Here is a 57069-nt window from a genome sequence, read left to right as displayed (position 1 = left end):
TGACGATCTGGTCGTACGCGGGGAAGACGAAGCCGTCGAACTGGATCTCCACCACCGGGCGGTAGCCCCGCAGGGCCAAGCCGATGGCCGTGCCGACGATGCCGGACTCGGCCAGCGGGGTGTCGATGACACGGTCCTCGCCGAAGTCCTTCTGCAGCCCGTCCGTCACCCGGAAGACGCCGCCGAGCTTGCCGACGTCCTCGCCCATGATGAGGACCTTGGGGTCGGTGTCGAGCGCCTTGCGCAGCGATTCGTTGATTGCTTTGGCAAGGGGAAGTTTCTGAACGCCCATGGTCACTTACCGCCTTCTTCAGCGAAGGACGCCTGGTACGCCTCGAACTGCGCGCGCTCCTCGTCGACCAGCGCATGCCCGTCCGCATACGCGTTCTCGAAGATCGCCATCAGATCCGGATCCGGCATCGCCCGCACCACCTCTCGCACTCGCTTTCCCAACGCTTCGCTCTCCGCGTCGAGTTCCGCGAAAAATCCCTCATCCGCGTGACCTTCGGACTCGAGATAGGTCCGCAGGCGCAGGATCGGGTCCTTGGCCTCCCAGGCCTCGCGCTCGTCGTCGTTGCGGTACTTGGTCGGGTCGTCGGACGTGGTGTGCGCGCCCATGCGGTAGGTGAACGCCTCGATGAGCGCCGGGCCCTCGCCCGTACGCGCCCGCTCCAGGGCCCACTTGGTGACGGCGAGCACGGCGAGCACGTCGTTGCCGTCGACCCGCACACCGGGGAAGCCGTATCCCTGCGCGCGCTGGTAGAGCGGCACGCGGGTCTGCTTCTCGGTGGGCTCGGAGATCGCCCACTGGTTGTTCTGGCAGAAGAACACGACGGGAGCGTTGTAGACCGCGGAGAAGGTGAAGGCCTCGGCGACGTCGCCCTGGCTTGAGGCACCGTCACCGAAGTACGCGATCACGGCCGAGTCCGCGCCGTCCTTGGCCACGCCCATCGCGTAGCCGGTGGCGTGCAGGGTCTGCGAGCCGATGACGATCGTGTACAGGTGGAAGTTGTTGGTGTTCGGGTCCCAGCCACCGTGGTTCACACCGCGGAACATGCCGAGCAGATTGGTCGGGTCGACCCCGCGGCACCAGGCGACGCCGTGCTCGCGGTAGGTCGGGAAGACGTAGTCGTCCTCGCGCGTGGCACGGCCCGAGCCGATCTGGGCGGCCTCCTGGCCGAGCAGCGAGGCCCACAGGCCCAGCTCGCCCTGGCGCTGCAGGGAGGTGGCCTCGGCGTCGAAGCGGCGGGTGAGGACCATGTCGCGGTACAGGGCGCGCAGGTCGTCGGCGGTGATGTCCGCGACGTACGAGTCGTACACGGCGTTCTCTGCGTGCTTGACCCGCTTGCCCTCGGGGGTCAGCAGCTGGACAAGCTGGGGTTCCGTGCTTTTCTTCGGCGCGGCCTTCTTGGCGCTTGCGCGCTTCCCGCCGCTGGTACTGCTGCGGCGCGGTGTGCGCGCGGCGGTGCTCTCCACGGTCACGTGTGCTCCTCCGTCGGTCCGGCCCCCGGGATTACCGGGTAAGCCAGTGCGGCTCGCCTGATCCGTGCCCGCGCACGGGGTGGGTGCGACTCGGCCGGGAACAGGCGTGACAGGTGCCCCGGCGAGCGCCCTGCACAATGCACGTTACCCAGTGCTTCCCAATTCTGTGAAACCCCATCTGACCTGCGAATTTGCTTGGATTTCCAAGTATCTGACTGCTTGGATTTCCGAGTAAATCCAGAAAGTCGGGAACAGTTCCTGGTCACAGCACTGATCACAGCCTGGCAGGGGGCCGGAACACCGGCACGTTATCCCGGCCACCCCGCGCACGGGAAGGGTTCAGCTCAGGCACTGCGAGAGATCGTGTGTGAGACTGACTCCGTGCGCGAAGACGGAAAAATTACGGTATTTCTCCTCGACGACCATGAAGTGGTGCGGCGAGGAGTCCATGAGCTGCTCTCCGTGGAGTCCGACATCGAGGTCGTCGGAGAGGCCGGAACAGCGGCGGACGCCCTGGTCAGGATCCCGGCGACACGGCCTGACGTGGCCGTTCTCGACGTGCGTCTTCCGGACGGCAGCGGCGTGGAGGTCTGCCGCGAGATCCGTTCGCAGAACGAGGACATCAAATGCCTGATGCTCACCTCGTTCGCGGACGACGAGGCGCTCTTCGACGCGATCATGGCGGGCGCTTCCGGCTATGTCCTGAAGGCCATTCGCGGCAATGAACTGCTCTCCGCCGTACGTGATGTGGCAGCGGGAAAATCCCTGCTCGACCCGGTCGCCACGGCCCGCGTCCTTGAGCGTCTGCGCGACGGGAACACCCCCAAGGGCGACGACCGTCTGTCGAACCTCACGGACCAGGAGCGGAAGATCCTCGACCTGATCGGCGAGGGCCTGACCAACCGGGTGATCGGCGAACGGCTGCACCTCGCCGAGAAGACGATCAAGAATTACGTGTCCAGCCTGCTCTCCAAGCTCGGCATGGAACGCCGCTCCCAGGCGGCCGCGTACGTGGCCCGCATGCAGGCGGAACAGCAGCACTGAGCAGCACTGACACGTCCGGTCACGATGTGTGGTCGTTCGGGACGGGAAACGGGACTTACGTCCCCATCCCGTAGGGGCGGGATCCCCTTCCCCGGCCCCCGCTGGTGCCAGAGGGTGGACGCATGCCCTCCGGAGATCAGCTACAGGACGAACGGCTCGCCTTCGAACTGCTCGGCCGCACCGACTACGGCCGGGTCGCGACCAGCATGCGCGCGCTGCCCTTCCTCGCCGCGGCCCGCCACGTCGTAGTGGACGGGAGGATCCTGCTGCGGATGCACAAGGGATACGGCTACCACGAGGCCTGCATCGGCAGTGTCGTCGCCTACGGGGCGGACAACCTCAGCGCCGAGACCGCGCGCACGGGCCAGTGGACCGTGCAGTTCGTCGGCCTGTGCGAGGCCATCGAGCCGACCACCGCCGAACTGGAACTCTTCGGCCCGGGCCCGCACTACGTGGACGGCGAGCTCTACGACCCGGTCTACATGCGCATAGAGCCGCAGCTGGCCACGGTGCACACCCTCTACGGCGGCCGGCAGCGACAGCTTCAGCGCACCTTCTAGAGCACGTACACCGCATACACATACGCACGCGCGCGTGGCGCCCTTTCGGGACTCCACGCGCGCGTGCGTTTCGTTCAAGGGCCCGTACCCACGGGCCTGTACGCCTCGGCTCAGCCTTCGGCGCCGCCGTTGGCCTCGCCCTCCGTGCCGCCGGTAACCGGCGATTCGTCACCACCATCGGTGGGGGTGGGGTCGTCGGTCGGCGTAGTCGGGTCGTCCGTCGGCTCGGTGGGCTCGCCCGTCGGCTCCGTCGGGTCGTCCGTCGGCTCGCTCGGGGTCGGCGTCGTGGGCGCGGTCGGGCCGGTCGTGTTCGGCTGCTCCGGCGAGTAGCTGCCCTGACCGCCCGAGCCGTCGCCGGGCAGCGTCTCGTCCTCGGAGGTGTCCTCCTCGGGACTCTTGCTCGGCTTCTTCGTCTCCGACTGCTTCGTCGGCGCCTTCGTCGGGCTTTCCTTTTCCTTCTGCTTGCCGTCGCCCGCCGTCAGCGCGTACGCGACACCCACGGCGATCGCGATGACCGCGAGCACGGCGAAGATCCACATCTTGCCCCGGCCGCCCCGGCCGTTCCCGTCGCGGTGACCGCCCTCGAAGCCACCGTCGTCGCCGCCCGGAGGACGCAGCATGGCGCCGGGGATCTGCGCGGTGCCGGAGTCGCCCGGGTGCTGCATCGCGGTGGTGCCCGCGACGCCCATCGCCGGGGTGTTGCCGCCCTCGTGCATGCCCGCGATGTCGACGGGCCCGGTGTTCCAGGTCCCGGTGTGGCTGCCCTGCTCGTGCAGCATCTGCAGCCCGTACTGGACGAGACCGCGCATCTCCTCGGCGGTCTGGAACCGGTCGTCCGGGTCCTTGGCGAGCGAGCGCATCACCAGGCCGTCCAGCTCCGGCGGCGCCACGTCCGAGGTCTCGGACGGCGGGACCGGGATGTCCTGGACGTGCTGGTAGACGACGGAGAGCGGCGTCTCACCGGTGAACGGGGGCCGTAGGGCGAGGAGTTCGTAGAGCAGACAACCGGTCGCGTACAGGTCGGAACGGTGGTCGACGGCCTTGCCGAGCGCCTGCTCGGGGGAGAGGTACTGGGGCGTGCCCATGACCATGCCGGTCTGGGTCATCGTCGACTGGGCGCCGTGCAGCGCACGGGCGATGCCGAAGTCCATCACCTTGACCGCGCCGGTGTTGGTGATGATCACGTTCGCGGGCTTGATGTCGCGGTGCACGATGCCGTGCTGGTGCGAGTACGCGAGCGCCTCGAGCACTCCGGAGACGATGATCAGGGCCTGCTCGGGGCCCGGCGCCTCCGCGTTCAGGAGCAGCTCACGGATCGTCCGGCCCTCGACGATCTCCATGACGATGTAGGGGACGACGCTCGGCCCTACGACGTCCTCGCCGGAGTCGTAGACCGCCACCACCGCGTGGTGGTTGAGCCCCGCCACCGACTGGGCCTCGCGTGTGAAGCGGGCCTTGGACACCGGGTCCTCAGCGAGGTCGGAGCGGAGCAGTTTGACGGCGACCGTACGACCGAGACGTACGTCCTCGGCCGCGAACACCTCCGCCATGCCGCCTCGGCCGAGTCTGCGGGTGAGCCGATACCGGCCATCCCCTACAAGACCGCCGTTACCCCACAACTCCGGCGCGTCTGACATACCGCCGCCACTCGCCTCGGGGTCGGACGGGCCCTGAGCGCGCTGCGTCTGTGCCATCAGTCCTCGCCGTCGTTTCTGGTCGTGGTGCTCGGTGGTACCGGGGGAACCCCGCCGGGCCACGCTACAGCCTTCGCGCGGCGCGGCGGTTCGAGGTGGACCGGACATCAAACCCGCCGGGTGCCCTCACACGCAAACTTGTAACGCTTCCGAGACGCTTCTTGCGCGTACGGTCACGGAACGGGCATCGAGCTTGACGTGTCGGTGCCCTCGGGCAGACTTGGCCAGGAATAGCGGGAATCGATCACCGATCGCGGAGCCGTCCGGCACACCGCGCCGATGGGGGACGCACGACATGAGCAGCCAGGACGGCGCACAGGGACGGTACGCGGGGCGCTCGCTGGCCGGTGGCCGGTACCAGCTGCGCGATCTTCTCGGTGAGGGCGGCATGGCCTCCGTTCACCTGGCGTACGACTCCGTACTCGACCGTCAAGTCGCTATCAAGACGCTTCACAGCGAGCTCGGCCGCGAGCAGTCCTTCCGCGAGCGCTTCCGCCGCGAGGCCCAGTCGGTGGCCAAGCTCACGCACACGAACATCGTCTCGGTCTTCGACACGGGCGAGGACGAACTCGACGGCGCGACGATGCCGTACATCGTCATGGAGTACGTCGAGGGCAAGCCGCTCGGCTCCGTGCTCGACGCGTCCGTCACCCAGTTCGGCGCGATGCCGACCGACCAGGCGCTGAAGATCACCGCCGATGTGCTCGCCGCTCTCGAGATCAGCCACGAGATGGGCCTGGTCCACCGCGACATCAAGCCCGGCAACGTGATGATGACGAAGCGCAACGTCGTCAAGGTCATGGACTTCGGCATCGCCCGCGCCATGCAGTCCGGCGTCACCTCCATGACGCAGACCGGCATGGTCGTCGGCACCCCCCAGTACCTCTCCCCGGAGCAGGCGCTCGGCCGCGGCGTGGACGCCCGGTCCGACCTCTACTCCGTCGGCATCATGCTGTTCCAGCTGACCACCGGCCGACTGCCCTTCGAGGCGGACTCGCCGCTGGCCATCGCGTACGCGCACGTCCAGGAGGAGCCGGTCGCTCCGTCCTCGATCAACCGCTCGCTGCCGCCCGCCGTCGACGCGATCGTCGCCCGCGCGCTGAAGAAGAACCCGAACGAGCGCTTCCCGACCGCCGAGGCGATGCGCGACGAGTGCCTGCGCGTCGCCCAGTCCTTCCAGGCGTCCGCGCCGAGCATCGTGCCGGGCGCTCAGACCGCGAGCGGCGCGGGCGTCGGCGCCGCTGTCTTCCCGCCGGTCGACTCCTCCATGCCGCAGAGCGGCAACGTCCAGACGCCGTACCAGCCGGGTCCTTACGGTCCGCCCACGCCGGCCCCCGGCCCCGTGACCCCGGGCTACGGCTACCCGCAGCAGAGCGGCTACCAGACCCCCGCGCCCACGAACGCGTACGCCCCCCAGGCCTCGCAGACCCCGCCCCCTTACACGCTCTCGCCGCAGCCCTCGCAGACGTCTGTGCAGAGCGGCGGATCGGGCTCGGGCGGCGGCGGCAAGCGGAACATGCCGGTGGTCGTCGGCTCGATCGTCGTCGCGCTGCTCGCCATCGGCGGTGTGATCGCGGCGGTGTCGCTGAGCGGCGGGGACGACGACAAGGGCGGCAAGGAAGAGAAGGAGTCGAACGCGCCCGTGGCGGGGCACCGGGGCCCGGACCGGTCGAAGACGATCGAGACCGAAGAGTGCACCGAGCCCGACACGGCGTACAACGACGAGGACAAGATCAAGGTCCCTGACTTCACGTTCAGGGACTGGCGCTCCGTGCAGAAGTGCCTGCAGGCGGCGGGCTGGCAGTTCGACAAGCGCACGGTGGACGAGAACACCTACGGGGAGGACACCGTCATGATGCAGTCCCCCAAGGAAGGCTCCGACGTCGACCCGGACGACGTGGACATCGAGTTCACCATCTCCACGGGCAACCCGGCCTGACCGGCTGCGGCCGCAGCCGTAGCCGTAGCCGTAGCCGCGGTAAGCGTTTTGAAGGGCCCGGTCACCTCGTGACCGGGCCCTTCGCGTCGTCCTGACCGGCTACCGCCTAGAGGTAAGGCCCTCCGGTCCGTCCCGCGATGCCGCCGTCCCCTTCCTCCTCGCCGCCGCCCACACCGGGCGGCAACGCGCGCCGCATCGATTCGAGCTGCGCCCGCGCCGCCATCTGCTGCGCGAAGAGGGCCGTCTGGATCCCGTGGAAGAGCCCTTCGAGCCAGCCCACCAGCTGGGCCTGCGCGATGCGCAGTTCGGCGTCGCTGGGTACTCCGTCGTCGGTGAAGGGGAGGGAGAGGCGCTCCAGTTCCTCTACGAGCTCGGGGGCGAGACCGTCCTCGAGCTCCTTGACCGAACTGGCGTGGATCTCCTTGAGCCGCACCCGGCTCGCCTCGTCGAGAGGTGCCGCCCGCACCTCCTCGAGCAACTGCTTGATCATGCTGCCGATGCGCATGACCTTCGCCGGCTGCTCGACCATGTCCGTCACCGGGACCTCGCGGGATTCGTCGTCTCCGCCGCCGCCGAGTGCCATTCCGTCCTGGCCCACGACCAGGACCTGGGGGCTCTCGGGCGACCTTTCGTTCCTCGGCATCTCCATGCCGCCATTCTCTCGCACCCGTACATCACACATCGGTGGTGCCCCCATTTGCCGCTGATCCACCGTGTACGAAGGGGCCGGACGTGTCTGCCGTCCGTCTGTGTATGCCATCCGTCCGTGTCAGCCGCCCGTCCGTGTCAGCCGCGGCGCAGCCGCACGGCGAAGAACCCGAGACCGAGGCCGATGAGGACCAGGCCGCTGCCGAGCGGCAGGACGCGAAGGCCGGGCAGGACGGGTTCGGCGGCCGTCCGCCGGGTGGTGTCGGACGCGGTGGTGGCCTGGCCGAGGGGCTGCACGGCGGGGGCCGGGGTGGAGACGGGTGGGGGGACCTGCCGCGGTGGCCTGCGGGGCGGCGTGGACGTCGCGTCCGGCGGCGCGGGCTCGTCCCGGCCGGGCCTGGCACGGCCTTCGCCGGGGGCGCTCCCGGCGCGGGTCTCACCGGGAGTGGGGTCGGCCGCGTACGAGAGGGAGACAGCCGCGTACGAGAGGGAGACAGGGGAGACGGCGATCAGCACCGTCAGAATCAACAAGGGGCGTAGCCATGGAGTCACCGCGCCGGCTCCCTCCCGCTACCGGGTCGGAGAGATCACTGATGCCGGACAAGCTTCACATGGTGCCGCTTGTCCGGCATCTTGAGCCCCGCGGCGCGATCATCCGGCATCGTGAGCCCCGCGGCGCGATCAGCGGACGAGCAGCACCTTCCCGATGTGATTGCTCTCCTCCAGGACGCGATGGGCGGCCGCCGCGTCACTCATCGGCACCGTCTGGTCGACGATCGGCCGTACGTGGCCGGTGGCGATCAGCGGCCACACGTGCTCGCGCACCGCCGCGACAATCGACGCCTTCTCCTCGGCGGGGCGGCCCCGCAGGGAGGTCGCGGTGACAGCGGCGCGCTTGCCGAGGAGCGTGGCGATGTTCAGCTCGCCCTTGACGCCGCCCTGCATACCGATGATCGCGAGACGGCCATTGGCCGCGAGGGACTGCACGTTGCGGTCCAGGTACTTGGCGCCCATGTTGTCGAGGATGACGTCCGCGCCCGCGCCGTCCGTGGCCTTCTTGATCTCCTCGACGAAGTCCTGCTCGCGGTAGTTGATGAGGATGTCCGCGCCGAGCTCCCCGCAGAAGTCGAGCTTCTCCTTGGTGCCCGCCGTGACCGCCACCCTGGCGCCGACGGCCTTCGCCAGCTGGATCGCCATGGTCCCGATACCGCTGGAGCCGCCGTGCACGAGGAACGTCTCGCCGGGCCTGAGGTGGGAAATCATGAAGACGTTGGACCAGACCGTCGACGTCACCTCGGGCAGCGCGGCCGCGGTGACGAGGTCGACGCCGTCGGGCACGGGCAGCAACTGGCCGGCGGGGACGACGACCTGCTCGGCGTAGCCGCCGCCGGCGAGCAGCGCGCACACCTCGTCGCCGATCTTCCAGCCGGAGACGCCGGGGCCGATGTCGGTGACGCGGCCCGCGCATTCGAGCCCCGGATAGGGCGACGATCCGGGTGGCGGGTTGTAGAAGCCCTGGCGCTGGAGCAGGTCGGCGCGGTTCACGGCACTGGCCACGACGTCGACCAGCACCTCACCCTCGCCGGGTACGGGATCGGGGACCTCGGCCCATACGAGCGCTTCGGGTCCACCGGCTTCGGGGATCGTGATCGCATGCATGCGGGCGAGGCTACTCTCTGCCCATTCCAGTCGTCCGACTATGTGCGCAGACCTCCGCGCGGCGGATTCGACTTGGCGTCCGGCGCCATCGGTGAGGTCGTCGTCGCCCGCACGATGGTGATCAGACGGTCCATCAACTGCAGCTTCCCGACGGCAGGATCGTCGTACCCGAGCACCCGATGTCCTCGTACGACACTGACGACCAGGTCGTCCGTCTCGCGAACCCCGAGACCCACCTCGGCCTTTATCACCGGCCGCTCGACGAGATCGAGCCCGCTGCCCTGCTGGATCAGGTCCTCCATGACCATGCCCGCGCTGGGGCTGAGCACGGAGAGGCCGAGCAGCCGTCCCGCCGCGCTGGCGCTGGTGATCACCGCGTCCGCCCCGGACTGGCGCAGCAGCGGCGCGTTCTCCTCCTCGCGCACCGCGGCCACGATCTTCGCCCCGCGGTTCATCTGCCGGGCGGTCAGCGTGACCAGGACGGCGGTGTCGTCGCGCTGGGTCGCGATGATGATCTGCCGGGCGCGCTGAACCTCGGCACGGAGGAGCACATCGCTGCGCGTCGCGTCACCGATGACGCCCGCGTACCCCTCCGCGGTGGCAGCCTCGACGACCTTCGCGCTCGGGTCGACCACCACGATCTGCTCGGGCTTCAGACCGGTGGCGCAGACGGTCTGGATCGCCGAGCGACCCTTGGTGCCGAAGCCGACGACGACGGTGTGTTCACGCAAGTTGGACCTCCAGCGGTTCAGACGCCATTCCTCGCGCGTACGTTCCGTGAGCACTTCGAGAGTGGTGCCGACCAGGATGATCAGGAAGAGCACGCGCAGCGGCGTGATCAGGAGAATGTTGCAGAGCCGCGCACTGTCGCTGTACGGGACGATGTCGCCGTAACCGGTGGTCGAGAGCGTGACGGTGGAGTAGTAGGCGGCGTCGAGGAAGTCGAGCGCCTCGTCCGAGTTGTCGTGATAGCCGTCGCGGTCGATCCAGACGATGAAGGTCGTCAGGGCGAGCACCGCGAGCGCCATGAGGAGTCGCTTGGCGACCTGCCGCAGGGGCCGCTCGACGATTTGGCGCGGCAGTTTGATCCGGTGGGTGACGAGGTGTTCGTCGGGGTTGCGGGCGATGGCGTCGTGGCCGGGAAGTTTCACGTGAAACACTCCCCGGCCGTGCCCGCCGCCATTCCGGCTCCCGCGCCGGCTCCCGTGCCGGTTTCCGTGCCGGTTTCCGACAAGGCCCAGGGGAGGTCGAGGACCTCCAGCTCCTGGCCCCGTCGCCCGCCGCCCGGCGGGACGACCGCGAGCCCGTCGGCCACGGCGATCCCGCGCAGCATCGCCGGACCGTTGTAGCGCAGGGGCACGGCGTGGTCGTCGCGAAGAGTCACGGGGACGAGACGGGTGTCGTGCGGGTGCCCGTGCACGTCCTCGCGCAGAACAGCGGTGTACGCCGACGGGGCGGGGCGCCCCGAGAGCGTACGCAGCAGGGGTTCGGCCAGGGTCAGCAGGCCGGAGACCGCGGCCAGCGGATTGCCGGGCAGGCCGACGAGGTGCTGGTCGGGGCGGATGCGGGCGAGCAGCATGGGGTGCCCGGGGCGCACCGCGACGCCGTCCACGAGGAGCTCGGCGCCGATGCGGCGCAGGATGGGGTGGACGTGGTCGACCGGTCCTGACGCGGTGCCGCCGGTGGTGACGATGAGGTCTGCGGCGGAGGTGGTGAGGGCCTGGTGGAGCGCCTCGGCATCGTCACCGAGCCTGCGTACGGCGATGACGTCCGCGCCGAGCGACCGCAGCCAGGGCGGCAGCATGGGCCCGAGCGCGTCACGGATGAGGCCCTCGTGGGGGAGCCCCTCGGTCAGCAACTCATCGCCCAGGATCAGCACTTCGGCACTGGGCCGGGGGACCACGGACAGTTCGTCGTACCCGGCGGCTGCCGCGAGACCCAGCACCGCCGGGGTCACCAGGGAGCCGGGCGGCAGGAGTTGGTCACCGGAGCGGCACTCCTGGCCGCGCGGCCGGATGTCCTGCCCGTGTGTGACGTCTCGACGGGGGTGCAGCCGCCCCTTGTCGTCGGTGAGGCCGTGCTCGCTGCGGATGACGGCGGTGGCCTCCTGGGGGACCCGCGCCCCAGTCGCGATGCGCACGGCTTCCCCGTCGGAGAGCGGCTCCGGCCGCCCGTGCCCGGCGAGGATCCCGTCGGCCTGAACTTCCCAGGGGCCGGGGCCTGCGACGACCCAGCCGTCCATCGCCGAGGTGTCGAAGGAGGGCAGGTCGGTGAGTGCGACGAGGGGCGCGGCGAGCACGAGACCGAGCGCTTGCCCCAGAGGGACGGCGGCGGGCACGGAGGTGGAAGGCGCGGGCCGCGGGGCACTGCGGGCGGTGGTGCGGGCGGCGGGCCAGGGGGTGATGTCGCGGCGCTCGGGCCGGCTGCCGGGGGCTTGGTTCTCGGGGCCACCGGAGTCGCCGCCGTTCTGCGGTGTCGCCCCTTGCTTGCCGGGGGTCGCGGCGGATGCGGTGGGCGTGGGGACGGGCGCGCGCGAGGGCCGGGGGGCGGTGCCGTGCCCCGCGTCGCCCGCGTCGCCTGAGGCGTCCGAGGCGTCCGGCGCGCTCCGAAGGTCGCCGCCGACGGGCTCGGCGTCGGGGCGCCTGCCGGTCCTGCGGCCATGATCGTCGTTCACCAGGGCGAGAGCCTCGTCGAGCTCGGCGTCCGGCGCGGGCTGCCCACTCATCCGGCATCCGGCCGCATGTCGTCCCTGGCGTCCTGCCCCGGGCCGGGGCGGGCTTGCGGTGGTTTCGGGGCGGGCGCGGCGCCGGGCTTCCCGCTGGGCGCGGCGGTCGGCTTCTCGCTGGAGGGGGCGGATGGCTTCCCGCTGGAGGTGGCGGTCGGCGTCCCGCTGGAGGGGGCGGATGGCTTCCCGCTGGGGGTGGCGGCTGGCTTCCCGCTGGAGGTGGCGCCCGGATTCCCGCTGGCGGTCGACGTCCCGTCAGGGGCGGTGCCCGGGGCCGCGCCTGGCCCCGCGTCGGCTTGGCTCTCCTCCGCCCACCGCGTGGCCAGCGCCGCTGCCTTGCGGGCGGCGTCGGCCACCGCTTCGGGGCCGCCGCCCTGCGCGGCCCGCGCCGCCGCGTACCCCACCAGGAAGGTGGTCAGCGGAGCCGCAGGCCTTGCCACGCCGTGTGCGGCGTCGCGGGCGAGGTCGAGCAGCAAGCCGGTGTCGACGTCGAGCTCGATGCCCAGTTCGTCCTTGACTGCGGAAATCCATTCATCCAACACGTGCCCATGCTCCCTGATCCGCGCCCTGGCGGCCGCGATGTCGTCCCAGGTGTCGCAGTCGAAGGACGCTACGGCGTCGGTGACCCGGGTGAGTTCGAGCCGCGCCGTGAGCGATCGCAGCGGAAGCCCCGTCAGACCATCGTGCTCGGCGGCGAGCTCCGCGATCTCACGCTTCAGCGAGGCACTGCGATAGGCCGCGACCAGCGGCTGGTCCCGGCCGTCGGCATCTCGCAGCAGCGCACCGTCCGCGCCGCTCTCCCGCAGCGCGGTGAGGAGGCCGCCCACGGTTCGCTCCTCCAGGAACGGCAGATCGGCGGAGAGCACCATCACCTGCTCCGCTCCGGTACGCCGCAGCCCCGCGTCGAGCGCGGCGAGCGGCCCCGCCCCCGCGGGTTCCTCGCGCGCCCACACCACGGGGCGTGCGGTCGGGCGGGGGGCGGCCACGACCACGGTCGTGCCCGCGCCGGAACACGCGCCGAGCACCCGGTCCAGCAGCGCACGGCCGCCCACCCGCAGGCCCGGCTTGTCCGCACCGCCGAGCCGCCTGGCACCGCCGCCCGCGAGCACTACGGCGTCGTACGGGGAGAGGTGCGGGGAGAGGTACGGGGAAGCGTGCGGGACGTCGGTCGGGGCGGCTTCCGAGGCGGCGGATTCGGCGTCGCCCGGAGCCCTCTGCGCGGTCATCCCCCGAGTATGGGCGTACGAAGGATCAATGCCACCCCTCTGTACGGGGACTCACATCACCGCATCAGGACTCACTCCGCTGCCCCGGGCCTCCTCACACCGCCCGCAGCAGCACCGCCGGCTGCTCCACGCAGTCCGCCACGAACCGCAGGAACCCGCCCGCCGTGCCTCCGTCGCACACCCGGTGGTCGAAGGTGAGCGAGAGCTGCACGACGTGCCGCACCGCCAACTCCCCTTGGTGCACCCATGGCTTGGGCACGATCCGGCCCACGCCGAGCATGGCCGCCTCGGGGTGGTTGATGATCGGCGTGGAGCCGTCGACCCCGAACACCCCGTAGTTGTTCAACGTGAACGTGCCGCCCGTGAGTTCCCCCGGGGTCAGCTTCCCGTCCCGCGCCGACTCCGTGAGCCGGATCAGCTCGGTGCTGATCGATTCGGTGGTGCGCGTGTTCGCGTTCCGGACCACGGGGACGACCAGACCTCGGTCCGTCTGCGCGGCGAAGCCGAGGTGGACGTCGGCGAGCCGGACCACCTCGCGTGCCTCCATGTCCACGGTGGAGTTGAGCATCGGGTAGCGGGCCAGCGCGGCCACACTGATGCGGGCGAACAGCGCGAGCAGCGAGACCTTCTTCTGCCCGCCGCCCTCCTTCACGGCGGCATTCATCGCGGCGCGGGCTGCGAGCAGTTCGGTCGCGTCTGCGTCGACCCAGCAAGTGGCTTCCGGTATCTCCCGCCTGCTGCGGGACATCTTGTCCGCGACGAGGCCCCGGATGCCGGTCAGCGGATAGCGGGTCTCCGCACCCGCCGGCGCGACGCGGGTCTCCTCGTCCGCCGCTGCCACCGGCGTGGGCGTGCCCGAGGCCGTCTGCGCGGCGGTCCGCTCCGCCGCTATGGCGGTCTCGACATCGGCCCGCATGATCAGCCCGTCCGGGCCGGTGCCCGTCAACTCCCGCAGCTCCACGCCGTTCTCACGGGCCAGCTTGCGTACGAGAGGTGAGATCACCGGTATCGGACCGTCCGGGCGCGGAAGGGTGCCCGGCGGAAGAGTGCCCGGCGGAAGGCTGTCCGGCCCCGCGGCCACGGACGGCGCGGCAGGCTTCGGCGCGGTCGTCGTGACGGAACGCGGGGCGGCCTTCGTGACGGAATTCGTGGTGACCCCCGATCGCACCCTCCTGCGCCGCGCGGGAGCCGCGGCCGTGCCGTACCCGACCAGGACGTTGCCGGAGGAATCCTCGGCGGCAGCCGCCTGCAGGGCTCGCTCCGCGGGCTCTTCCGGCGCCTGGGCAGGAGCGGCAGCCGGAGCCGCGCCCGCGTCCCCGGCCGGGGCGCCGACGGCGACCGTCAACAGCGGCGCGCCCACCGGCAGTTCCGCCCCCTCCTCACCGAAGCGGGCCGTCACCACGCCTCCGTACGGGCAGGGCACCTCCACCATCGCCTTGGCCGTCTCCACCTCGACGACGGGCTGGTCGACTGCGACGACATCGCCGACCTGCACGAGCCAGCGGGTGATCTCCGCCTCCGTGAGCCCCTCACCGAGATCGGGCAGCTTGAACTCAAGGCTGTTCACATTCAGACCGGGCGCCATCAGCTGTCCGCCTCCCATTGCAACCGCGCGACCGCGTCCAGGATCCGGTCCACGCCCGGCAGATGATGCCGCTCGAGCATCGGCGGCGGATAGGGAATGTCGAACCCGGCGACGCGCAGGACGGGCGCCTCCAGGTGGTGGAAACACCGCTCGGTGACGCGAGCGGCGATCTCCCCGCCGGGTCCGCCGAACCCGCCCGACTCGTGCACGACGACCGCGCGCCCGGTCCGCCGCACGGAGGCGGCCACCGTCTCGTCGTCGAAGGGCACGAGGGAGCGCAGGTCGACCACTTCGAGGTCCCACCCCTCGGCGACCGCGGCCTCGGCCGCCTCCAGGCAGACGGGCACGGACGGCCCGTACGTGAGGAGCGTGGCGCTGCGGCCGGTGCGCCGCACCACTGCTTTGCCTATGGGTTCAACGGTCTGCGGCGCTTCCGGGTTCCAGTCGGCCTTGGACCAGTAGAGGCGCTTGGGCTCGAGGAAGACGACCGGGTCGTCGGAGGCGATGGAGGCCCGCAGCAGGCCATAGGCGTCGGCGACCGTGGCGGGCGTGACGACATGAAGCCCCGGAGTCGCCATGTAGTACGCCTCGGAGGAGTCGCTGTGGTGCTCGACACCGCCGATGCCGCCGCCGTAGGGCACGCGCACCGTGATGGGCAGCGGCCTCGCGCCCCGCGTGCGGTTCCGCATCCGCGCCACGTGGGAGATGAGCTGCTCGAAGGCGGGGTAGGCGAACGCGTCGAACTGCATCTCGACGACGGGCCGAAGTCCGTACATCGCCATGCCGACGGCCGTGCCCAGGATGCCCGCCTCGGCGAGCGGTGTGTCCGTACAGCGGTCCTCGCCGAACTCCTTGGTGAGCCCGTCGGTGACACGGAAGACCCCGCCGAGCGCTCCGACGTCCTCTCCGAGGACGTGCACGGACGGGTCCTCGGCCAGGGAGTCACGCAGCGCGCGCCCGAGCGCCTGCGCCATGGTGGCCGGTTTGGCTGCCTTCTTGGTGGCCCGTTCGGCCGCGATCGTACTCATCGCGCGTTCTCCTCGCCGTGCGCGCTCTCGGCGCCGTCCGCGCCGTCTTCGTCCGATGCCTCCAGCTCGGCCCGCAACTGGGCCGCCTGCTCGCGCAGTTGGGTGGTCTGCTCGGCGTACACATGGCTGAAGAGGTCCATGGGGTCGAGCTCGGGGTCTTGATTCATGCGTTCGCGCAGGTCGGCCGCCATGGCCTCGGCGTCGTCCCGGGCCGCCCGCATCCGGTCCTCGTCGAGCAGGCCGCGCTCGGTCAACTCCCGCTCCAGGAGCAGGATCGGGTCGTGCGCGCGCCAGGCCTCGACCTCGGCGTCCCCGCGGTAGCGCGTGGCGTCATCCGCGTTCGTGTGGGCGTCCATGCGATAGGTCACCGCTTCGACGAGCGTGGGGCCGCCGCCCGAGCGGGCGCGGGAGACCGCTTCGCTCAGCACCTCGTGCACCGCCGCCGCGTCGTTGCCGTCCACCAGACGGCCCGGCATTCCGTACCCGACGGCCTTGTGGGCCAGGGAGGGGGCGGCCGTCTGCTTGTCGAGCGGCACGGAGATCGCGAAGCCGTTGTTCTGCACCAGGAAGACGACGGGCGCCTGCCAGACGGCCGCGAAGTTCAGCGCCTCGTGGAAGTCGCCCTCGCTGGTGCCGCCGTCGCCGACCATGGCGAGCGCGACCACGTCGTCGCCCTTCAGGCGTGCGGCGTGCGCGAGCCCCACGGCGTGCGGGAGCTGGGTCGCGAGAGGGGTGCACAGGGGCGCTATGCGGTGCTCGCGCGGGTCGTACCCGGTGTGCCAGTCGCCGCGCAGCAGGGTCAGCGCGTGGACGGGGTCGAGGCCGCGGACGACCGCGGCGAGCGTGTCGCGATAGCTGGGGAAGAGCCAGTCCCGCTCCTCCAGGACGAGCGCGGCAGCCACCTCGCAGGCCTCCTGGCCTGTGCTTGAGGGGTAGACGGCGAGCCTGCCCTGCTTCGTCAGGGCCGTCGCCTGCGTGTTGTACCGCCGTCCTCGCACCAGCTGGGCGTACAGACGGCCCAGGAGCTCCTCGTCGGCCTTCCCGGCGGCCTCGGTGCCCAGGACGCGGTAGGGCTCCGCATCGGGCAGCAGCGGCGCGGGGTCGGTCCTGAGCTGCCATGCGGGTGGCGGGGTGGACCGGTAGACGCCCCGCTGCTCCATGACCGTCATGTCGGCACCTCCATGTGGAAGCGGTCTCCTCGTGGGAGCGGCAAAGGAGGCGCGGCAATGTGAGGCGCCTCACCTACCGATTGTTCGGTCGTCGGCACATTTTGGCTACAGGCACCTCCAGGCTGTGGACAAACGGTTCTCCACAGCCTGGGATGGATGCAGTACGTCCATGGTAGGGAGGCGGGGGGACATGGCATCTGAACGAATGGCCGACGGGCGCGACGGTGATCGTCTCGAAAGCCGGTCCGGCGACCGCCAGGAGGGCCTGCCCCGTCCGCTGGACCCGATCGACCGCGACATCCTGCACATACTGCACACGGACGGTCGCGCGTCGATACGGTCCGTGGCCGAGCGCGTCCATGTGTCACGGGCCAACGCGTACGCGCGCATCAACCGGCTCATCGACGACGGCGTGATCCGCGGATTCGGAGCCCGGATCAACCACGAGCGGGCGGGCCAGGGCGCGTCGGCATACATCACGCTCAAGATCGTCCAGAACACCTGGCGCACGGTCCGCGAGCATCTGCGCACGCTGCCTGGCGCCTCTCACATCGCGCTGGTCAGCGGCGACTTCGACGTACTGCTCCTGGTGCACACGCCGGACAACCGCGCGCTGCGCGAGCTGGTCCTCACCCGGCTGCAGTCCATCCCCGAAGTGCTCAGCACGCGTACGTTGCTGGTCTTCGAGGAGGACGACCTGGACCCGGAGAGCTGATCCGGAGCCGGAGAGCTGATCCGTCAGCTGCCGCTGCGCAGTCCCGCGAAGGCCAACTGCACGACGGCGTCGGCGACCTGCTCCCCCGACGAGGCACCTCGGGCGTCCGGGCGGTACCACTCCACGATGGAGTTGATCATCCCGAAGAGCAGGCGGGTGGCGAGGCGCAGCTCGACGTCCGAGCGCAGATCGCCGTCGGCGACGGCCTCCTTGAGCAGATCGGCGACCTGCTGGTCGAACTCCCTGCGCCGCTCCATGGCCCACCGCTCGGTGTCCGTGTTGCCGCGCACGCGCAGCAGCAGCGTCACATAGGGCAGTTCCGCGACGAGCACCTCGACGGTGCGGCGCGTGACGTGCTCCAGGCGCTGCACGGCGGTGCCCACGCGCGCGTGCTCCTCGGCAAGGATCCCGAAGAGCCCGTCGAGCGCGCGGCTCACCGCGCGGCGCAGCAACTCCTCCTTGCCGGAGACGTGGTGGTAGATCGAGGACTTGGAGATACCGGCCGCCTTGGAGAGGTGCTCCATGGACGTGCCGTCGTAACCGCGCTCGTTGAAGATCCGGACCGCCACCGTCAGGAGGGTCTCGGGGGTGTACGTGTCGCGCCTGGTGGTGGTCATGAGCGGTCCTCTCGCGCTGCCGCGCGGCGCAGTGCCTGGGACGGCGCGTAGCGGCCTGTGGGGTACTCCAGGTGCAGGCGCTCCAGGGTTTCGAGGACCCATCCCGCGCCGATCTCCTCGCCCCACGCGAGGGGGCCGCGCGGGTAGTTGACGCCGAGGCGCATGGCCGTGTCGACGTCCTCCTTGTCGGCGACACCGCGCGCGACGGCGTCCTGCGCGAAGTCGACGAGCATGGCGACGGTACGGGCCACGATCATCCCCGGTACATCGGCGACGACGCTGACCTGCTTGCCCAGCGCCTGGAAGAGGCCCACGGCCTCGCGGACCTGCGCCTCGCCCACGGTCGCTGCGGGCGCCAGGGCGATCCTGGTCGCGGACTTGTAGTCCAGCGCGAGGTCGAAGTGGATCACCGGCGCCTCGGCGTCGTCCGCGGCGGACCCGTCGGCAAGGAAGAGCCTTACTCCGCTGGGCAGTTCGATCCAGCCGGGGAAGTCGGGGTCGAGAGGCTCCTTGTACGCGACGTCGATCCCGGCCCCGCTGATCAGCCCGGCAAGGGACCGCGCCTGGAACAGCTCTCCGTGCACCGCGACGGACGCCGGGGCCGGTGCGGGCTGCGCCGTGTGCGGCTCCGCGCGCGGGGCGTCGTCCCCGTACGCGTACCAGCCCTGCCCGGCCTTGCGGCCGAGGCGGCGTGATTCGACGAGGCGGCGCTGGGCGAGTGACGGGGTGAACTTGGGGTCCTGGAAGAAGGACTCCCACACGGAGCGGGTGACGGCCTCGTTCACGTCCTGGCCGATGAGATCGGTGAGCTCGAAGGGCCCCATCTTGAAGCCGCCGGACTCGCGCAGGACGGCGTCGATGGTGGCCGGGTCGGCGGCCCGCTCCTCGTGGACGCGCAGCGCCTCGGCGTAGAAGGGGCGGGCGATCCGGTTGACGATGAAGCCGGGGGTGTCCGCGCTGCGCACGGGCGTCTTGCCCCAGGTCCGCGCCGTCTCGTACGCGCGCGTGGCGGCCGTTTCGTCGGTCGCGAAGCCGCTGACGACCTCGACGAGGGGGAGGAGCGGCGCGGGATTGAAGAAGTGCAGGCCGACGAAGCGGCCGGGCTTCTTGAGCGTGCCTGCGATGGCGGTGACGGAGAGGGACGACGTGTTCGTGGCGAGGAGGCAGTCTTCGCCGACCACCTCTTCCAGCTCTTCGAAGAGGCGCTGCTTCACGGAGAGCTTCTCCAGGATCGCCTCGATGACGAGTCCGCACCCGGCAAGATCGGCGAGGCCGGCGACCGGTGTGAGCCGGTCCCCCGCGGCGGTCCGGTCGGCGGCCGCGAGCCTGCCCTTCTCGACGAGCCGGTCAAGGCGTGCGGCGATCGCGGCGGCCGCGGTCTTCGCCTGCCCCTCCACGGCGTCATACAGCCGCACGGGGTGGCCCGCCAGCAGGGCGACCTGGGCGATGCCCTGCCCCATGGTGCCGGTGCCGACCACGGCAACGGGGCTGCTGAGCTCGAGTGCTGTCATGCTCGCGATCCTCCCGCACGAGGTGTCCGCCGGAGGGTGCGGGGGTGCCTGGCGAGAAGTTGTCCACAGGTTCGGCGGACCCCCTTGTCCCGACCGATCGTTCGGTTACTCTAGCTCTGTCCGTCCGTTCCTGCCCACTGCCCTGCCCAGCTCGCCGGCTCGACGAAGAGCCGGCTTGACGAGGAGTTGGTCCGATATGGCCGCCGAACTCACCGCGCACCAGCTGATCGCCACGCACCGGCCCACACTCGACCAGGCGCTGGAGACGATCCGCACGCGCGCGTACTGGTCGCCGCACCCCGAGCACCCCAAGGCCTATGGAGAGAACGGCAGCCTGAGCCTGTCCGACGGCAAAGCCGCCTTCGACGCCCTCCTGGGCAGTCGCTTCGCCCTCGACCAGCCGGGCACGGACGACTGGACAGGCGCGGAAGTCTCTCCGTACGGGCCTGAGTTGGGCATCACGTACCCCCACCCGGACATCGACACGCTGCTGCCGGCGATGCGCGCCGGGATGCGCGCCTGGCGCGACGCGGGCGCGGAAGTGCGCGCGATGGTCTGTCTGGAGATCCTGTCGCGCATCAGCGCGCGCACGCACGAGATGGCGCACGCCGTCATGCACACCAGCGGCCAGGCCTTCATGATGGCCTTCCAGGCGGGCGGACCGCACGCCCAGGACCGCGGCCTCGAAGCGGTGGCGTATGCGTACGTCGAGCAGGCCCGCACCCCTGACAACGCGGAGTGGTCCAAGCCCCAGGGCAAGCGCGACCCGATCGGCCTGAACAAGCGTTTCACGCCTGTGGCGCGCGGCATCTCGCTCCTGATCGGCTGCAACACCTTCCCGACGTGGAACGGCTACCCGGGACTGTTCGCCTCCCTGGCCACCGGCAACCCCGTCCTGGTCAAGCCCCACCCGCGCGCGGTGCTCCCGCTCGCGCTGACCGTGCGCATCGCGCGCGAGGCCCTCACCGACGCGGGCTTCGACCCGAACCTGGTGTGCCTGGCCGCCGAGCGACCGGACGAAGGCATCGCCAAGACTCTCGCCGTCCGCCCCGAGATCAAGATCATCGACTACACCGGATCGACCGCCTTCGGCGACTGGCTGGAGGCCAACGCCCGCCAGGCGCAGGTCTACACGGAGAAGGCCGGCGTGAACACGGTCGTCGTCGACTCGACGGACAACTACAAGGGGATGCTGGCCAACCTGGCCTTCTCCCTGTCGCTCTACAGCGGCCAGATGTGCACGACCCCGCAGAACCTCCTGATCCCCCGTGACGGCATCGCGACGGACGCCGGAGCGAAGTCGTACGACGACGTGGTGTCCGACCTCGCCGCGTCGGTGAACGGCCTGCTCGGCGACGACGCCCGCGCGAACGGCATCCTCGGCGCCCTGGTCAACCCTGGCGTGAAGGCCCGCCTGGAGGCGGCGGCCGGACTCGGCGAAGTGGCACTCCCCTCACGGGAGATCAGTAACCCGGAGTTCCCGGACGCCGTGGTCCGCACCCCGGTCATCGTCAAGCTGGACGGCGCGAAGCCGGACGCCGAGGCGGTCTATCTGGACGAGTGTTTCGGCCCCGTCTCCTTCGCCGTCGCGGTCGACTCGGCGTCGGACGCCGTGGAGTTGCTGCGCCGCACGGTGCGCGACAAGGGCGCGATGACGGTCGGCGCGTACACGACGTCGGACGAGGTGTCCGGCGCCGTGGAGGAGACCTGCCTGGAGGAGTGCGCCCAGCTCTCCTTGAACCTCACGGGCGGCGTCTATGTGAACCAGACGGCGGCTTTCTCGGACTTCCACGGCTCGGGCGGCAACCCTGCCGCGAACGCCGCCCTGTGCGACGGCGCCTTCGTGGCCAACCGCTTCCGTGTGGTGGAGGTGCGCAGGGACGCCTGACGTCCGGCGGCGGGTTCAGGCCTCCGCGCCCGGAGGCCTGCCCGCCGACCAGTGGAAGAGCGTCATACCGACGCTGGTGGCCAGGTTGTAGCTGGAGACCTGGGGCCGCATCGGCAGGGACACCAAGTGATCGGCGCGCTCCCGCAGTTGCGTGGACAGGCCACTGCGCTCGGACCCGAAGGCCAGCACGGCGTCGTCCGGCAGCTTGAGGGCGCGGATGTCCTCGCCCTCCGCGTCGAGCGCGAACACCGGCCCCGGCGGCAGTTCGCGGACGTCCATCCGCTCGACGGCCGTGGCGAAATGCAGGCCGGCGCCACCTCGTACGACCGTGGGATGCCAAGGATCGAGCGTGCCGGTCGTGACGACTCCCGTCGCCCCGAACCCCGCGGCCAGCCGGATCACGGCCCCGGCGTTGCCCAGATTGCGGGGATCGTCGAGGACGACGACGGGTGCGGTCCTCGGCATGCGGCCCAGCGCGTCGAGGTTGGCCGTGCGGGAAGGGCGTACCGCGAGAGCGGCCACCCCCGTGGGATGCAGACGCGGCACAAGGGCACGCAGGGCGCTGTCCGGGACCTGCACGACGAGCGCGTCGAGGGCATCCTTCACGTCCGGCGCGAGCTCGTCGGCGAGGGCGAGCACAGCGGCCCTGTCGCTGGTCAGCGCCGAGGGGATCAGTGCCCCGAAGCGCAGCGCGTGCTTGATGGCGTGGAAGCCGTCGAGCAGCACGGAGGTGTCGGCGACCTCTCGCCAGTCACGCACGGCACCGTCCGGATCACGCTGGTGCTTCCCGTTCATCCGGCGTACGTCCCGCTCATCCCTTGTACGTCCCGTTCATGAAGGGAAGCCTACGCGCGCGTGCTCGGTGGATTCCCTGGCCGGTTCCTCGTCCGCCCCACGCTGTCCCGGCACCGTATCGCCGCGTGAGAACCGCGAGAACAGCGCTCCACGCGCGCGTGCCACCCATCCGCCGACGCGGCGCAGGAACGACGTCGGCAGGAACACCGCGTCGGCCGCGATCATCGCGAGCGAGAAGAACGGCAGTCCGAGGACGACCGCGATGACCGCGTGCTCGAAGATCATGGCGGCCAGGAGGACGTTCTTGACCCGCCTGTTGAAGAGGGTGAAGGGGAAGGCGACCTGCACGGCGACCGTCCCGTACGTCACCAGCATGACCATGAGGCCGTGCGAGGCGAGCAGGTCGGAGAGCGCGGGCCAGGGGGAGAAGTAGTCGAGACGCAGCGGGAAGTAGATGGCCGTGCCGTCCTGCCAGCGGCTGCCCTGGATCTTGTACCAGCCGGCCGTCGCGTAGATCAGACACGCCTCGACCATGATCACCAGCAGTGCGGCGTTGTGCGCGATCTTGACGATGACGTCGAGCAGCTTGCGCGCCTCACCGTCGGGCGCGCGCCGCCCGACGGCCCACCACAGGCCGTGCGCGAGCCACAGCCCCCAGAAGACCAGCAGCCAGCCCCCGCTGAGCTCCCCCATGAACGTCACCACGCAGAGACCGAGCCCAAGGACCCACCACAGCACGGGCCCGGCCTTGTCGACGGGCTGTGCCGTCTTGGCCGGGCCGACCGGCGTCTTCCCCTGCTCGACGGACGCGGCACGCGCGCGTGCCGCTCGGCGGGCGTCGAGCGACCAGACCTGGCCGCAGCGCGTGAACACCAGGTAGGTGGCCATGAGGTGGATGACGTTGTCGCCGCCGTCGCCCATGAAGATGGAGCGGTTCTGCAGCGAGAGCACGCCGATCATGAAGAGCACGGACATCGTGCGCGTACGCCAGCCGAGCATCAGCAGGGCGCTGCTCAGGACGGCGAGCGCGTAGACGACCTCGAACCAGATGCGTCCGTCGGACCACATCAGGGCCGTGAAGGCGTCGTTCTCCGCGATGAGCTGCTGGGCCATGTCCCAGCTCCACGGGCTGTCGGGGCCGTACAGCTCAAGGCGGTGGGGGAGTTCGCGCAGCAGGAAGAGCAGCCAGGTGGCGGCGAATCCGATGCGGATCACGGCGGTCTGATAGGGACCGAGAGCGGATGCGGTGACCCGTTCGATGCCGCGCCCGAGGAGGGAGCCGAAGCGGTTCATCGGGTGTCCCCCTCAGATCCCTGAGCCTTGTGCGAGGAACCCTGAGCCTTGTCGGAAGACCCCTGAGCCTTACCCAGAGGCATGTCGTCGGGCTCCACGGACCACCACGGCAGCTGGCGCAGCGCCGGTTTCGTCGTGACCTTCTCATCGCTCCACTCGGGGGCCGGCACGTTCGTGGTCCGGGAGCGGACCTGGACGCGCTCGATCGTGGCGCCCTTACCGAGGGGCTCCTCGCGCTCGACGCGCATCATCACGATGCGGCGGATGTAGCGCTCCGAGAGCTCCCCGCGCAGGCCGCGGGGACGATTCTGCGCGTCGTGCGCGCCGACGTAGAAGTCCCAGGCCCTGCGCAGTTCGTTCTGCTGCGTGTGGCTGGGCAGCAGATTTCCGTCGATCGCGGCGCCGTCGCGCGCGGAGAGGTCGTACCAGCCGGTGGTCCGGGTCGTTCCGCTGTCCGTGCGCATCTGGGCGCGGGCCTGCACGGCGATGTTCTGCTGCATCGGGTTGGGCGCGAAGAGCTTCCAGTTCTGCTCGAACTCGGGGTAGATCCAGTCGTCGACTGCCTGCCCGTGCTGCTTGGTCATGGTGTTCGCGGGGGCGACGTGGAGGAAGAGCATCCCTACGTGGACGCAGGCCGTGACGGCGATGAGCGCGAGCGCGAGCGCGGCCGCCACCTGGTAGCGCGGGGAGAGTGCGGCGATGCCCGTGCGGGGCGGGGATGCGGCCGTCAAGGGCTCAGCGGATGGGGACGGCGGCTCGTTCGCGTTGTTGTCGTTCGCGTCCATTCCGCCCCGATTCCCGATCCCGCACGGTGGTGCGCCCGTCGGCCCGCCCGTCACACGGCTCTCTACCGCCCGTCGCAGCGGAACGGTACTCATGCCTGCGCGCCAGGCACAGCGTCCGTGAAGTTATCCACAGGGTTGACACCTTATGGCGCTGAGCCGCACCATTGAATTCCACGAACCGAACGATCGGTCGGTAGCTAGCTAAAGGTCGAGGGGGACCGCGATGGCAACAGCAGCCGAGCATCAGACGGCCCGGTCCGAGCCGGACCAGGCGGCGGCCGACGCCGCACGCACGGCGGCGCACGAAGCGGCTTTCGACGCCGCCGTCGCGGCCGACGAGCGCATCGAGCCGCGGGACTGGATGCCCGACGGCTATCGCGCCTCGCTGGTCAGGCAGATCGCGCAGCACGCCCACTCCGAGATCATCGGCATGCAGCCGGAGGCCAACTGGATCACGCGCGCCCCTTCCCTGCGGCGCAAGGCGATCCTGATGGCCAAGGTGCAGGACGAGGCCGGTCACGGCCTGTATCTCTACAGCGCCGCCGAGACCCTGGGAACCAGCCGGGACGAGCTGCTCGACAAGCTGCACTCGGGCCGCCAGAAGTACTCCTCGATCTTCAACTACCCGACGCTGACCTGGGCCGACGTCGGCGCGATCGGCTGGCTGGTGGACGGCGCCGCGATCACGAACCAGGTCCCGCTCTGCCGCTGTTCGTACGGCCCCTATGCCCGCGCGATGGTCCGCGTCTGCAAGGAGGAGTCGTTCCACCAGCGCCAGGGGTATGAATCCCTGCTCGCCCTCAGCCGGGGCACCGAGGCCCAGCACGCCATGGCACAGGACGCGGTGGACCGCTGGTGGTGGCCGTCCCTGATGATGTTCGGCCCGCCCGACGACGAGTCGTCGCACTCGGAGCAGTCGATGACCTGGAAGATCAAGCGCCACTCGAACGACGAGCTGCGCCAGCGCTTCGTGGACATCTGCGTCCCCCAGGCAGAGTCCCTCGGCCTCACGCTCCCCGACCCGGACCTCGTGTGGAACGAGGAGCGGGGGCATCACGACTTCGGCCCGATCGACTGGACGGAGTTCTGGGCGGTCCTAAAGGGCAACGGCCCTTGCAACGAACAGCGGATCACTCAGCGCAGGACCGCGCATGAAGAAGGCGCCTGGGTGCGCGAGGCAGCAGCGGCGTTCGCCGCCAAGCACGGGGAGGCGAAGGCATGAGCAGCTCGACCGACTGGCCGCTGTGGGAGGTGTTCGTGCGCTCCCGCCGCGGGCTCTCCCACACCCACGCGGGCAGCCTGCACGCACCGGACGCGGAAATGGCCCTGCGCAACGCCCGCGATCTCTACACCCGCAGAAGCGAAGGCGTCTCGATCTGGGTCGTGCCGTCCACACAGATCACCGCCTCCTCGCCGGACGAGAAGGACTCCTTCTTCGAGCCGGCGGGCGACAAGCCCTACCGCCACCCGACCTTCTACGACATCCCGGACGGAGTGAAGCACCTGTGACCGCGCCACTGGCCCCGACGGCCACCGCCGCCGCCCTCGCCCTGGGCGATGACGCGCTGGTGCTCTCCCACCGGCTGGGGGAGTGGGCGGGCCACGCACCCGTCCTCGAGGAAGAGGTCGCCCTGGCGAACATCGCCCTTGACCTGCTCGGCCAGGCACGCGTCCTGCTCTCCCTGGCCGGGGACGAGGACGAACTGGCCTACCTGCGCGAGGAGCGAGCCTTCCGCAACCTCCAACTGGTCGAGCAGCCGAACGGCGACTTCGCCCACACCATCGCCCGCCAGCTCTACTTCTCCACGTACCAAACGCTGTTGTACGGCCAGCTGGCGAGCGGAGACAGCACATTCGCCCCGCTCGCGGCGAAGGCGGTCAAGGAAGTCGCCTACCACCAGGACCACGCGGAGCAGTGGACGCTGCGGCTCGGCGACGGAACGGCGGAGAGCCATGAGCGGATGCGGCGCGGGCTCGACACGCTCTGGCGATTCACCGGCGAGATGTTCCAGCCGGTGGAAGGCCTCGACGGCGCGGACGGCTCCGCAGGCGTCGACTGGCCGGCGTTGCAAGCGAGTTGGACGGCCTCGGTGACCGCCATCATCGAGAAGGCCACCCTGACCGTGCCCACCGGCCCACAGGAAGGGGCCTGGGCAGCAGGTGCGGGCCGCCAGGGTCTGCACACCGAACCCTTCGGGCGGATGCTCGCCGAGATGCAGCACCTGCACCGCAGCCACCCGGGGGCGTCATGGTGACCACCGCCCTCGAGGAAGAGCTCCTGGCCCTCGCGGGCTCCGTGCCCGACCCGGAGCTGCCGGTCATCACGCTGGCCGAGCTCGGCGTCCTGCGCGGCGTGCACGTCCGCGGCATCGGCAAGGTCGACGTCGAGCTGACCCCCACGTACACCGGCTGTCCGGCCATAGAGACCATGGTCGCCGACATCGAGCAGGTCCTGCGTGAACGCGGCATGGCGGAGATCTCCGTGCGCACCGTGCTCTCCCCCGCCTGGTCGACCGACGACATCAGCGCCGAGGGCCGCCGCAAACTGGCGGAGTTCGGCATCGCGCCCCCGCGCCCGCACAGCACCGGCGGGCCGATACCGCTCACCCTCTCGGTCCGCTGCCCGCACTGCGGCTCGACCGACACCGAACTGCTCAGCCGTTTCTCGTCGACGGCCTGCAAGGCCCTGCGCCGGTGCGTCGCCTGCCGTGAACCGTTCGACCACTTCAAGGAGTTGTGATGGCACGCTTTCACCAGCTCCGGGTAGCGGCGGTCGAGCAGCTCACCGACGACTCCGTGACGCTGACCTTCGAAGTGCCCCCCGCCCTGCGCGAGGAGTACCGCTTCGCCCCCGGCCAGCATCTCGCCGTCCGCCGCTTCGTCGACGGCACGGAGATCCGGCGTACGTACTCGATCTGCGCACCCGCGCCCCGCCCCGAAAGCCCCTCCGAGCCGCGGACCCTGCAGGTCGGGGTGCGCTTCGTCGAAGGCGGCGCCTTCTCGACGTACGCCCTGAAGGAAGTCGCCGTCGGCGACGATCTCGACGTGATGACCCCGGCCGGACGCTTCACGCTGGAACCGGCACCCGGACGCTATGCGGCAGTGGTCGGCGGCAGCGGGATCACGCCGGTGCTCTCCATCGTCACGACGCTCCTCGATCGCGAACCGCGGGCCACGTTCTGTCTCATCCGGAGCGACCGCACCGCCGCGTCGACGATGTTCCTGGAGGAGGTCGCCGACCTCAAGGATCGCTGGCCGGACCGGTTCCAGCTGGTCACAGTGCTCTCCCGGGAGGAGCAGCAGTCGGGGCTCGACTCCGGACGGCTCGACGAGGAGCGGCTGGGCAGACTGCTTCCGGCGCTGTTGCCCGTCGAAGAGGTCGCGGGCTGGTTCCTGTGCGGTCCGTTCGGTCTGGTGCAGGGCGCGGAGAAGACACTGCGCGGCCTGGGCGTGACGCGTCAGCGCATCCACGAGGAGATATTCCACGTGGACGACGGCCTCGCCTCCCCGGCGCCCGCCGCCGCGACGGCCGCCCCCGCGCACAGCACCGTGACGGTGACCCTCGACGGGCGCTCCGGCACATGGCCGGTCCAGGACGGGGAATCCCTCCTCGACACCGTGCTGCGCAACCGCGCGGACGCGCCGTACGCCTGCAAGGGCGGGGTGTGCGGGACCTGCCGGGCCTTCCGGGTCTCGGGCGAGGTGCGGATGGACCGCAACTTCGCGCTGGAGCCGGAGGAGACCGAGGCGGGGTACGTGCTCGCGTGCCAGTCCCATCCGGCGACGGACACGGTGGAGTTGGACTTCGACCGCTGAGGGCTCCCAAGTGGCCGAAGGGCCCCCGCTGTTCCCTTCCCGTAGAACCTGTTCTATCTTGACGACCCGTCAGAAACAGTGGGTGTAGCAGAGACAGAATCATCGGGCCGGTGCGCGGGAGGACAAGCAGTGGACTTCACCTTCACCGAGGAACAGCAGGCGGCCGTCGAGGCGGCGAAGGCACTCTTCGCCTCCGTCGCGCCCGACGGCGTACCGAGCCCCGCCCTCGTACCGGGCGCCGTCGCCGAGGACTTCGACCGCGCCCTGTGGGCCAAACTCGCCGGAGCCGATCTGCTGAGCCTGCTCCTCGACCCCGAGCACGGCGGCGCGGGCCTGGACGCCATCGCCCTCTGCCTGGTCCTGCGCGAGTCGGCGAAGAAACTCGCCCGGGTACCGCTCCTGGAGAGCAGCGCCGCCGCGTATGCCGTACAGACCTACGGCAGCGGGGAGTTGAAGCGGCGAATCCTGCCGCGGGCCGGCCGCGGTGAGCTCGTCCTGACCGTCGCGGCGAACGGCCGCAGCGGACACGACCCCGCCGAACTCGCCGTCACCGCACGGCAGGACGGCGACGACTGGCTGCTCGACGGCACACAGACAGCAGTGCCCTGGGCACAGAACGCCGACCTCATCGTGGTGCCCGCCCACACATCGGCCGGCCGGGCCGTCCTCGCCCTGATACCCCGCGCGCACGAGGGCCTCACCCTCGCCGAGCAGGTGTCCACGAGCGGCGAACGCCTCGGCGAGCTCGGCCTGGAATCCGTACGGATCAGCGGCACCGACGTCATCGAGGCCGACGGGGCCTGGGACTGGCTGCGCGATCTGCTCGCCACCGGGACCTGCGCCCTCGCGCTCGGCCTCGGCGAGGGCGTACTGAGCATGACCAGCGAATACACCAGCAAGCGCGAACAATTCGGCTTCCCCGTCGCCACCTTCCAGGCCGTGGCGGTGCAGGCGGCCGACCGTTACATCGACCTGCGCGCGATGGAGGTCACCCTCTGGCAGGCCGCCTGGCGCATCAGCACCGGCGCGAGCGGCGCCCTGCCCGCCACCGGAGACGTGGCCGTCGCCAAGATCTGGGCGTCGGACGGCGTACGCAGGGTCGTGCAGACGGCCCAGCATCTGCACGGCGGCTTCGGATCCGACACCGACTACCCCCTGCACCGCTACCACGCGTGGGCCAAGCAGCTGGAGCTGTCCCTCGGCCCCGCAGCAGCACACGAGGAAGCACTGGGCGACCTGCTGGCCGCGCACCCACTCGGCTGAAAACGACGAATTCAACCCCAGAAGCCACGGCCGCAGCCGCAGCCGACGACCTAGATCACGACGCCCGGCTGGCCCTTGGCGTCGACGACGGGCCGGCCCGCGGCCTCCCAGCTCTGCATGCCTCCGTCGACGTTCACCGCGTCGATGCCCTGCTGGACGAGATACATGGCGACCTGCGCCGAACGTCCGCCGACCCGGCAGATGACATTGACCTTGCCGTCCTGCGGCGCGGCCTCGGTCAACTCGCCGTAGCGGGAGACGAACTCGCTCATCGGGATGTGCAGCGCACCCGCGGCGTGACCCGCCTGCCATTCCTCGTCCTCACGGACATCAAGGAGAAAGTCGCCGCTTGCGAGGTCGTCGACACCGACCGTGGGCACGTGAGATCCGAAAGCCATGCCTCCGACGCTACCCGACGGGCTAGGCGGTCAGCCGCGCAAGCTCCGCCTCGCGCTCGGTGACCTGCGCGAGCAACTGCTCGGCGATCTCGTCGAGGAGCTGGTCCGGATCGTCCGGCGCCATCCGCAGCATCGCGCCGATCGCACCCTCCTCCAGCTCCCGGGCGACCACGGCGAGCAGCTCCTTGCGCTGGGAGAGCCACTCAAGGCGGGCGTACAGCTCCTCGCTCTTGCTCGGCCACCGCTGCTCGGCCACTGGACCGGCGGCCCACTCCTCGGACAGCTCCCGCAGCAGGGGCTCGTCGCCACGCGCGTACGCGGCGTTCACCCGCGTGATGAACTCCTCGCGGCGGCCACGCTCCTGGTCGTCCTGGGCCAGGTCGGGGTGGGACTTGCGGACGAGCTCGCGGTAGAGCTTGCGGGCCTCGTCGCTCGGCCGCACCCGCTGCGGCGGCCGCACCGACTGATCGGTCAGCATCGCGGCTGCCTCCGGATAGAGGCCGTCGCCGTCCATCCAGCCGTGGAACAGCTCCTCGACCCCCGGCATCGGCATGACCCGCGCCCTCGCCTCGTCCGCCTTGCGCCGGTCCTCGGGGTCACCACTGCGGGCGGCCCGGGCCTCGGCGATCTCGGCGTCCAGCTCGTCCAGGCGCGCATACATCGGGCCGAGCTTCTGGTGGTGGAGCCGGGAGAAGTTCTCCACCTCGACCCGGAAGGTCTCGACGGCGATCTCGTACTCGATCAGCGCCTGCTCCGCCGCCCGGACCGCCTTCTCAAGCCGGTCCTCCGGCCGCGCGGCGCCGCCCTGCCCCGCCGCCCCGTCAGGAGCCTCGCGGCCCGCGGTCGCGGGCCCAGGGTCGGGCGTCTGGGGCTGCGTGGGCTCGGCTTCCGGGGTCGTCACCCGTCCAGCCTAGGCCACCGCGACACCGCCCCGCCCGAGCGGCAGCCCGCCCCGCCCAAGCCCCCGGCGGCCCCTCGCCCACACACCCTGGGTGGGGGCCCCTCCCTCCCTCCCTCCCCCAGCCCCTCCCCCCTCACACCCCCGCCTCCGCCACCACCCGCCCCTCCTTGACCGCGCGCACCAGCTCCGCGTGGTCCGCCTCCGTCCGGTTCGCGTACGCCACCGCGAAAGCCGCCACGGCCGTGTCCAGCTCGTCGTTCTTGCCGACGTATCCCGCGATGAGCCGCGGGTCGGCGCTGTGCGCGTGCGCGCGGGCCAGCAGGGCTCCGGTCATCCGGCCGTAGTCGTCGATCTGGTCGGCGGCCAGCGCCGCCGGGTCCACGCTGCCCTTTCGGTTCCTGAACTGCCGTACCTGGAAGGCCCGCCCTGCCACCGTCGTCCACCCCAGCAGGAAGTCGCTGACCACCTGCATCCGCTTCTGCCCGAGCACCACCCGGTGCCCTTCGTGCCGGTGGCCTTCGTGCCGATGCCCTTCGTCGTGCCGGTGCCCTTCGTCGACGGACGCAGGCACCGTGAAGCCCGCCGTGGGCAGATGCGGAAGCAGCGCGGAGGGCCGTGCCTCCTTGACCTGGAGCACCAGCGGCTCGCCCCGGTGGTCGAGCAGCAGCACCACGTACGACCGAAGGCCGACGCTGCCCGTGCCCACGACGCGGAAGGCCACGTCCTGGACCGCGTACCGCGCGAGGAGCGGCAGCCGGTCCTCGGACAGCGTGCCCACGTACTCCGCGAGCGCGGAGGCGACCTCGGCCGCCTCCGCGTCCGGTATTCGCCGAAGGACCGGCGGGGCGTCGACGAAGCGGCGCCCCGCGAGCCCACCCTCGCCCTCGACGCGCTCGGTCGACTTGGCGGCGAACCGGGCGCTCGTGTTCTGCCGTGCCTTCTCGGAGACGCTCTCCAGGGTGCCGAGCAGATCTCTTGCGTCCGTGTGGGAGACCAACTCCTCGTCCGCGATGGCGTTCCACGCGTCGAGCGCGGGGAGCTTCGCGAGCAGCCGCATCGTGCGCCGATAGGCTCCCACCGCGTCGAACGCCGCTTCCCTGCAGACGTCCTCGCCCGCCCCGGCCTCGCGCCCCGCGAGCACGAGGGAGGCCGCTAGGCGCTTCACGTCCCATTCCCAGGGCCCGTGCACCGTCTCGTCGAAGTCGTTCAGGTCCATGACGAGGCCGCCTCGCGCGTCCGCGTACAGACCGAAATTCGCGGCGTGGGCGTCACCGCATATCTGGGCGCCGATCCCCGTCACTGGGGTCCGCGCGAGGTCGTACGCCATCAGACCGGCGGCCCCGCGCAGGAAGGCGAAGGGCGACGCGGCCATCCTGCCCATCCGGATCGGCGTGAGCTCGGGGAGCCTGCTGCGGTTGGACTCCTCCACGGCATCGACCGGATCGGGGCGGCCGTCGTCCTCGACGAACCACTCGTGCGAGGCACGGCTGACGCGCGCCCGCAGCGCCTTGCCCTCCAGCTTCGGCGAATCCGCCGAAGCGGCAGCCGCCGGGCCCGCCTCGCCCCGCGACGGCCACTGCGCGAACCCCTTCACGTACGGCAGCCGCGCACCGTTGAACTCCGCCATGACAACCCCCCACCATCCAGTGGCCCCCGTGGACCTGACCTGGCATTGAAGGTAGCGCCGGGCGCCGAGCAGCGTCAGAGCCTGTGGACAACCCGCGGCCTGTGGACAACTCGGCGCACCAACCGGTTGCCGGTGACATACATCACCGTGCGGCCGCAGAGCACCAGCAGCACAGCGAGAAGACAGCGTGAAGCCAACGAAAAGCGGGCCCCCACCAGGACTTTCATCCTGATGGAGACCCGCTCCACATGGTGCGCGAGGGGGGAGTTGAACCCCCACGCCCTTTCGGGCACTGGAACCTGAATCCAGCGCGTCTGCCTATTCCGCCACCCGCGCATGGGTGTTGTCTTGGGTCTCTCACCGCTTGGTGCGAACACTGTGTGGTGCGAGCGCCTGCCGACATCCAGAAGATTAGCACGCTGCCGAGGGTGGATTCACATCCGTATTCGGGGGCACCTGCCCAGGTGATCCGGAGAGATCCGGGGCCGACCGACCGACTTGCGCCGTACCCGGCGAAGGTCCGCAGTCGGGTGCGCGACACTGGTTTGAGGCCCCCTCTACGATCCCTGGTAGAGGAGCCTGAGAGGAGCCCGGAAGGATCCCGGAACCCTGGTGCGGGCATGTCTTGTGAGAGGCGACACTCATCGACTGGGCGGACAGGGGGAACCAGCCGATTTCCCGGCGCGTGGATACGATCAGTAAGCAGTACCAGGATGACTACGACGGAGGAGGTGCCCCATGGGAGTCATGAAGAAGTTCGAGCAGCGACTCGAAGGTCTCGTCAACGGCACCTTCGCCAAGGTGTTCAAGTCCGAGGTTCAGCCCGTCGAGATCGCCGGCGCCCTCCAGCGCGAGTGCGACAACAACGCGACGATCTGGAACCGCGAGCGGACGGTCGTCCCCAATGACTTCATCGTGGAGCTCAGCGCGCCCGACTTCGAGCGCCTGAGCCCCTACTCGGGGCAGCTCGGCGACGAGCTCTCCGGGATGGTGCGCGAGTACGCCAAGCAGCAGCGGTACAGCTTCATGGGCCCCATCAAGGTCCATCTGGAGAAGGCCGAGGATCTCGACACGGGTCTGTACCGGGTGCGCAGCCGCACGCTCGCGTCCAGCACCTCGCAGAGCCCCGAGCGCGCCCCGGCCGGCCCTTCGGGCCCCACGGGCGCGGGCCACAGCCCCGCCAGACCCCCTGCGGGCGGCGCCGGCGGTGGCTACGGCTACCCACAGCCCGCTCAGCCCGCCGGTGCTCCCCCCATGCCCGCCGCGCCGCCCCCGGGTGGCCGTGCGGGCGGGCCCGCACCGGCACCGAACCGCCCTCAGGGGCCCGGCGCCGGACCTCTTCCGGGTGCGCAGGTGCGGCGCTGGATCGAGATCAACGGCAATCGCCATCAGATCTCCCGCCCGACGCTGGTGCTGGGTCGCAGCACCGACGCCGATGTGCGGATCGACGACCCCGGCGTATCGCGCCGGCACTGTGAGATCCGGACCGGAACGCCCTCGACGATCCAGGATCTCGGGTCTACCAACGGCATCGTGGTAGACGGGCAGCACACCACCCGCGCTACGCTCCGCGACGGCTCGCGGATCGTCGTGGGCCAAACCACCATCGTTTACCGGCAAGCCGAAGGGTGAAGCGGGGGCAATGTCAGAGCTGACCCTGACGGTCATGCGGTTGGGTTTCCTAGCCGTTCTGTGGCTGTTCGTGATCGTGGCCGTCCAGGTCATCCGTAGCGACCTGTTCGGTACGCGCGTCACACAGCGCGGTTCGCGCCGTGAGAACGCGCGTCCGCAGCAGGCCGCCCGCCAGCAACAGCCGGCGGCCACACCACCTCCCCAGCGCCAGCAGCAGGGCGGCGGGCGGCAGCGCCGTGGCGCCCCCAGCAAGCTGGTCGTATCCGAAGGGATCCTCGCGGGCACGACGGTCGCCCTGCAGGGTCAGACGATCTCGCTGGGCCGAGCGCACGATTCGACGATCGTCCTTGACGACGACTACGCGTCCAGCAGGCATGCCAGGATCTACCCGGACCGTGACGGCCAGTGGATCGTCGAGGATCTCGGGTCCACCAACGGCACGTATCTCGACCGGACCCGACTCACCACCCCGACGCCCGTTCCGCTGGGCGCGCCGATCCGCATCGGCAAGACCGTCATCGAGCTGCGGAAGTAGTACGACAATGAGCGAGCGGAGCGAGCGAGCCGACGCGGTCCACACACTGGACGCCAGCGCGCTCCCGACCGGAGGGTGGGCACCGTGCGGATGTACCCGGAGCCGACGGGCGAGGTGCGCATGAGTCTGTCTTTGCGCTTCGCCGCCGGATCGCACAAAGGCATGATCCGGGAGGGGAACGAGGACTCCGGTTACGCCGGTCCGCGTCTCCTCGCGATCGCCGACGGCATGGGGGGCCAGGCCGCGGGTGAGGTGGCGAGCTCCGAGGTGATCTCGACGCTCGTCACCCTCGACGACGACGTGCCGGGATCGGACATCCTCACGTCGCTCGGCACCGCCGTGCAGCGCGCCAACGACCAGCTGCGTCTGATGGTCGAGGAGGACCCCCAGCTCGAGGGCATGGGGACGACCCTGACCGCGTTGCTGTGGACGGGGCAGCGCCTGGGCCTCGTACACGTCGGTGATTCACGCGCCTACCTCCTTCGGGACGGCGTTCTCACGCAGATCACCCAGGACCACACCTGGGTGCAGCGTCTGGTGGACGAGGGCCGGATCACCGAGGAGGAGGCCACCACCCACCCGCAGCGCTCCTTGCTGATGCGCGCGCTGGGCAGTGGTGAGCACGTCGAGCCGGACCTCTCCATCCGTGAAGTCCGTGCCGGCGACCGCTACTTGATCTGCTCGGACGGTCTCTCCGGCGTCGTGTCGCACCAGACGATGGAAGACACCCTCGCGAGCTACCAGGGCCCCCAGGAGACCGTGCAGGAGCTCATCCAGCTCGCGCTGCGCGGCGGCGGCCCCGACAACATCACGGTGATCGTCGCCGACGTCCTGGACATCGACAGCGGCGACACCCTCGCGGGACAGCTCTCCGACACCCCCGTGGTCGTCGGCGCTGTCGCCGAGAACCAGCTCCAGGCGCAGGATGACGGCGCCATGCAGACGCCCGCGGGCCGCGCGTCCGGCCTGGGCCGCCCCGTGCCGCCGCAGCCCTCCGGAGGCGGCTTCGGGCCGCCCGGAAGCGGCGACACGGCGAGTTACGCTCCCGAGGGGAGCTTCGGCGCGTACAGCGACGAGGACTTCGTGAAGCCCGGCGGCGGCCGCAAGTGGCTCAAGAGATCGCTCTACACCGTGCTCGCCCTGGCGGTCATCGGCGGCGGCCTGTATGGCGGCTACCGCTGGACCCAGACCCAGTACTACGTAGGCACGAACGACGAGAACGTCGCCCTGTACCGCGGCATCGACCAGGATCTGGCGTGGGTCAGCCTGTCGAAGGTCGAGGAGAACTACCCCAAGATCGAACTCAAGTACCTGCCGCCGTACCAGCGCAAGCAGGTCGAGGGGACCATCCCCGAGGGCAATCTCGACGACGCCAAGAGCAAGATCGAGGAGCTCGGCCTGCAGGCATCGGCCTGTGAGAAGGACGCCAAGCGCCGCGAGGCCGAGCGCGAGAACGCCAAGCCCGGTGAGGGCGAGGCGGGCGGCACGACCGGCCTGTCGGCCAAGGCGCCCACCGACGATCCGACCGATCCGGCGGACAAGAACGGCACGAACGGCACAAACGACAAGAACAGCTCGACCGACAAGAACAAGTCCAAGACCGCACCGACTCCCACACCCGGCCCCAGCCTCTCCGAGGACGAGGAGAAGCTGGTCCCACTGTGCGGTAAGCAGTAAGCAGCCGTTGGGGGCCTTTGCACGCCATGAGCAGTAGCACTACACACACGTCGACCATCGGCGCGATCGGGGCGCCGAGCAGGCGCAACACCGAGCTCGCGCTCCTCGCGTTCGCCGTCGTCATCCCGCTGTTCGCCTACATCAACGTAGGCCTCGCGATCGACGGCGAGCTGCCGTCCGGCATGCTCGGCTACGGCTGCGGGCTCGGACTGCTCGCTGCCGTCGGCCACATCGTGGTGCGCAGGTTCGCGCCCTACGCGGACCCGCTGCTGCTGCCGCTCGCGACGCTGCTCAACGGCCTCGGTCTGGTGGTCATCTGGCGCCTCGACCAGTCGGAGAAGCTGCAGAACCTCGCCAAGGCGGCGACCGGATCCTTCAGCCCTTCGGCGCCGAAGCAGCTGATGTTCTCGGCCATCGGCATCGCGCTCTTCGTAGCCGTGCTGCTGCTGCTCAAGGACCACCGCGTCCTGCAGCGCTACACGTACATCTCGATGGTCGCGGCCCTCGTTCTGCTGCTGCTGCCGCTCGTGCCGGGGCTCGGCATGAACATCTTCGGCGCCAGGATCTGGATCAGCGTCGCCGGTTTCTCCATCCAGCCAGGTGAGTTCGCGAAGATCGTCATCGCGATCTTCTTCGCGGGCTATCTCATGGTGAAACGCGACGCGCTCGCCCTGGCGAGCCGCCGTTTCATGGGCATGTACCTGCCGCGTGGCCGTGACCTCGGCCCGATCATCGTCGTCTGGGCGATGTCCATCCTGATCCTGGTCTTCGAGACGGACCTCGGTACGTCGCTGCTGTTCTTCGGCATGTTCGTCGTGATGCTGTACGTCGCCACGGAGCGCACCAGCTGGATCGTGTTCGGTCTGGTGATGTCCTCCGTCGGCGCCGTGGGTGTGGCCACGTTCGAGCCGCACGTGCAGGAGCGTGTGGACGCCTGGCTGAACCCGTTCTCGGACGCTGTCATCGCCTCCACGGGCAGTGACCAGATCGCCCAGTCCCTGATGGCGTTCGGCTCGGGCGGCGTGCTCGGCACCGGCCTCGGTCAGGGCCACTCGGACCTGATCGGCTTCGCCGCCAACTCCGACTTCATCCTCGCCACCTTCGGCGAGGAGCTGGGTCTGGCCGGTGTCATGGCGATCCTGCTGATCTACGGGCTGATCGTGGAGCGCGGTGTGCGCACCGCGCTCGCCGCCCGCGACCCGTTCGGCAAGCTTCTGGCGATCGGTCTGTCCGGGGCCTTCGCCATCCAGGTGTTCGTGGTCTCCGGCGGCGTCATGGGTCTGATCCCGCTGACCGGTATGACCATGCCGTTCCTCGCGAACGGCGGTTCCTCCGTGATCGCCAACTGGGCCCTCATCGGCATCCTCATCCGTATCAGTGACACCGCACGACGCCCCGCGCCGGCCCCCGCCCCCAACCCCGACGCCGAGATGACCCAGGTGGTCCGACCGTGAACAAGCCCCTGCGCCGGATCGCGATCTTCTGCGGGCTGCTCGTCCTCGCCCTGCTCGCCAGGGACAACTGGCTTCAGTACGTACAGGCCGACACCCTGGCCGAGCATGACAAGAACCGCCGCGTCTCCATCGAGCGGTACGCCCAGCCGCGCGGCGACATCATCGTCGACGGCAAGGCGATCACCGGGTCCAAAGAGGCCGGCAGCGGTGACTACAAGTACAAGAGGACGTACAAGAACGGGCCCATGTGGTCCCCCGTCACCGGCTTCGCCTCGCAGCGCATCGGCGCCACGCAGATCGAGTCCATCGAGGACGGCATCCTCACCGGCAACGACGACCGCCTTTTCTTCACCCGCAGCCTGGACATGATCACGGGCAAGAAGAAGGAGGGCGGCAACGCCGTCACGACGCTCAACGCGGCCGCGCAGAAGGCCGCGTACGACGGTCTGAAGGGCCGCGGCAAGGGCGCCGTCGCCGCGATCGACCCGTCGACCGGCGCGATCCTGGCCCTGGCTTCCGCTCCTTCGTACGACCCCTCGACCTTCGCGGGCAACACGAACGAGGAAGCCGAGCAGTTCGGGAAGCTGGACAAGGACAAAGACCAGCCGATGCTCAACCGCGCCCTGCGCGAGACGTACCCGCCGGGCTCCACCTTCAAGGCGGTGACCGCGGCGGCGGCCCTGGAGCACGACCTCTACAAGGACATCGACGCGCCGACCAAGTCGCCGCTGCCCTGGACGATGCCCGACACTCAGACCCCGCTGCCGAACGAGGGCAACATCCCCTGCAAGAACGCCTCGCTGCGTGAGGCGCTGCGGGTGTCCTGCAACACCGTCTTCGGCAAGATCGGCTCGGACCTCGGCAAGGACAAGATGCTCGAGACGGCCGAGAAGTTCGGCTTCAACGAAGAGCAGTTCGTGCCGGTCCGTTCGAACGCCTCCGTCTTCCCCGAGAAGATGGACAGGCCGCAGACCGCGCTCTCCTCCATCGGCCAGTTCGAGACGGCCGCGACGCCGCTGCAGATGGCGATGGTCGCTTCGGCCATCGCCAATGACGGCAAGCTGATGGAGCCGTACATGGTGAGCGAGCTGCAGGCCCCGAACCTGGACGTGATCGAGAAGCACGCGCCCAAGGAGATGAGCCGGCCGCTCTCCGAGGAGAACGCCCAGAAGCTGCAGGACATGATGCAGACGGTGATCAACGACGGCACCGGCACGAACGCCAAGATCCCCGGCGTCACGGTCGGCGGCAAGACCGGTACGGCCCAGCACGGCGTCGACAACAGCGAAAATCCCTACGCCTGGTTCATCAGCTACGCCAAGACCGACTCCGGTTCGCCGGTGGCCGTCGCCGTGGTCGTCGAGGACAGCAAGGCCAGCCGCGACGACATCTCCGGTGGCGGTCTGGCCGCCCCGATCGCCAGGGACGTGATGAAGGCGGTTCTCGACAGCAAGAAGTGACCCCCGTCACGGCCTCTTCACATCAGTGCACGTTGCGATACCGGTCCTGTATCGGGTGACGGTCGTGGCCGGGTCACGTAAGGCGAGCCGGGTACGGTATGCCCGGACAGCACACCGCCGGACCACACAAGGGTGCGGTCGGGACTGACGGAGAGGGCTGGATTAGCTATGGAAGAGCCGCGTCGCCTCGGCGGGCGGTACGAGCTGGGCCAGGTGCTCGGCCGAGGCGGGATGGCGGAGGTCTACCTCGCGCACGACACCCGCCTCGGACGCACCGTGGCGGTGAAGACGCTGCGGGTCGACCTCGCGCGTGATCCGTCGTTCCAGGCCCGGTTCCGCCGTGAGGCCCAGTCGGCCGCCTCGCTCAACCATCCTGCGATCGTCGCGGTCTACGACACCGGCGAGGACTACGTGGACGGGGTCTCGATCCCGTACATCGTGATGGAGTACGTCGACGGCTCCACCCTGCGTGAGCTGCTGCACTCCGGGCGCAAGCTGCTGCCCGAGCGCGCCATGGAGATGACCATCGGCATCCTCCAGGCCCTTGAGTACTCCCACCGCAACGGCATCGTCCACCGCGACATCAAGCCCGCGAACGTCATGCTGACGCGCAACGGCCAGGTCAAGGTCATGGACTTCGGCATCGCCCGCGCCATGGGCGACTCCGGGATGACGATGACGCAGACGGCGGCGGTCATCGGCACGGCGCAGTACCTCTCGCCGGAGCAGGCCAAGGGCGAGCAGGTGGACGCGCGAAGCGACCTCTACTCGACCGGCTGCCTGCTCTACGAGCTCCTCACGGTGCGCCCGCCCTTCGTGGGCGACTCCCCGGTCGCGGTGGCGTACCAGCACGTACGGGAAGAGCCCCAGGCCCCGAGCGTCTTCGACGGCGAGATCACGCCGGAGATGGACGCCATCGTCCTGAAGGCCCTCACCAAGGACCCGGACTACCGCTACCAGTCGGCCGACGAGATGCGCGCCGACATCGAGGCCTGCCTCGACGGCCAGCCCGTCCAGGCCACGGCGGCCATGGGCGCGGTCGGTTACGGCGGCCACCCGGACGACCAGCAGACGGCGATGCTGCGCCCGCAGAACGGCGGCGGCCAGACGTCGATGATGCCGCCGGTCGGCGGGCCTGACGACGGCTACGACGACCACTCGCGCCGCCGCCAGAAGAAGAGCAGCACTTCGACGATCCTGCTGGTCCTGGCGGGCTTGCTGGTCCTGGTGGGCGCGATCCTGATCGGAAAGTGGGCGTTCACCGGGGGCGGTGGCGGCAACGACACGATCAAGGCTCCGAACTTCGTCGGCGAGACGCTGGCGGAGGCCAAGAAGTCCGCCAAGAACGTGGACCTCGTACTCGACGACTCCGAGCGCAAGCCGTGCGAGAAGTACCCGAAGGGCGAGATCTGCGCCCAGGACCCGGGCGCGAACGCGACGGTCAACAAGGGCGACACGATCTCTGTGACGGTTTCTACGGGGGCGCGGAAGGTGGCGGTGCCGAAGGTCATCGGCCTGGACGTCGACGCCGCCACGGAGAAGCTGGAGAGCGACAAGTACCAGTTCGAGGTCGACACCAAGCCTGTGGAGTCCTCGGGCACCGAGGGCGAGGTTCTCGATCAGGACCCGGTCTCCGGCACCGAGGTGCAAAAGGGCAGCAAGATCACCCTTGAGGTGGCCAAGGCGGCCGAGAAATCTGTGGTCCCAGACGTCACCGGCAAGACCTGTGAAGAGGCCAAGGCTCAGCTGAAGACCAACGACCTCGTCGGCACGTGCGAGGAAGAAGAGAACGCCGATGCCGAGGTCGGCAAGGTCTTCTCGCAGAGCCTCACCCCGCAGAGCCAGGCCGACCCGGGTTCGACGGTGACGCTGAAGGTCGCCAAGGAGGCCGAGCAGGCCACCGTTCCGGCCCTCACCGGCCAGAAGCTGAAGGACGCCCGCAAGGCGGTCGAGGACGCCGGTCTGACGGTCGGCACCATCACCGGCCCGCAGGACGACGAGGCCCTCGTCGTCCTCTCGGATCCGCCCGCCGGCCAGCAGGTCGCGCCCGACACCGCGATCAACCTGACCACGGCGGGCGGCAACCAGGGCGACAACGGCGGTGGCAACGGCGGGGAAGACGGAGGCGGCTTCCTCGGAGGCGGCTCGGGCTTCTCCCGCAACAACGAGGACTAGTTCGCGCCTCAGTACACGGAGTACACGTAGTACACGGAAGGGGCCCCGGACGCCGCCTGCTAGGCGGCGTCCGGGGCCCCTTTCATGCGTTCTGTGTGCGGTGCCGGAGTCAGTCCAGCTCCGCCGGCGGCGTCCGCTTGTTGTCGACCTTCTCGATGCGCTCCAGCTCGCCCCACACCACGTAGCGGTAGTTGGACGTGTAGACCGGCGTGCACGTCGTCAGGGTGATGTAGCGGCCGGGCTTCTTGGCGCCTGATTCCTTCGGGACCGGGTTCAGGACGTTCACGTTGTACTTCGAGGTCTCGGGCAGCGTCGAGTACACCTTGTACACGTACCACTTGTCCCGGGACTCGAAGACGATCGCGTCGCCCTTCTTGATCTTGTCGATCTTGTGGAACTTCGCGCCGTGGCCGTCGCGGTGCGCGGCCAGCGTGAAGTTGCCTTCCTTGTCCTGGGGAAGGGCCGACTTGATCGGGTCCTCGTAGTAGCCCGCGACGCCGTTGTTGAGCTCCTTGCTGCCCGTGCCCTTCTTGACCAGGATGTCGCCGTTGCCCATCGCGGGCACGTGCAGGAAGCCGATGCCGTCCTTGGTGTTCAGGTTCCCCGGGCCGCCCGCCCAGCGGTCGCGCACCCGGTCGCCCTGCTTGTGCGCCTCGCGGTCCGCGACGACGTTGGTCCACCACAGGGAGTAGACGACGAAGAGTCCGAGCACCAGGCCCGCGGTGATGAGGAGTTCGCCGAAGACGCTGACCGCCGTGGCGATGGGTCCGCGTCCCCGCGGCCGCGGTGCGCGCACGGGTGCGGGCGCCTCGGCCCGCTCCTCGTCGTGGTCGGCGTGGTCGGTCGTCGCTGCCACTGGATCTGCCCCGTTCTCACCGTTCTAGTTGACGAGCGCGCTCGGTTTGCCCTTGCTGCGCGGTCGTTCCTCGACCATCTTGCCCCAGACGATCATTCGATACTTACTCGTGAATTCCGGGGTGCAGGTGGTCAGTGTGATGTACCGGCCCGGTTTGGTGAAGCCCGACCCCGGCGGGACGGGCCCGATCACGGAGATGTTGTTGGGCTGGGTCTGCGGCAGGATGCTCGCCATCTTGTAGACGAAGTACTTGTCCTGCGTCTCGACGATGATGGGGTCGCCCGGTTCGAGCTGATTGATGTAACGGAACGGCTCACCATGGGTGTTGCGATGCCCGGCGACCGCGAAGTTGCCCTTCTTGGCGTCCGGCATGGGCGTCTTGGTGCCGCCCTCGTTGTAGTGCCCGACCATGCCGCGGTCCAGGACCCCCGACTTGTCGATGCCTTCGGCGATCGGCACGACCACGTCGAGGCGAGGGATGTGCAGGAGCGCGAAGCCCTGTCCTGGCTCGAAGGCGCCCGGCTTGCCCTTGCCCTTCGCCCACTTCTCCTGGAGGTCGCTGGCGGCGCCGTTGGCCTGCTGGTGGGCGCGGATGTTCGTCCACCACAGCTGGTAGGTGACGAAGAGAAGCATCAGCACGCCGACCGTGATGAACAATTCGCCGATCCCCCGGCTCGCCACGGCGCCCGCGGAGGGCTTGCGCGCACGCTCGGCGCGACGGGCCTCCACGCGGGAGAGGGGGGCGGCGGACGCTGCCGTGGAGGGCTGCTGAGGGGCGCCCTTCTTGGCGGCCTTGCGGCGGGCGGCCCGGCCCCCCGTGGGGCGCTCGGGCTCGGGCTGGGGCTCGGGCTCTGGCTCGGCTATTCGGCGGGTGTCCGCGGTCCGCAGGCCCACGGTCTCGTCGTCGACTGGAGGCTGCGGTTGTGGCTGCCGCTGAGGGGCGTACGCGCCGTACAGCTGCTCGTACGTGGGTTCCTGCGGCTGCTGCTCCCCGTACCAGTCGCGGGCGTACCCCTCGGGGTCGTACCACTCCTGCTCCTGGGGCTGCTCAGGCTCCGGAAGAGGCGGAGGCGCGGGCTGCGGCTCCGGCTCGGCGGGCCCGCTGCGGAACCACGGCGAAGGATGCTGACCCCGCTGGCCCGGCAGCGGATCGGTCAGCGGATCGGTCAGCGGATCGGTCAGCGGATCAGCAAGGTGATCGACAGCCGCCTCGAACGCCCCGGGCTCCTCAAACGCCCCAGGCTCCCCGTACGACGCGTACTGCTCGTCGTACGGAACTCCGGAGGAATCGCGCTCGGGGCGCAACGCGGTCACGCCGTGGCCCTGCCCACCACCGGGGCAAGACCACTCGATCGACCAATGGCTCCCGTGTCCCCGCACTCCACCAGCCAGTTGGCGAGCATGCGGTGGCCGTGCTCGGTGAGCACGGACTCGGGGTGGAACTGCACGCCCTCGACCGGCAGTTCACGGTGGCGCAGGCCCATGATGGTGCCGTCCGCCGTACGCGCGGTCACCTCCAGCTCGGCCGGAACCGTGGCCGGCTCGGCGGCGAGCGAGTGATAGCGCGTCGCGGTGAACGGCGACGGAAGACCGGCGAAGACGCCCTTGCCCTCGTGGACCACCGGGGACGTCTTGCCGTGCAGCAACTCCGGCGCACGGTCCACCACTCCGCCGTACGCCACCGCCATCGACTGCATGCCGAGGCAGACGCCGAACACGGGCACACCGGTGCCGGCGCAGTGCCGCACCATGTCGACGCAGACCCCCGCCTGCTCGGGCGTGCCAGGTCCCGGCGACAGCAGGACGCCGTCGAAGCCGTCCTGCGCGTGGCGCAGCTCGACCTCGTCGTTGCGCAGGACCTCGCACTCGGCGCCGAGCTGGTAGAGGTACTGGACGAGGTTGAAGACGAAGCTGTCGTAGTTGTCGACGACGAGGATGCGGCTGGGACGCCCTTCGATACTCACTGGCCGTCCACCGTCACATCGTTGAAGGGGAGCAGCGGCTCGGCCCAGGGAAAGACGTACTGGAAGAGTACGTAGACCACAGCGAAGACGAGCACCAGCGAAAGCAGCGCCCTTACCCATGCGTTTCCCGGCAGATGCCGCCAGATCCAGCCGTACATGCCGTCCCTTCCGTAGCCGTACGGCACCAGACTAACGGCGCAGTGCGTCCGGTTTCCCGGCCTCGACGGGCTGGGTGGCATCGAGGTGCGCCCAGACGATCAACCGGTGGCTGTGTCCCCACTCTGGCTCACAGGTCGTAAGCGTGAGGTAACGGCCTGGCCCCTCGTATCCGGACTTGCGCGGAACCGGATCGATGACCCCTATGTCGCCGGGCAGCGTCTTGTAGGGCTTGTTGTCGATGCGGTACGTGAACCACGTGGTGCCGTCGGTCAGGACCACGGCGTCGTTCGGCCGCAGCTTCGGGAAGTCCTTGAACGGGTCTCCGTAGGTGCGGCGGTGGCCCGCCACGGAGAAGTTGCCCTTCTGGCCGAGCTGCGCGGTGTCCCCGTAGTGGCCGAGGCCCTTCTTGAGTACGTCGGTCCCGGTGCCCTGGAGCACGGGCTTGTTCCACGTGAAACCAAGCCGCGGGATGTACATGACGGCGAAGGGCTTGCCGTCCTCATAGGGAGCGGGCTTCTTCGGGGACGAGGTCTCCGAAGGCGCGTCGTCCGTGTTCGCGGGCACCGAACCCTGCGCCCACCGGTCCTGCAGCGTGTCGATCTGGCTGTCCATGGCGTTGTCGGCCTTCACGCCGGTCCAGAACAGGACGTACACCACGAAGAGCACGATCAACGTGCCGGCGGTGATGCACAGTTCGCTGAACGTCCTGACGAGCACTCGCACCGGCACAGGCTCCCCCAGCGGCTTACTCCGCTTACTCCACGGGCTTCGCGTAATGGAGATCCACTGTGCCCGAGTAGCCGGGAAGAGTCACCGCCCCGTCGTCGTCGACTTTCCAGCCGAGGCCGTAGGCGTTGACGTACAGCATGTAGTTCTGGATCTCCGGGGACGCGGCGAGCGCCGTCTTGAGCTTCTCCGGGTCACCGACCGCGGTCACCTTGTACGGAGGCGAGTAGACGCGGCCCTGGAGGATCAGGGTGTTTCCCACGCAGCGGACGGCGCTGGTGGAGATGAGCCGCTGGTCCATGACCTTGATGCCCTCGGCGCCGCCCTGCCAGAGCGCGTTGACCACGGCCTGGAGGTCCTGCTGGTGGATGACCAGGTCGTTGGGCTGGGGCTCGGGGTAGCCGGGGAGCTTGGCGGTGGCATTCGGCGGGGCGTCGGCGAGGGTGACGGAGATCGCCTCGCCGTTGAGTTTCTTGGTGCCCGCGTTCTTCTCCAGGGCCTTGAGCCGGGCGTCGTCGGCCTTCGTACCGCCGTTGTCGCGCTCGGCCAGGGACTCGACGTCGTCGCGCAGTGAGCCGTTGGACTCGTCCAGCTTGCCGTTCTTGTGGCTGCGCTCCTCGATCAGGTCGGAGAGCTTCAGGAGAGAGGCGTCGGTGCGGATGTTCGTGCCCTTGGCCGTGTTGAAGCTGGTGAAGAAGATGAGGCCCGCGAGTGCGAAAACGGCGGCCGTCAGCAGCCGGACCGGGCGCCAACGAGGGCGACGGCCCGGACCTGTGGGGGAGTCGGCAGAATTGCTCAACGTACCCTTATCTCCTTCAGCGCCGCGGAAGCACTACGCTAACGGACGCCCGGGGGAGGGCTCAGCTCCCCGTATCGACAGGAGAGACCCTCGTGCCGAAGTCACGGATCCGCAAGAAGGCCGACGATTACACGCCGCCCGCGAAGAAGGCGACGAACATCAAGCTGACCAGCCGCAGCTGGGTGGCTCCGGTGATGCTCGCGATGTTCCTCATCGGACTCGCCTGGATCGTCGTCTTCTACGTCACCGACGGCAAGCTGCCGATCGACCCGCTGGGCAACTGGAACATCGTGGTCGGCTTCGGCTTCATCGCCGCGGGGTTCGGCGTCTCCACGCAGTGGAAGTAGCGGGACTCCCACAGGGCTGTGCGCAAGCCTTGCCCTGAGTTATCCACAGCGCTATCCACATCCCGGCCTCGACTGGGGAAAAGAAAGACGATCTGTGGATAACCCACTGGGCGTTGACGCCGGTATGACTGGCTGATCGCCATGCAAGCCCTCACAGGCCCCTTGTCCTTCCTGGGGAAACCCAGGTCAGCGACAAGGGGCACTGTTGTTCCCCACAGAATGCACAAGCGTGGCCACACGCTGTGGACAACCTGGCCATCGGACGACAACGGTGAGCTTCAGACGAAGCTTCAGACGAGCTGCGCGGTCCTGATGACCACAGCCGCCAGGACCACGATCAGCACCACGGCACAGGTCCCCCACTGCACGAGCGTCCGCCGCTCGCGGGGCGCGTGCACCATCCCGTACGCGATCGCTACACCGGCGACCAGACCGCCGACGTGCGCCTGCCAGGCGATGCCGGTCCAGGTGAAGGTGAAGAGCAGGTTCAGGGCGAGCAGCGCGATGACGGGGCGCATGTCGTAGTTCAGGCGCCGCATCAGGACCGCGGTCGCGCCGAGCAGGCCGAAGATCGCTCCGGATGCCCCGAGCGAGGCGTCGCTCGCGTCGACGAGGACGTAGGTGAGCGCGCTGCCGGCCAGGCCGGAGAGCAGGTAGAGCGCGAGGTAGCGGGAGCGGCCGAGCGCGGCTTCCAGGGGGCCGCCGAGCCACCACAGACCCAGCATGTTGAACGCGATGTGCCAGATCTCCTGGTGCGCGAACATGGCTGTGACCAGGCGATACCACTGGCCCTCAGCGACGCCTTCGGTCGGCACGTACGGGTAGGGCGGCCATTCGCCGATCAGGAAGAGATCGCCGACGACCTCCTGGTTCACGCTGATCGCGATGAACACGAGAACGTTGATCGCGAGCAGGATCTTGGTGATCAGACGCGGGTCGGCGGCGATCGAGCCGCCCGCGATGGTGCGCGGCTGGTTCGCCGTGGGCGCGTGCCCGGTGCCCGAGCCCTCGCGCACGCATTCGGGGCACTGGAAGCCGACCGAGGCGCTGATCATGCACTCCGGGCAGATCGGACGCTCGCAGCGGGCGCAGCTGACGCCGGTCTCGCGGTCCGGATGCCGATAGCAGCCGGGCAGGTTCGATGCGTCCTGTGGCCCCTGCGGGCTTCCTGGTGCCTGGTCCATGGGGTCCCCTCAATGTCCGTACGAAGGCACAGCTACGCCCACGCGTGCGAACGCACCGCCCCGCCCTTCCTTACGGATGGGCGGGGCGGTTTGGTTCCCTCGCGGGATGCGCCGGTGTCAGGCGGTGCGGGTCTCGATGACGACGGACTCGATGACCACGTCGTTCACCGGGCGGTCGGTGCGCGGGTTGGTCTGCGTGGCCGCGATCTCGTCGACGACCTTCTGGCTCGCCGGGTCCGTGACCTCGCCGAAGATGGTGTGCTTGCGGGTGAGCCAGGCGGTCGGGGAGACCGTCACGAAGAACTGGGAGCCGTTGGTGCCCGGCCCTGCGTTGGCCATGGCGAGCAGGTAGGGCTTGTCGAAGGCGAGGTCGGGGTGGAACTCGTCCTCGAACTCGTAGCCGGGGCCGCCCGTGCCGTTGCCCAGCGGGTCGCCGCCCTGGATCATGAAGCCGCTGATGACGCGGTGGAAGACCGTGCCGTCGTAGAGCCGGTCCGTGGTCTTCTTGCCGGTCTCCGGGTGGACCCACTCGCGCTCGCCCTGGGCGAGCTCGACAAAGTTCTTGACCGTCTTCGGCGTGTGGTTGGGGTGCAGCAGCACCTCGATGTCGCCTCGGTTGGTCTTCAGGGTGGCGTAGAGCTGCTCGGCCACGGTCTGCCTTCCGTTGTCTTCTGTGACGTCCCGATCCTCCCATGGACCGGATTGCGACGAGTAGTCACCGAGTGGGCGCGCGCCACGAGGATCCGTGGCATTGTCAGCAAAGCACTCTCCTTGTACCGATTTGATCAGAATGATCGCACCCGGATGCCCGGCTGCGTCATGCCTCGGAGCCATCCGGAAGGCATGATCCTTGAAAGGGTGGAAAGGTGACATACCTATAAGCCACCGAGGAGGAGGATCCCGTGACCCGCATCGACAGCGTGCGCGCCGCGACCGGTTCGGCGAGGGACAGCGTGCGGCATGCCGCGGAGGCGGTGGCCCCCTACGCCGGGACGGCCAAGGAGCAGGCCGTCCACTACGCGCACGAAAGCCGCGCACGCCTCGCACCCAAGGTGTCGCAGGCCGCCGAGCAAGCCCGTGTCCAGTACGGCGCTCACGTCGGCCCACGCATCGAGCAGGCCCGTACGCATGTGCCGCCGAAGGTCGATCACGCCGCGCACGAAGCCGCTGTCCGCACCCGCAAGGCCGCCAAGCAGACCCGCAAGGCAGCCCGGCAGGCCGCCGACTACTCGAAGCCGCGGATCGAGCACGCCGTGGCCGTGGCTCAGCCCGTCCGCGACGAGGCGGCGTCCCGCGGGGCCGCGGCGCTCGCCGCACTGCGCGGTGAGGTCTCTCCCAAGGAGATCCAGCGGCTGGCCCGCAAGCACAACCGCCGGGCCCGCGCCGGGCGCCTCGCCAAGGGCCTCGTCGTCCTGGGCGTCCTGGCGGGTGGTGCGGTCGCCGCCTGGAAGTGGTGGGACAAGCAGGCCAACCCGGACTGGCTCGTCGAGCCGCCGGCCGCCACGGAGGTCCCCGACAGCACGCCGCTGACCTCGGTCGACGGCAGCGGTCAGGCGTCCCTCGACCCCGAGGTCCAGGCCAAGCAGGCCGAGTCCGAGGCCGCGGACCGCGACGACCTGCGCTGATCTGCCGCTGACCCACTGACCCACTGATGAACGCCGTAGGGCGGGATCCCCTCAGCTGAGGGGATCCCGCCCTACGGCGTTCTGTGTGGAGCCTAGGAGATTCGAACTCCTGACATCTGCCTTGCAAAGGCAGCGCTCTACCAACTGAGCTAAGGCCCCGAAAACGGTGCACCCAGCCGGAAGAATCCCGCTCCGGTGGGCAACGCAGACCAGAGTACCGGGTCACCCCCCGGATCTCGCAAAAGGATTGGGGGTCCCGGTGAACGACCACGCTCCGTAAGATGCTCGGCGTGGTTCGCGGCAGCGAACCGCGGTTTTTGGGGAAGCGATGGGGAGACGCAATGGACGCCGCACAGCAAGAGACGACCGCGAGAGCACGAGAGCTCCAGCGGAACTGGTACGGGGAGCCGCTGGGGGCGCTCTTCCGTCGTCTCATCGATGATCTGGGCCTCAACCAGGCACGCCTCGCCGGCGTCCTCGGTCTGTCCGCGCCCATGCTGTCCCAGCTGATGAGCGGACAGCGCGCCAAGATCGGCAACCCCGCGGTCGTCCAGCGCGTCCAGCTCCTCCAGGAGCTGGCGGGCCAGGTCGCCGACGGCAGTGTGAGCGCCGCCGAGGCCACCGACCGCATGGACGAGATCAAGAAGTCCCAGGGCGGCTCCGTCCTGACCAACACCTCGCAGTCGACGACGAGTTCGGGCGCGCCCACGGTGAAGCGTGTGGTGCGTGAGATCCAGTCGCTGTTGCGCTCGGTCGCGGCGGCCGGCGACATCATCGATGCCGCGGACTCCCTCGCCCCGACGCACCCGGAACTGGCAGAGTTCCTCCGGGTATACGGCGCCGGACGCACCGCGGACGCGGTCGCCCACTACGAGGCGCACCAGAACTGAGCCGTCGGCCGGGCCACCGGGCGGCCCGGAGGGGGAGCGATGCGCGACCATGGGTGAGGTCTTCGCCGGCCGCTACGAACTGGTCGACCCGGTCGGCCGCGGGGGAGTCGGAGCGGTCTGGCGCGCGTGGGACCACCGGCGGCGCCGGTATGTGGCGGCCAAGGTCCTGCAACAGAGCGACGCGCACGCGCTGCTGCGCTTCGTGCGGGAGCAGGCGCTGCGGATCGACCACCCTCATGTGCTCGCGCCCGCCAGCTGGGCCGCCGACGACGACAAGGTCCTGTTCACCATGGCCTTGGTCGCCGGCGGTTCGCTGGCCCATGTGATCGGGGACTACGGTCCGCTGCCGCCCCGACTGGTCTGCACGCTCCTGGACCAGCTGCTCTCCGGGCTCGCGGCGGTGCACGCCGAGGGGGTCGTGCATCGTGACATCAAGCCCGCCAACATCCTGCTCGAGGCCACCGGCATCGCGCGTCCGCATCTGCGTCTCTCCGACTTCGGCATCTCGATGCGGATGGGCGAGCCGCGGCTGACCGAGACCAACTATGTCGTGGGGACACCCGGTTACTTCGCGCCCGAGCAAATGATGGGCGCGGAGCCGGACTTCACCGCCGATCTGTTCGCCGTCGGCCTGGTGGCCCTCTATCTGCTGCAGGGCGCCAAGCCGGACGCCAAGGCCTTGATCGAGCACTTCGCCGCGCACGGCACACCTGGGGCGCCGCAGGGCATGCCGGAACCGCTGTGGCAGGTCATCGCCACGCTTCTCCAGCCGGATCCGCAAGCGCGGTTCCGCACCGCGACGGGTGCGCGCAAGGCGTTGAGCTCGGCCGCCGAGCTGCTGCCCGAGCCGGGGCCCGACGACGAGATCGTCGAGATCTTCGACCAACTGGGCCCGCTTCCCCAGGGGTTCGGCCCCGACGGCCCTCTCACGGCGCCGCCCCCGCCGGGCTTCGCTCCTCCTTCCGTACCGCCCCCGCCCCTCTCCGCGCCCCAGACCGGCAGCTTCCCGCTGGCTCCTCCGCCACCGCAGGGCACACCGCCGTCGGGCCAGCAGGTTCACCCCGTACAGCAGGCGCGGCAGGCACAGCAGGCACAGCAGCCGCAGGCCCAGCAGATGCGACAGCCACAGGCCCAGCCAAGGCAGCAACCGGCCACACCACCGCCTCCCCCATCTCCGCCTGCTCAGGCCCCACATGCCCATGTCCCCTCCCCTCACCCAGTTCACGAACCGTCACACTCTGTAATGGCGACGGCGCATCGCGTATCCGCCCCTACTTATCCATACACCGCTCACGCCCCGCAGGTTCCGCTCCAGCACCGACCAGTTCCGCACCGGCAGAAACGACCGGGACCGCCCCCGAAGGTGGCGATCCCGATGCTGCTCGCCGCTCTGGCGTGCTTCGCGGTGGGCGTCTGGGCCCTGACCCAGATCTGATCGGATCGGATCGAATCGGATTCAGCTATGCCCCTGCTCCAGCCCTGAATCAGCCGGTCCGGCCCGTTGCCTTCCTCCGCCCGATCAGCGGGCCCGGCCCGCCGCCCTCCTCCGCCCGATCAGCGTCCACACCCCAAGGACCGTCAGCAGCACGGCCCCAGCACCGAACCCACCGGCGGCAACCACCTTCATGCCGTCTCCGCCGCTGTTCCCGCCCCCGCTCCCATCCCCGCTCCCGGCGGCGGCATCCGTATCACCCCGCACCGCTGCGTCCTCGTCCTCACCGGTGACGCTGAACTCATCGGCCGGCCGTGCCGTCCCCACGTACGCGGGCCCCTCCTTCGCCGCGCCGTCGACGTTCACCCGCAGCAGCAGATCCAGCGGAGTCTTGCCGAACTGCCGGGCGACCTGCGGATTGAGATGGACCGAGAGGTAGTACCACCCGGCGAACCGCGTTCCGGCCACGCCGTCGACCGGGGAGTAGCGGTTCTCGTACGCGACGGGGGCCAGTGGTCGCAGCGAGGCCGTCTTCTGCTGGCCGTCGTATGCCGTGTCGGCGTCGTCGATGCGTGCGCGTACCGGATTGGCCAGTGACATCACGAGCGCCGACGTGACGTATTCGCCCCTGCCCCCGCGCGCACTGCCCAGCTCGGCACTGGCGGAGATCTGCTGCCCCCAGTCGACCGGCACGCGGTAGAAGAGGGTCTGGCCGGGCTTGATCCGGTCGCCCCAGACGCCTGCCCTCAACGCACGGGCGTCGTTGAAGCCCGTGCCGCCCCTGCGTTCCTCGCGCGCACCGCCGGGAGGCGTGGGCGAAGCGGAGTTCCACGCCTCGGGCGGCGTCGTGGAGGCGCTCTTGGCCACTCCAGGCTCCGAGACGACGCGAAGCTCCGTGTCCCACGTCTCCGCACTGGAGCCGGGATCGCTGTTCCGCTCGACCACTACGTAGTACGTGCCGGCCACTTTGCACCGGTTCTCGGCGGGGCCGACCGCCCGTACCGCCCAGGCGGAGATGGGGCGCGGGCTCTGCGACGTACCGAATCGCGCGTTTCCTGAGTTGCAGTTGTTGCCGTTCGTGTCCTGTAAGGACACCTCTACGCCGTCCCCATAGGCGACCTTGGCGTCAAGCCCGGGAACGGCGGTGGCGGAGACGTACACGGTCTCCCGGGCGTCGAGTTGAAGCTGGTAGTAGAGCTTGCCCCCGCGCGCGAGGGAACTCTTGTACGTCGACCCGGGCGTGAGCCTCACGCTGTCCATGCTGTTCTGCGCGCCGTCGACCGGCACGGCCTGTTCGGCGAAGGCGTACGGGCTCGGGCTCGCGGTCGGGGCCGGGGCCGCGGTCGGGCCAGCTGTGACCTCCGCCGCGGCCGGTCCCGGGAACGCCATCACCGCGCACAGCGCCGCTCCCACAGCAGACATCGCCCGGCCTCCGCGCAGCCGCCCCATCACGTGCCACCCCTCCCCTGAGCCCCAGTCGTCCCGCCCACTATGCCCGCGCGGAGGCGCGACAATCTTTGCTCACGCAAGGCGAGGGCTTGCGTGAGCAAACCCGAGGGGCCGGAGGAGCGAAGAGATCCGGACAGCACAGGGCCCCGGCCGCAGAAGCGGCCGGGGCCCTGTGAAGAGACTGTTGTCGGTACTCACGAACCCGTGGGCACGGAGTCAGTCGCCTCCGTCCACAGATCCTGCTCGGCGCGATCCGCCTGGATCTGGCGGTACACGAGGAGCCCGCCGATGGCGGCCAGTGCGACCAGGAGAAGCTTCTTCACCGCGCGACCTCGTCTTTCTTGACGTAAGGGACCTCTGGCGCCCGACTATACACACCGACCGATACCGATCGGTGACCTGGATCCGCGCCAACTCCCGCCCTGAACACAGCAGTCGAATCGGCCGTCGCCGCTCTCCGGCGCCTCACGGCCCGCTGCGACATCCACCGTTCTTGACCTCACCCGGCCCTCTCCCAGGGCCTCCAGGGCCCGTTTACGGCCATTCGGGTGGTGTTCATCTGAACATCGACGCGCCACGAGCGTCGGTCCCCCACTCTCGGCCCCACATACACATCATGAGGAAAGTACGCAAATCGCCCAACCCGAAAGTGAGAAGCCATGACCGGCGCCAAGGCCATGAAGCTGTGGACCACGCTCATCACCGCCTTCCTCGCACTCTTCGCCACGCTGGGATTCACCACGACGGCAACGGCGGCCACGCCGGTACAGCAGGCCACGGAAACGTGCAAGAGCACGCCGAGCATGACGGCCCCACTCGCGGCCTACTGGGCAGCAGCGTACGAACGGTCCTTGCCGCCCACGATGAAGCAACGCATCCGCGCCGAGGCCCACGGATCGTCCCCCAGCTGCCGGCACCTCCCCACGGACGACACGGAGACGGCCATTGAGGCCGAGGCCCATCCAGGCAGGCTCGCCGCGGAACCGTAGTCACGCCCCGGCCGCCTCGGCCACCGGCCCCCCAGGGGCCTACGGACAGCACAGGCAGACAGCACAGACACGAAGAAGACCCCCAGCCGATACGGGCCGGGGGTCTTCTTCGTGTCTGTGGGGCTAACAGGATTTGAACCTGTGGCCTCATCCTTATCAGGGATGCGCTCTAACCAACTGAGCTATAGCCCCGCCGCGCTGCGGTATGTCCCGCGCGCTGACCTCTGAAGATTAGCGCACGTGCGGGCCAGTCCCAAAATCGATACCTCCGCGGGCACCGGACAGGCCGCGACAGGCCGCGCCAGGCCGTGACGCGCAACAGGGCCCCGCCCTGAGTGGGCGGGGCCCCGGCCGCGAGACCCCCCCCCCGACGCGGAACGCCGGAGGGGTGGTGGAGCGCGGAAGAAAGAACTACGGGAGGGGAAGAACTACAGGGGGCGAAGAACGACTCGCTACTCGTCCTCGGCCAGCGTCAGCTCGACGCCGCCCACGAAGCCCGCGGAGAGGTTGTAGATGAAGGCGCCGAGCGTCGCCAGTGCCGTGGCGAGGACCACGTCGATGACCGCGATGATCGTCGTGAACATCAGGACGCGGGGCAGCGACAGGAAGGACTGCAGGTCGAAGCCGTTGGACTCGTTCGAGCCCGTCGCCTCCGAGATCGTGCCGCCCACCGTGGAGAAGACGCCCATGGCATCCATGACCATCCACAGCACGGCGGCCGCGACGATCGTGCAGATGCCGAGCGCGATGGAGAGCAGGAAGCTGACCTTCATCACCGACCACGGATCGGCCTTGGCCACCCGCAGTCGCGCCTTGCGCGTACGAGGCGTCGTGCGCGCCCCCGTCCGCGGCCTGCGCACGGAGCCCGTCTGGGAGCCCTGCTGGTAGGCCTGCGGCGGGTGGTACGGCTGGGACGCCTGCTGCTGGGGCTGGCGCTCACCGGGCAGAGCTCCGGTGGCGCTCGGAGCTCCCTGGGCTCCCTGTCCCCCTTGGGTCCCCTGCGTCCCTTGGGTCCCCTGCGCCCCGCCTGCGTACTGCGCTGACTGAGCCGGCTGCGGCCCTCGGGTGTCGGTCACGGTTCCCCCCTGGGATCCACGAGACTCATGCGAGTCGGGAGAATCAGTGGCGGAGCCACGGACACCGTCTGTACCGGCTGGGCCGGTTCCACTCGCTCCGGCGCCCGTGGCTCCACTCACGATGACTCTCTCCTCGCGCTACTCGGCCGTGGACTCCGTGCCCTCGTCCGTACCGGCGGCCGGTTCGCCGTCGGCCGATTCGACGACGATGTCACCGTCGACTTCCTCAGCCTCGCGCCCGGCCTCGGCGTTACGAGCGATACCGACCACGGCATCGCGCTTGCCCAGGTTGATCAGTTGGACGCCCATGGTGTCACGGCCCGTCTCCCTGACCTCGTTGACTCGCGTACGAATCACACCGCCGCCCAGCGTGATGGCGAGGATCTCGTCCGTCTCCTCCGTCACCAGCGCGCCCACGAGTTCGCCGCGGTCCTCCACGATCTTGGCGGCCTTGATACCGAGGCCACCACGACCCTGGACGCGGTACTCGTCGACGTTGGTCCGCTTCGCGTACCCACCGTCGGTTGCGGTGAACACGAACGTACCTGGCCTGACGACATTCATCGAGAGCAGTTCGTCGCCGCCACGGAAACTCATTCCCTTGACGCCCGAGGTCGCACGGCCCATGGGACGCAGCGCGTCGTCCGTTGCGGTGAACCTGATCGACTGCGCCTTCTTACTGATGAGCAGCAGATCGTCCTCGGCCGACACGAGTTCGGCGCCGATCAGCTCGTCGTCCGAACCGTCGTCCGTCTCGCGGAGGTTGATGGCGATGACGCCACCGGCGCGAGGCGAGTCGTAGTCCTTGAGCGGGGTCTTCTTCACGAGACCGCCCTTGGTGGCGAGCACCAGGTAGGGCACCGCTTCATAGTCACGGATCGCCAGGATCTCGGCGATCTTCTCATCCGGCTGGAAGGCGAGCAGGTTCGCCACGTGCTGGCCACGGGCGTCGCGTCCGGCATCCGGGAGTTCATACGCCTTCGCCCGGTACACCCGGCCCTTGTTCGTGAAGAACAGCAGCCAGTGGTGCGTCGTCGACACGAAGAAGTGGTCGACGATGTCGTCTTCCTTGAGCTTCGTACCGCGCACGCCCTTGCCGCCGCGCTTCTGTGAGCGGTAATCAACCGTCTTCGTACGCTTGACGTAACCGCCGCGCGTGATCGTGACGACGATGTCCTCCTCGGCGATCAAGTCCTCCATGGACATGTCGCCGTCGAAGGGCACGAGCGCCGAGCGGCGGTCCTCGCCGAACTTGTCGACGATCGCCGCGAGCTCCTCGCTGATGATCTGGCGCTGCCGCTCGGGCGAGGCCAGGATCGCGTTGTACTCGTTGATCTTCGCCTGCAGTTCGTCGTGCTCGGCGACGATCTTCTGGCGCTCCAGTGCGGCGAGCCGGCGCAGCTGCATCTCGAGGATGGCGTTGGCCTGGATCTCGTCGATCGAGAGCAGGCCCATCAGGCCCTCACGCGCGACGTCGACCGTCTGGCTGGCCCGGATGAGCGCGATGACCTCGTCGATCGCGTCCAGGGCCTTCAGCAGGCCGCGCAGGATGTGGGCCCGCTCCTCGGCCTTGCGCAGCCTGTACTTCGTACGCCGGACGATGACCTCGACCTGGTGCGTCACCCAGTGCCGGATGAACGCGTCAAGCGAGAGGGTGCGCGGCACGCCGTCGACCAGGGCCAGCATGTTGGCGCTGAAGTTCGACTGAAGGTCGGTGTGCTTGTAGAGGTTGTTCAGTACGACCTTGGCGACCGCGTCCCGCTTCAGGACGACGACCAGGCGCTGGCCCGTGCGCGAGGAGGTCTCGTCACGGACGTCGGCGATGCCGCCGACCTTGCCGTCCTTGACCAGGTCGGCGATCTTCTGCGCGAGGTTGTCGGGGTTGGTCTGGTAGGGGAGCTCGGTGACCACCAGGCACTGGCGGTTCTGGATCTCCTCGACCGCGACGACCGCGCGCATCGTGATGGAGCCGCGGCCCGTGCGGTACGCCTCCTCGATGCCCTTTCGGCCCACTACTAGTGCGCCGGTCGGGAAATCGGGGCCCTTGATGCGCTCGATAAGAGCGTCGAGCAGCTCTTCGTGCGAGGCCTCGGGGTGCTCCAGGGCCCACTGCGCGCCCGCCGCGACCTCGCGGAGGTTGTGCGGCGGGATGTTGGTGGCCATGCCGACCGCGATGCCCGCCGAGCCGTTGATCAGGAGGTTCGGGAAGCGCGCCGGCAGGACCGTCGGCTCCTGATTGCGGCCGTCGTAGTTGTCCGTGAAGTCGACGGTC

At 69.5% G+C, this 57069-nt stretch carries 53 protein-coding genes, 3 tRNA genes and 1 pseudogene (2 of these 57 cut by a window edge); 22 read left to right on the top strand and 35 right to left on the bottom strand.

Annotation, left to right across the window (positions count from 1 at the left end; genetic code table 11):
• Together E5671_RS24945 and pdhA (E5671_RS24940) are read right to left on the bottom strand one after the other, a co-directional pair.
• Positions 1–292 carry the 5' end (the start) of an alpha-ketoacid dehydrogenase subunit beta gene (locus tag E5671_RS24945; protein ID WP_160506165.1) on the bottom strand. Its footprint begins 689 nt before the window's first position, so only the first 292 of its 981 coding nucleotides appear in the window; the start codon lies at positions 290–292; its stop codon lies beyond the left edge, outside the window.
• A gap of 2 nt (positions 293–294) precedes the next feature.
• Positions 295–1482 carry a pyruvate dehydrogenase (acetyl-transferring) E1 component subunit alpha gene (pdhA, locus tag E5671_RS24940; protein WP_160506164.1) on the bottom strand — a complete coding sequence of 396 codons (1188 nt, stop codon included), beginning with the start codon at positions 1480–1482 and terminating at the stop codon, positions 295–297.
• 381 nt (positions 1483–1863) lie between these two features.
• Between pdhA (E5671_RS24940) and E5671_RS24935 the strand changes: the two genes are divergently transcribed.
• Together E5671_RS24935 and E5671_RS24930 are read left to right on the top strand one after the other, a co-directional pair.
• Positions 1864–2526 (top strand): response regulator, encoded by a 663-nt coding sequence (locus E5671_RS24935; RefSeq protein WP_160506163.1) that lies wholly within the window; start codon positions 1864–1866, stop codon positions 2524–2526.
• A 122-nt stretch (positions 2527–2648) separates the two neighbouring features.
• Positions 2649–3086, top strand: coding sequence for a pyridoxamine 5'-phosphate oxidase family protein (locus tag E5671_RS24930; RefSeq protein ID WP_160506162.1), 438 nt, complete (start codon positions 2649–2651; stop codon positions 3084–3086).
• A 110-nt stretch (positions 3087–3196) separates the two neighbouring features.
• Here the strand turns inward: E5671_RS24930 and E5671_RS24925 are convergent, their stop codons facing one another.
• Positions 3197–4780: a protein kinase domain-containing protein gene (locus tag E5671_RS24925; RefSeq protein WP_160506161.1), complete on the bottom strand. Its 1584-nt coding sequence runs from the start codon at positions 4778–4780 to the stop codon at positions 3197–3199.
• A gap of 295 nt (positions 4781–5075) precedes the next feature.
• On the opposite strand from E5671_RS24925, the gene E5671_RS24920 reads away from it, so the two are divergent.
• Positions 5076–6719: a protein kinase domain-containing protein gene (locus E5671_RS24920; protein ID WP_160506160.1), complete on the top strand. Its 1644-nt coding sequence runs from the start codon at positions 5076–5078 to the stop codon at positions 6717–6719.
• A gap of 106 nt (positions 6720–6825) precedes the next feature.
• Here the strand turns inward: E5671_RS24920 and E5671_RS24915 are convergent, their stop codons facing one another.
• The 9 genes and pseudogenes from E5671_RS24915 to pdhA (E5671_RS24875) all read right to left on the bottom strand — a co-directional run bounded on the left by E5671_RS24915 (position 6826) and on the right by pdhA (E5671_RS24875) (position 16759).
• Positions 6826–7368, bottom strand: coding sequence for a bacterial proteasome activator family protein (locus E5671_RS24915; protein WP_160506159.1), 543 nt, complete (start codon positions 7366–7368; stop codon positions 6826–6828).
• Positions 7369–7505: 137 nt separating this feature from the next.
• Positions 7506–7919: a hypothetical protein gene (locus E5671_RS24910; protein ID WP_160506158.1), complete on the bottom strand. Its 414-nt coding sequence runs from the start codon at positions 7917–7919 to the stop codon at positions 7506–7508.
• Between the two features lie 129 nt (positions 7920–8048).
• Entirely contained in the window at positions 8049–9026 is a 978-nt protein-coding gene (locus E5671_RS24905; protein ID WP_160506157.1) for an NAD(P)H-quinone oxidoreductase, read from the bottom strand.
• 38 nt (positions 9027–9064) lie between these two features.
• The gene (locus E5671_RS24900) at positions 9065–10186 is read right to left on the bottom strand and encodes a potassium channel family protein (RefSeq protein ID WP_336605834.1); all 1122 of its coding nucleotides are present in this window, start codon (positions 10184–10186) and stop codon (positions 9065–9067) included.
• Positions 10174–11751, bottom strand: a complete 1578-nt coding sequence (locus E5671_RS24895; RefSeq protein ID WP_202121248.1) for a molybdopterin molybdotransferase MoeA — start codon at positions 11749–11751, stop codon at positions 10174–10176. The genes E5671_RS24900 and E5671_RS24895 overlap by 13 nt, the downstream gene beginning before the upstream one ends.
• 254 nt (positions 11752–12005) lie before the next feature.
• Positions 12006–12977 (bottom strand): annotated as a pseudogene (locus E5671_RS24890) (NTP transferase domain-containing protein); the annotation flags it as partial.
• A gap of 94 nt (positions 12978–13071) precedes the next feature.
• Positions 13072–14580: a dihydrolipoamide acetyltransferase family protein gene (locus E5671_RS24885; protein ID WP_160506155.1), complete on the bottom strand. Its 1509-nt coding sequence runs from the start codon at positions 14578–14580 to the stop codon at positions 13072–13074.
• A complete protein-coding gene (locus E5671_RS24880; RefSeq protein WP_160506154.1) occupies positions 14562–15590 on the bottom strand; it encodes an alpha-ketoacid dehydrogenase subunit beta in 1029 nt (342 codons plus the stop codon). Before E5671_RS24880 ends, E5671_RS24885 begins: the two co-directional genes overlap by 19 nt.
• Positions 15587–16759: a pyruvate dehydrogenase (acetyl-transferring) E1 component subunit alpha gene (pdhA, locus tag E5671_RS24875; RefSeq protein ID WP_160506153.1), complete on the bottom strand. Its 1173-nt coding sequence runs from the start codon at positions 16757–16759 to the stop codon at positions 15587–15589. Before pdhA (E5671_RS24875) ends, E5671_RS24880 begins: the two co-directional genes overlap by 4 nt.
• A gap of 205 nt (positions 16760–16964) precedes the next feature.
• On the opposite strand from pdhA (E5671_RS24875), the gene E5671_RS24870 reads away from it, so the two are divergent.
• On the top strand, positions 16965–17474 hold the full coding sequence (locus E5671_RS24870; RefSeq protein ID WP_160510393.1) for an Lrp/AsnC family transcriptional regulator: 510 nt from the start codon (positions 16965–16967) through the stop codon (positions 17472–17474).
• A gap of 23 nt (positions 17475–17497) precedes the next feature.
• Here the strand turns inward: E5671_RS24870 and E5671_RS24865 are convergent, their stop codons facing one another.
• Together E5671_RS24865 and E5671_RS24860 are read right to left on the bottom strand one after the other, a co-directional pair.
• The gene (locus E5671_RS24865; RefSeq protein WP_160506152.1) at positions 17498–18091 is read right to left on the bottom strand and encodes a TetR/AcrR family transcriptional regulator; all 594 of its coding nucleotides are present in this window, start codon (positions 18089–18091) and stop codon (positions 17498–17500) included.
• Positions 18088–19602: a 3-hydroxyacyl-CoA dehydrogenase gene (locus tag E5671_RS24860; RefSeq protein WP_160506151.1), complete on the bottom strand. Its 1515-nt coding sequence runs from the start codon at positions 19600–19602 to the stop codon at positions 18088–18090. The genes E5671_RS24865 and E5671_RS24860 overlap by 4 nt, the downstream gene beginning before the upstream one ends.
• Positions 19603–19798: 196 nt before the next feature.
• Here E5671_RS24860 and paaN point away from each other — a divergent pair, with 196 nt between their 5' ends.
• Entirely contained in the window at positions 19799–21490 is a 1692-nt protein-coding gene (gene paaN, locus E5671_RS24855; RefSeq protein ID WP_160506150.1) for a phenylacetic acid degradation protein PaaN, read from the top strand.
• A gap of 15 nt (positions 21491–21505) precedes the next feature.
• Here paaN and E5671_RS24850 read toward each other — a convergent pair whose 3' ends face one another.
• The 3 genes from E5671_RS24850 to E5671_RS24840 are packed head-to-tail and all read right to left on the bottom strand — an operon-like array spanning position 21506 to position 24363.
• The gene (locus E5671_RS24850) at positions 21506–22285 is read right to left on the bottom strand and encodes a TrmH family RNA methyltransferase (protein ID WP_160506149.1); all 780 of its coding nucleotides are present in this window, start codon (positions 22283–22285) and stop codon (positions 21506–21508) included.
• A 36-nt stretch (positions 22286–22321) separates the two neighbouring features.
• Positions 22322–23578 carry an HTTM domain-containing protein gene (locus tag E5671_RS24845; RefSeq protein WP_160506148.1) on the bottom strand — a complete coding sequence of 419 codons (1257 nt, stop codon included), beginning with the start codon at positions 23576–23578 and terminating at the stop codon, positions 22322–22324.
• Complete coding sequence (locus E5671_RS24840) at positions 23575–24363, bottom strand: DUF5819 family protein (protein WP_237330234.1); 789 nt, start codon at positions 24361–24363, stop codon at positions 23575–23577. Before E5671_RS24840 ends, E5671_RS24845 begins: the two co-directional genes overlap by 4 nt.
• A gap of 223 nt (positions 24364–24586) precedes the next feature.
• Here E5671_RS24840 and paaA point away from each other — a divergent pair, with 223 nt between their 5' ends.
• The 6 genes from paaA to E5671_RS24810 all read left to right on the top strand — a co-directional run bounded on the left by paaA (position 24587) and on the right by E5671_RS24810 (position 29442).
• Positions 24587–25585, top strand: a complete 999-nt coding sequence (paaA, locus tag E5671_RS24835) for a 1,2-phenylacetyl-CoA epoxidase subunit PaaA (RefSeq protein ID WP_160506147.1) — start codon at positions 24587–24589, stop codon at positions 25583–25585.
• Entirely contained in the window at positions 25582–25872 is a 291-nt protein-coding gene (gene paaB / locus E5671_RS24830) for a 1,2-phenylacetyl-CoA epoxidase subunit PaaB (RefSeq protein WP_160506146.1), read from the top strand. The genes paaA and paaB overlap by 4 nt, the downstream gene beginning before the upstream one ends.
• Entirely contained in the window at positions 25869–26618 is a 750-nt protein-coding gene (paaC, locus tag E5671_RS24825) for a 1,2-phenylacetyl-CoA epoxidase subunit PaaC (protein ID WP_336605833.1), read from the top strand. Before paaB ends, paaC begins: the two co-directional genes overlap by 4 nt.
• On the top strand, positions 26612–27103 hold the full coding sequence (paaD, locus tag E5671_RS24820) for a 1,2-phenylacetyl-CoA epoxidase subunit PaaD (RefSeq protein ID WP_160506145.1): 492 nt from the start codon (positions 26612–26614) through the stop codon (positions 27101–27103). The genes paaC and paaD overlap by 7 nt, the downstream gene beginning before the upstream one ends.
• Entirely contained in the window at positions 27103–28179 is a 1077-nt protein-coding gene (gene paaE / locus E5671_RS24815) for a 1,2-phenylacetyl-CoA epoxidase subunit PaaE (RefSeq protein WP_160506144.1), read from the top strand. The genes paaD and paaE overlap by 1 nt, the downstream gene beginning before the upstream one ends.
• Positions 28180–28308: 129 nt before the next feature.
• Positions 28309–29442 (top strand): acyl-CoA dehydrogenase family protein, encoded by a 1134-nt coding sequence (locus E5671_RS24810; RefSeq protein WP_160506143.1) that lies wholly within the window; start codon positions 28309–28311, stop codon positions 29440–29442.
• A gap of 50 nt (positions 29443–29492) precedes the next feature.
• Here the strand turns inward: E5671_RS24810 and E5671_RS24805 are convergent, their stop codons facing one another.
• From E5671_RS24805 to E5671_RS24790, 4 genes are all read right to left on the bottom strand, one after another.
• Positions 29493–29840, bottom strand: coding sequence for a rhodanese-like domain-containing protein (locus tag E5671_RS24805; protein ID WP_160506142.1), 348 nt, complete (start codon positions 29838–29840; stop codon positions 29493–29495).
• Positions 29841–29862: 22 nt separating this feature from the next.
• The gene (locus E5671_RS24800; protein ID WP_160506141.1) at positions 29863–30741 is read right to left on the bottom strand and encodes a J domain-containing protein; all 879 of its coding nucleotides are present in this window, start codon (positions 30739–30741) and stop codon (positions 29863–29865) included.
• A gap of 133 nt (positions 30742–30874) precedes the next feature.
• Complete coding sequence (locus E5671_RS24795; RefSeq protein ID WP_160506140.1) at positions 30875–32368, bottom strand: DUF2252 domain-containing protein; 1494 nt, start codon at positions 32366–32368, stop codon at positions 30875–30877.
• 249 nt (positions 32369–32617) lie between these two features.
• A tRNA-Leu gene (locus E5671_RS24790) sits at positions 32618–32704 on the bottom strand.
• A gap of 402 nt (positions 32705–33106) precedes the next feature.
• Between E5671_RS24790 and E5671_RS24785 the strand changes: the two genes are divergently transcribed.
• The 6 genes from E5671_RS24785 to pknB all read left to right on the top strand — a co-directional run bounded on the left by E5671_RS24785 (position 33107) and on the right by pknB (position 41301).
• Positions 33107–34000, top strand: a complete 894-nt coding sequence (locus E5671_RS24785; protein WP_160506139.1) for an FhaA domain-containing protein — start codon at positions 33107–33109, stop codon at positions 33998–34000.
• A gap of 10 nt (positions 34001–34010) precedes the next feature.
• Complete coding sequence (locus E5671_RS24780) at positions 34011–34535, top strand: FHA domain-containing protein FhaB/FipA (RefSeq protein ID WP_160506138.1); 525 nt, start codon at positions 34011–34013, stop codon at positions 34533–34535.
• A 120-nt stretch (positions 34536–34655) separates the two neighbouring features.
• Positions 34656–36212, top strand: coding sequence for a Stp1/IreP family PP2C-type Ser/Thr phosphatase (locus E5671_RS24775; RefSeq protein ID WP_237330233.1), 1557 nt, complete (start codon positions 34656–34658; stop codon positions 36210–36212).
• 26 nt (positions 36213–36238) lie between these two features.
• Positions 36239–37666 carry an FtsW/RodA/SpoVE family cell cycle protein gene (locus E5671_RS24770; RefSeq protein ID WP_160506136.1) on the top strand — a complete coding sequence of 476 codons (1428 nt, stop codon included), beginning with the start codon at positions 36239–36241 and terminating at the stop codon, positions 37664–37666.
• Positions 37663–39126, top strand: coding sequence for a penicillin-binding transpeptidase domain-containing protein (locus E5671_RS24765; protein WP_160506135.1), 1464 nt, complete (start codon positions 37663–37665; stop codon positions 39124–39126). The genes E5671_RS24770 and E5671_RS24765 overlap by 4 nt, the downstream gene beginning before the upstream one ends.
• Before the next feature lie 168 nt (positions 39127–39294).
• Positions 39295–41301, top strand: coding sequence for a Stk1 family PASTA domain-containing Ser/Thr kinase (gene pknB / locus E5671_RS24760; protein WP_160506134.1), 2007 nt, complete (start codon positions 39295–39297; stop codon positions 41299–41301).
• A 109-nt stretch (positions 41302–41410) separates the two neighbouring features.
• Here the strand turns inward: pknB and E5671_RS24755 are convergent, their stop codons facing one another.
• From E5671_RS24755 to E5671_RS24730, 6 genes are read right to left on the bottom strand one after another with little or no spacing between them, the layout of a single operon-like run.
• The gene (locus E5671_RS24755) at positions 41411–42157 is read right to left on the bottom strand and encodes a class E sortase (protein ID WP_160506133.1); all 747 of its coding nucleotides are present in this window, start codon (positions 42155–42157) and stop codon (positions 41411–41413) included.
• 24 nt (positions 42158–42181) lie between these two features.
• On the bottom strand, positions 42182–43471 hold the full coding sequence (locus E5671_RS24750) for a class E sortase (RefSeq protein ID WP_160506132.1): 1290 nt from the start codon (positions 43469–43471) through the stop codon (positions 42182–42184).
• Entirely contained in the window at positions 43468–44115 is a 648-nt protein-coding gene (locus E5671_RS24745) for an aminodeoxychorismate/anthranilate synthase component II (protein WP_160510391.1), read from the bottom strand. Before E5671_RS24745 ends, E5671_RS24750 begins: the two co-directional genes overlap by 4 nt.
• A gap of 2 nt (positions 44116–44117) precedes the next feature.
• A complete protein-coding gene (locus E5671_RS24740) occupies positions 44118–44279 on the bottom strand; it encodes a hypothetical protein (RefSeq protein WP_190083025.1) in 162 nt (53 codons plus the stop codon).
• Between the two features lie 31 nt (positions 44280–44310).
• The gene (locus tag E5671_RS24735) at positions 44311–45003 is read right to left on the bottom strand and encodes a class E sortase (protein ID WP_160506130.1); all 693 of its coding nucleotides are present in this window, start codon (positions 45001–45003) and stop codon (positions 44311–44313) included.
• 31 nt (positions 45004–45034) lie between these two features.
• On the bottom strand, positions 45035–45805 hold the full coding sequence (locus tag E5671_RS24730; protein ID WP_160506129.1) for a DUF881 domain-containing protein: 771 nt from the start codon (positions 45803–45805) through the stop codon (positions 45035–45037).
• A 92-nt stretch (positions 45806–45897) separates the two neighbouring features.
• Between E5671_RS24730 and crgA the strand changes: the two genes are divergently transcribed.
• Complete coding sequence (gene crgA, locus E5671_RS24725) at positions 45898–46152, top strand: cell division protein CrgA (RefSeq protein WP_160506128.1); 255 nt, start codon at positions 45898–45900, stop codon at positions 46150–46152.
• A gap of 290 nt (positions 46153–46442) precedes the next feature.
• On the opposite strand, the gene E5671_RS24720 is transcribed toward crgA, so the two are convergent.
• Positions 46443–47336 carry a rhomboid family intramembrane serine protease gene (locus E5671_RS24720; protein ID WP_160506127.1) on the bottom strand — a complete coding sequence of 298 codons (894 nt, stop codon included), beginning with the start codon at positions 47334–47336 and terminating at the stop codon, positions 46443–46445.
• A 117-nt stretch (positions 47337–47453) separates the two neighbouring features.
• Complete coding sequence (locus E5671_RS24715; protein ID WP_160506126.1) at positions 47454–47987, bottom strand: peptidylprolyl isomerase; 534 nt, start codon at positions 47985–47987, stop codon at positions 47454–47456.
• Positions 47988–48238: 251 nt separating this feature from the next.
• On the opposite strand from E5671_RS24715, the gene E5671_RS24710 reads away from it, so the two are divergent.
• Positions 48239–48961, top strand: a complete 723-nt coding sequence (locus E5671_RS24710; RefSeq protein WP_160506125.1) for a DUF5324 family protein — start codon at positions 48239–48241, stop codon at positions 48959–48961.
• An 86-nt stretch (positions 48962–49047) separates the two neighbouring features.
• On the opposite strand, the gene E5671_RS24705 is transcribed toward E5671_RS24710, so the two are convergent.
• Positions 49048–49120 (bottom strand) — tRNA-Ala (locus E5671_RS24705).
• A gap of 182 nt (positions 49121–49302) precedes the next feature.
• Here E5671_RS24705 and E5671_RS24700 point away from each other — a divergent pair.
• Positions 49303–49851 (top strand): helix-turn-helix domain-containing protein, encoded by a 549-nt coding sequence (locus tag E5671_RS24700; RefSeq protein WP_160506124.1) that lies wholly within the window; start codon positions 49303–49305, stop codon positions 49849–49851.
• Positions 49852–49900: 49 nt separating this feature from the next.
• Positions 49901–51286, top strand: coding sequence for a serine/threonine-protein kinase (locus E5671_RS24695; protein WP_160506123.1), 1386 nt, complete (start codon positions 49901–49903; stop codon positions 51284–51286).
• A gap of 84 nt (positions 51287–51370) precedes the next feature.
• Here E5671_RS24695 and E5671_RS24690 read toward each other — a convergent pair whose 3' ends face one another.
• Together E5671_RS24690 and E5671_RS46390 are read right to left on the bottom strand one after the other, a co-directional pair.
• The gene (locus E5671_RS24690; protein ID WP_237330232.1) at positions 51371–52705 is read right to left on the bottom strand and encodes a hypothetical protein; all 1335 of its coding nucleotides are present in this window, start codon (positions 52703–52705) and stop codon (positions 51371–51373) included.
• Positions 52706–52926: 221 nt separating this feature from the next.
• Positions 52927–53055: a DLW-39 family protein gene (locus E5671_RS46390; RefSeq protein ID WP_003999697.1), complete on the bottom strand. Its 129-nt coding sequence runs from the start codon at positions 53053–53055 to the stop codon at positions 52927–52929.
• A gap of 336 nt (positions 53056–53391) precedes the next feature.
• Between E5671_RS46390 and E5671_RS24680 the strand changes: the two genes are divergently transcribed.
• Entirely contained in the window at positions 53392–53721 is a 330-nt protein-coding gene (locus tag E5671_RS24680; protein WP_160506121.1) for a DUF6344 domain-containing protein, read from the top strand.
• A 118-nt stretch (positions 53722–53839) separates the two neighbouring features.
• Here the strand turns inward: E5671_RS24680 and E5671_RS24675 are convergent.
• The 3 genes from E5671_RS24675 to gyrA form a co-directional block, all read right to left on the bottom strand.
• Positions 53840–53913: transfer RNA gene (locus E5671_RS24675), tRNA-Ile, on the bottom strand.
• A gap of 260 nt (positions 53914–54173) precedes the next feature.
• Positions 54174–54917: a DUF3566 domain-containing protein gene (locus E5671_RS24670; RefSeq protein ID WP_160506120.1), complete on the bottom strand. Its 744-nt coding sequence runs from the start codon at positions 54915–54917 to the stop codon at positions 54174–54176.
• 18 nt (positions 54918–54935) lie between these two features.
• On the bottom strand, positions 54936–57069 hold the 3' portion of the coding sequence (gene gyrA, locus E5671_RS24665; RefSeq protein ID WP_160506119.1) for a DNA gyrase subunit A. 467 nt of this gene lie beyond the right edge of the window; 2134 of the gene's 2601 nt are visible here — the last part of the coding sequence; its start codon lies off the right edge, out of view; it ends in the stop codon at positions 54936–54938.

It is taken from the genome of Streptomyces sp. BA2, assembly GCF_009769735.1.
In the GTDB taxonomy this organism is placed as follows: Bacteria; Actinomycetota; Actinomycetes; order Streptomycetales; family Streptomycetaceae; genus Streptomyces.
This window is presented reverse-complemented; position numbering and strand designations above follow the sequence as displayed.

Coding starts and splice junctions, on each gene's coding strand:
- E5671_RS24840 (WP_237330234.1), bottom strand. CDS start 24,363: ATGGACGCGAACGACAACAACGCGAACGAGCCGCCGTCCCCATCCGCT.
- paaD (WP_160506145.1), top strand. CDS start 26,612: ATGGTGACCACCGCCCTCGAGGAAGAGCTCCTGGCCCTCGCGGGCTCC.
- E5671_RS24885 (WP_160506155.1), bottom strand. CDS start 14,580: ATGGGAGGCGGACAGCTGATGGCGCCCGGTCTGAATGTGAACAGCCTT.
- E5671_RS24925 (WP_160506161.1), bottom strand. CDS start 4,780: ATGGCACAGACGCAGCGCGCTCAGGGCCCGTCCGACCCCGAGGCGAGT.
- E5671_RS24930 (WP_160506162.1), top strand. CDS start 2,649: ATGCCCTCCGGAGATCAGCTACAGGACGAACGGCTCGCCTTCGAACTG.
- E5671_RS24770 (WP_160506136.1), top strand. CDS start 36,239: ATGAGCAGTAGCACTACACACACGTCGACCATCGGCGCGATCGGGGCG.
- E5671_RS24805 (WP_160506142.1), bottom strand. CDS start 29,840: ATGGCTTTCGGATCTCACGTGCCCACGGTCGGTGTCGACGACCTCGCA.
- paaN (WP_160506150.1), top strand. CDS start 19,799: ATGGCCGCCGAACTCACCGCGCACCAGCTGATCGCCACGCACCGGCCC.
- E5671_RS24860 (WP_160506151.1), bottom strand. CDS start 19,602: ATGACAGCACTCGAGCTCAGCAGCCCCGTTGCCGTGGTCGGCACCGGC.
- pknB (WP_160506134.1), top strand. CDS start 39,295: ATGGAAGAGCCGCGTCGCCTCGGCGGGCGGTACGAGCTGGGCCAGGTG.
- E5671_RS24780 (WP_160506138.1), top strand. CDS start 34,011: ATGTCAGAGCTGACCCTGACGGTCATGCGGTTGGGTTTCCTAGCCGTT.
- paaA (WP_160506147.1), top strand. CDS start 24,587: ATGGCAACAGCAGCCGAGCATCAGACGGCCCGGTCCGAGCCGGACCAG.
- E5671_RS24775 (WP_237330233.1), top strand. CDS start 34,656: ATGAGTCTGTCTTTGCGCTTCGCCGCCGGATCGCACAAAGGCATGATC.
- E5671_RS24870 (WP_160510393.1), top strand. CDS start 16,965: ATGGCCGACGGGCGCGACGGTGATCGTCTCGAAAGCCGGTCCGGCGAC.
- E5671_RS24795 (WP_160506140.1), bottom strand. CDS start 32,368: ATGGCGGAGTTCAACGGTGCGCGGCTGCCGTACGTGAAGGGGTTCGCG.
- E5671_RS24920 (WP_160506160.1), top strand. CDS start 5,076: ATGAGCAGCCAGGACGGCGCACAGGGACGGTACGCGGGGCGCTCGCTG.
- E5671_RS24695 (WP_160506123.1), top strand. CDS start 49,901: ATGGGTGAGGTCTTCGCCGGCCGCTACGAACTGGTCGACCCGGTCGGC.
- pdhA (WP_160506153.1), bottom strand. CDS start 16,759: ATGACGGTCATGGAGCAGCGGGGCGTCTACCGGTCCACCCCGCCACCC.
- E5671_RS24740 (WP_190083025.1), bottom strand. CDS start 44,279: ATGTACGGCTGGATCTGGCGGCATCTGCCGGGAAACGCATGGGTAAGG.
- paaE (WP_160506144.1), top strand. CDS start 27,103: ATGGCACGCTTTCACCAGCTCCGGGTAGCGGCGGTCGAGCAGCTCACC.
- E5671_RS24865 (WP_160506152.1), bottom strand. CDS start 18,091: ATGACCACCACCAGGCGCGACACGTACACCCCCGAGACCCTCCTGACG.
- paaB (WP_160506146.1), top strand. CDS start 25,582: ATGAGCAGCTCGACCGACTGGCCGCTGTGGGAGGTGTTCGTGCGCTCC.
- E5671_RS24915 (WP_160506159.1), bottom strand. CDS start 7,368: ATGGAGATGCCGAGGAACGAAAGGTCGCCCGAGAGCCCCCAGGTCCTG.
- E5671_RS24845 (WP_160506148.1), bottom strand. CDS start 23,578: ATGAACCGCTTCGGCTCCCTCCTCGGGCGCGGCATCGAACGGGTCACC.
- E5671_RS24720 (WP_160506127.1), bottom strand. CDS start 47,336: ATGGACCAGGCACCAGGAAGCCCGCAGGGGCCACAGGACGCATCGAAC.
- E5671_RS24700 (WP_160506124.1), top strand. CDS start 49,303: ATGGACGCCGCACAGCAAGAGACGACCGCGAGAGCACGAGAGCTCCAG.
- E5671_RS24785 (WP_160506139.1), top strand. CDS start 33,107: ATGGGAGTCATGAAGAAGTTCGAGCAGCGACTCGAAGGTCTCGTCAAC.
- E5671_RS24905 (WP_160506157.1), bottom strand. CDS start 9,026: ATGCATGCGATCACGATCCCCGAAGCCGGTGGACCCGAAGCGCTCGTA.
- E5671_RS24680 (WP_160506121.1), top strand. CDS start 53,392: ATGACCGGCGCCAAGGCCATGAAGCTGTGGACCACGCTCATCACCGCC.
- E5671_RS24690 (WP_237330232.1), bottom strand. CDS start 52,705: ATGTCTGCTGTGGGAGCGGCGCTGTGCGCGGTGATGGCGTTCCCGGGA.
- E5671_RS24895 (WP_202121248.1), bottom strand. CDS start 11,751: ATGAGTGGGCAGCCCGCGCCGGACGCCGAGCTCGACGAGGCTCTCGCC.
- E5671_RS24880 (WP_160506154.1), bottom strand. CDS start 15,590: ATGAGTACGATCGCGGCCGAACGGGCCACCAAGAAGGCAGCCAAACCG.
- E5671_RS24850 (WP_160506149.1), bottom strand. CDS start 22,285: ATGAACGGGAAGCACCAGCGTGATCCGGACGGTGCCGTGCGTGACTGG.